General features: G+C 63.1%; 49 protein-coding genes and 1 riboswitch (1 of these 50 running past the window's edge). Of the genes, 23 read left to right on the top strand and 26 right to left on the bottom strand.

Going from position 1 to position 57,247, the window contains the following annotated elements; translation table 11 throughout:
- Positions 1-1,012 precede the first annotated feature (1,012 nt).
- The 4 genes from N0K08_RS21515 to N0K08_RS21500 all read left to right on the top strand — a co-directional run bounded on the left by N0K08_RS21515 (position 1,013) and on the right by N0K08_RS21500 (position 6,039).
- Entirely contained in the window at positions 1,013-1,255 is a 243-nt protein-coding gene (locus N0K08_RS21515; protein ID WP_315968023.1) for a helix-turn-helix domain-containing protein, read from the top strand.
- Between the two features lie 347 nt (positions 1,256-1,602).
- Positions 1,603-2,511 carry a PDDEXK family nuclease gene (locus tag N0K08_RS21510; RefSeq protein WP_261502467.1) on the top strand — a complete coding sequence of 303 codons (909 nt, stop codon included), beginning with the start codon at positions 1,603-1,605 and terminating at the stop codon, positions 2,509-2,511.
- Positions 2,502-4,766 (top strand): transposase, encoded by a 2,265-nt coding sequence (locus tag N0K08_RS21505; protein ID WP_261502466.1) that lies wholly within the window; start codon positions 2,502-2,504, stop codon positions 4,764-4,766. The genes N0K08_RS21510 and N0K08_RS21505 overlap by 10 nt, the downstream gene beginning before the upstream one ends.
- Positions 4,756-6,039 (top strand): AAA family ATPase, encoded by a 1,284-nt coding sequence (locus tag N0K08_RS21500; RefSeq protein WP_261502465.1) that lies wholly within the window; start codon positions 4,756-4,758, stop codon positions 6,037-6,039. Before N0K08_RS21505 ends, N0K08_RS21500 begins: the two co-directional genes overlap by 11 nt.
- Before the next feature lie 4 nt (positions 6,040-6,043).
- On the opposite strand, the gene N0K08_RS21495 is transcribed toward N0K08_RS21500, so the two are convergent.
- The 5 genes from N0K08_RS21495 to N0K08_RS21475 all read right to left on the bottom strand — a co-directional run bounded on the left by N0K08_RS21495 (position 6,044) and on the right by N0K08_RS21475 (position 12,424).
- Complete coding sequence (locus N0K08_RS21495) at positions 6,044-7,441, bottom strand: TniQ family protein (protein ID WP_261502464.1); 1,398 nt, start codon at positions 7,439-7,441, stop codon at positions 6,044-6,046.
- Positions 7,438-7,800, bottom strand: coding sequence for a helix-turn-helix domain-containing protein (locus N0K08_RS21490; protein ID WP_261502463.1), 363 nt, complete (start codon positions 7,798-7,800; stop codon positions 7,438-7,440). Before N0K08_RS21490 ends, N0K08_RS21495 begins: the two co-directional genes overlap by 4 nt.
- A gap of 63 nt (positions 7,801-7,863) precedes the next feature.
- Positions 7,864-9,603 (bottom strand): TnsD family transposase, encoded by a 1,740-nt coding sequence (locus tag N0K08_RS21485; RefSeq protein WP_261502462.1) that lies wholly within the window; start codon positions 9,601-9,603, stop codon positions 7,864-7,866.
- Positions 9,604-9,950: 347 nt separating this feature from the next.
- Positions 9,951-11,348: an MFS transporter gene (locus tag N0K08_RS21480; protein WP_261502461.1), complete on the bottom strand. Its 1,398-nt coding sequence runs from the start codon at positions 11,346-11,348 to the stop codon at positions 9,951-9,953.
- A 452-nt stretch (positions 11,349-11,800) separates the two neighbouring features.
- A complete protein-coding gene (locus N0K08_RS21475) occupies positions 11,801-12,424 on the bottom strand; it encodes a tyrosine-type recombinase/integrase (RefSeq protein WP_261502460.1) in 624 nt (207 codons plus the stop codon).
- Between the two features lie 384 nt (positions 12,425-12,808).
- Between N0K08_RS21475 and N0K08_RS21470 the strand changes: the two genes are divergently transcribed.
- From N0K08_RS21470 to N0K08_RS21455, 4 genes are all read left to right on the top strand, one after another.
- Entirely contained in the window at positions 12,809-13,222 is a 414-nt protein-coding gene (locus N0K08_RS21470) for a (R)-mandelonitrile lyase (protein ID WP_261502459.1), read from the top strand.
- A gap of 119 nt (positions 13,223-13,341) precedes the next feature.
- Positions 13,342-14,007, top strand: a complete 666-nt coding sequence (locus N0K08_RS21465; protein ID WP_261502458.1) for a carboxymuconolactone decarboxylase family protein — start codon at positions 13,342-13,344, stop codon at positions 14,005-14,007.
- A 94-nt stretch (positions 14,008-14,101) separates the two neighbouring features.
- Complete coding sequence (locus N0K08_RS21460) at positions 14,102-14,572, top strand: (R)-mandelonitrile lyase (protein WP_261502712.1); 471 nt, start codon at positions 14,102-14,104, stop codon at positions 14,570-14,572.
- Positions 14,562-15,257 carry an isochorismatase family protein gene (locus N0K08_RS21455; protein WP_261502457.1) on the top strand — a complete coding sequence of 232 codons (696 nt, stop codon included), beginning with the start codon at positions 14,562-14,564 and terminating at the stop codon, positions 15,255-15,257. Before N0K08_RS21460 ends, N0K08_RS21455 begins: the two co-directional genes overlap by 11 nt.
- Before the next feature lie 10 nt (positions 15,258-15,267).
- Here the strand turns inward: N0K08_RS21455 and N0K08_RS21450 are convergent, their stop codons facing one another.
- Complete coding sequence (locus N0K08_RS21450) at positions 15,268-16,164, bottom strand: LysR family transcriptional regulator (protein ID WP_261502456.1); 897 nt, start codon at positions 16,162-16,164, stop codon at positions 15,268-15,270.
- Between the two features lie 127 nt (positions 16,165-16,291).
- Here N0K08_RS21450 and N0K08_RS21445 point away from each other — a divergent pair, with 127 nt between their 5' ends.
- From N0K08_RS21445 to N0K08_RS21430, 4 genes are all read left to right on the top strand, one after another.
- Positions 16,292-17,272: an aldo/keto reductase gene (locus N0K08_RS21445; protein ID WP_261502711.1), complete on the top strand. Its 981-nt coding sequence runs from the start codon at positions 16,292-16,294 to the stop codon at positions 17,270-17,272.
- Between the two features lie 10 nt (positions 17,273-17,282).
- Positions 17,283-18,056: an SDR family oxidoreductase gene (locus tag N0K08_RS21440; protein WP_261502455.1), complete on the top strand. Its 774-nt coding sequence runs from the start codon at positions 17,283-17,285 to the stop codon at positions 18,054-18,056.
- 13 nt (positions 18,057-18,069) lie between these two features.
- Positions 18,070-18,381 (top strand): putative quinol monooxygenase, encoded by a 312-nt coding sequence (locus tag N0K08_RS21435; protein ID WP_261502453.1) that lies wholly within the window; start codon positions 18,070-18,072, stop codon positions 18,379-18,381.
- A gap of 63 nt (positions 18,382-18,444) precedes the next feature.
- The gene (locus N0K08_RS21430) at positions 18,445-19,233 is read left to right on the top strand and encodes an alpha/beta fold hydrolase (RefSeq protein WP_261502452.1); all 789 of its coding nucleotides are present in this window, start codon (positions 18,445-18,447) and stop codon (positions 19,231-19,233) included.
- Between the two features lie 660 nt (positions 19,234-19,893).
- On the opposite strand, the gene glmS is transcribed toward N0K08_RS21430, so the two are convergent.
- Complete coding sequence (gene glmS / locus N0K08_RS21425; protein ID WP_261502451.1) at positions 19,894-21,804, bottom strand: glutamine--fructose-6-phosphate transaminase (isomerizing); 1,911 nt, start codon at positions 21,802-21,804, stop codon at positions 19,894-19,896.
- 146 nt (positions 21,805-21,950) lie between these two features.
- Here glmS and N0K08_RS21420 point away from each other — a divergent pair, with 146 nt between their 5' ends.
- Complete coding sequence (locus tag N0K08_RS21420; protein ID WP_261502450.1) at positions 21,951-22,427, top strand: Lrp/AsnC family transcriptional regulator; 477 nt, start codon at positions 21,951-21,953, stop codon at positions 22,425-22,427.
- Between the two features lie 4 nt (positions 22,428-22,431).
- Here the strand turns inward: N0K08_RS21420 and N0K08_RS21415 are convergent, their stop codons facing one another.
- Both N0K08_RS21415 and glmU read right to left on the bottom strand, forming a co-directional pair.
- Positions 22,432-23,205 (bottom strand): sensor histidine kinase, encoded by a 774-nt coding sequence (locus N0K08_RS21415; protein ID WP_261502449.1) that lies wholly within the window; start codon positions 23,203-23,205, stop codon positions 22,432-22,434.
- Between the two features lie 47 nt (positions 23,206-23,252).
- Positions 23,253-24,689, bottom strand: coding sequence for a bifunctional UDP-N-acetylglucosamine diphosphorylase/glucosamine-1-phosphate N-acetyltransferase GlmU (gene glmU / locus N0K08_RS21410; protein ID WP_261502448.1), 1,437 nt, complete (start codon positions 24,687-24,689; stop codon positions 23,253-23,255).
- Between the two features lie 177 nt (positions 24,690-24,866).
- On the opposite strand from glmU, the gene N0K08_RS21405 reads away from it, so the two are divergent.
- Positions 24,867-25,838 (top strand): LysR substrate-binding domain-containing protein, encoded by a 972-nt coding sequence (locus N0K08_RS21405; protein WP_261502447.1) that lies wholly within the window; start codon positions 24,867-24,869, stop codon positions 25,836-25,838.
- A 171-nt stretch (positions 25,839-26,009) separates the two neighbouring features.
- Here the strand turns inward: N0K08_RS21405 and tyrS are convergent, their stop codons facing one another.
- Positions 26,010-27,242, bottom strand: a complete 1,233-nt coding sequence (tyrS, locus tag N0K08_RS21400; RefSeq protein WP_261502446.1) for a tyrosine--tRNA ligase — start codon at positions 27,240-27,242, stop codon at positions 26,010-26,012.
- A gap of 179 nt (positions 27,243-27,421) precedes the next feature.
- On the opposite strand from tyrS, the gene N0K08_RS21395 reads away from it, so the two are divergent.
- The gene (locus N0K08_RS21395) at positions 27,422-28,783 is read left to right on the top strand and encodes a M23 family metallopeptidase (RefSeq protein ID WP_261502445.1); all 1,362 of its coding nucleotides are present in this window, start codon (positions 27,422-27,424) and stop codon (positions 28,781-28,783) included.
- A gap of 74 nt (positions 28,784-28,857) precedes the next feature.
- Complete coding sequence (locus tag N0K08_RS21390) at positions 28,858-29,988, top strand: anhydro-N-acetylmuramic acid kinase (protein ID WP_261502444.1); 1,131 nt, start codon at positions 28,858-28,860, stop codon at positions 29,986-29,988.
- Here the strand turns inward: N0K08_RS21390 and mdtD are convergent.
- The 4 genes from mdtD to rplM form a co-directional block, all read right to left on the bottom strand.
- Positions 29,985-31,391: a multidrug transporter subunit MdtD gene (mdtD, locus tag N0K08_RS21385; RefSeq protein ID WP_261502443.1), complete on the bottom strand. Its 1,407-nt coding sequence runs from the start codon at positions 31,389-31,391 to the stop codon at positions 29,985-29,987. The genes N0K08_RS21390 and mdtD overlap by 4 nt on opposite strands.
- A gap of 238 nt (positions 31,392-31,629) precedes the next feature.
- Positions 31,630-31,995 carry an iron-sulfur cluster insertion protein ErpA gene (erpA, locus tag N0K08_RS21380; RefSeq protein WP_261502442.1) on the bottom strand — a complete coding sequence of 122 codons (366 nt, stop codon included), beginning with the start codon at positions 31,993-31,995 and terminating at the stop codon, positions 31,630-31,632.
- Positions 31,996-32,175: 180 nt separating this feature from the next.
- Entirely contained in the window at positions 32,176-32,568 is a 393-nt protein-coding gene (rpsI, locus tag N0K08_RS21375) for a 30S ribosomal protein S9 (RefSeq protein ID WP_261502441.1), read from the bottom strand.
- Positions 32,569-32,579: 11 nt separating this feature from the next.
- The gene (gene rplM / locus N0K08_RS21370) at positions 32,580-33,008 is read right to left on the bottom strand and encodes a 50S ribosomal protein L13 (RefSeq protein WP_159917394.1); all 429 of its coding nucleotides are present in this window, start codon (positions 33,006-33,008) and stop codon (positions 32,580-32,582) included.
- 266 nt (positions 33,009-33,274) lie between these two features.
- Here rplM and N0K08_RS21365 point away from each other — a divergent pair, with 266 nt between their 5' ends.
- On the top strand, positions 33,275-34,141 hold the full coding sequence (locus N0K08_RS21365) for a 23S rRNA (adenine(2030)-N(6))-methyltransferase RlmJ (protein WP_261502440.1): 867 nt from the start codon (positions 33,275-33,277) through the stop codon (positions 34,139-34,141).
- Between the two features lie 106 nt (positions 34,142-34,247).
- On the opposite strand, the gene N0K08_RS21360 is transcribed toward N0K08_RS21365, so the two are convergent.
- From N0K08_RS21360 to N0K08_RS21330, 7 genes are all read right to left on the bottom strand, one after another.
- Positions 34,248-35,006 (bottom strand): septal ring lytic transglycosylase RlpA family protein, encoded by a 759-nt coding sequence (locus N0K08_RS21360; RefSeq protein ID WP_261502439.1) that lies wholly within the window; start codon positions 35,004-35,006, stop codon positions 34,248-34,250.
- A gap of 52 nt (positions 35,007-35,058) precedes the next feature.
- On the bottom strand, positions 35,059-35,898 hold the full coding sequence (gene metF, locus N0K08_RS21355) for a methylenetetrahydrofolate reductase [NAD(P)H] (protein WP_261502438.1): 840 nt from the start codon (positions 35,896-35,898) through the stop codon (positions 35,059-35,061).
- Entirely contained in the window at positions 35,895-36,677 is a 783-nt protein-coding gene (locus tag N0K08_RS21350) for a TlyA family RNA methyltransferase (protein ID WP_261502437.1), read from the bottom strand. The genes metF and N0K08_RS21350 overlap by 4 nt, the downstream gene beginning before the upstream one ends.
- Positions 36,678-36,905: 228 nt before the next feature.
- On the bottom strand, positions 36,906-38,336 hold the full coding sequence (gene ahcY / locus N0K08_RS21345; protein ID WP_261502436.1) for an adenosylhomocysteinase: 1,431 nt from the start codon (positions 38,334-38,336) through the stop codon (positions 36,906-36,908).
- 66 nt (positions 38,337-38,402) lie between these two features.
- Positions 38,403-38,518: riboswitch (S-adenosyl-L-homocysteine riboswitch) on the bottom strand.
- A gap of 46 nt (positions 38,519-38,564) precedes the next feature.
- Positions 38,565-39,794, bottom strand: a complete 1,230-nt coding sequence (locus N0K08_RS21340; RefSeq protein ID WP_261502435.1) for an MFS transporter — start codon at positions 39,792-39,794, stop codon at positions 38,565-38,567.
- A 65-nt stretch (positions 39,795-39,859) separates the two neighbouring features.
- The gene (locus N0K08_RS21335; protein ID WP_261502433.1) at positions 39,860-41,203 is read right to left on the bottom strand and encodes a cytochrome P450; all 1,344 of its coding nucleotides are present in this window, start codon (positions 41,201-41,203) and stop codon (positions 39,860-39,862) included.
- Positions 41,200-42,747, bottom strand: a complete 1,548-nt coding sequence (locus N0K08_RS21330; RefSeq protein WP_261502432.1) for a hypothetical protein — start codon at positions 42,745-42,747, stop codon at positions 41,200-41,202. The genes N0K08_RS21335 and N0K08_RS21330 overlap by 4 nt, the downstream gene beginning before the upstream one ends.
- Positions 42,748-43,150: 403 nt before the next feature.
- Between N0K08_RS21330 and N0K08_RS21325 the strand changes: the two genes are divergently transcribed.
- From N0K08_RS21325 to N0K08_RS21305, 5 genes are all read left to right on the top strand, one after another.
- Positions 43,151-44,776 (top strand): peptide chain release factor 3, encoded by a 1,626-nt coding sequence (locus tag N0K08_RS21325; RefSeq protein WP_261502431.1) that lies wholly within the window; start codon positions 43,151-43,153, stop codon positions 44,774-44,776.
- A gap of 17 nt (positions 44,777-44,793) precedes the next feature.
- On the top strand, positions 44,794-45,603 hold the full coding sequence (locus tag N0K08_RS21320; protein ID WP_261502430.1) for an HAD-IIB family hydrolase: 810 nt from the start codon (positions 44,794-44,796) through the stop codon (positions 45,601-45,603).
- 190 nt (positions 45,604-45,793) lie between these two features.
- A complete protein-coding gene (locus N0K08_RS21315) occupies positions 45,794-46,780 on the top strand; it encodes a TRAP transporter substrate-binding protein (protein WP_261502429.1) in 987 nt (328 codons plus the stop codon).
- A 214-nt stretch (positions 46,781-46,994) separates the two neighbouring features.
- Entirely contained in the window at positions 46,995-47,510 is a 516-nt protein-coding gene (locus N0K08_RS21310) for a TRAP transporter small permease (RefSeq protein ID WP_261502427.1), read from the top strand.
- Between the two features lie 11 nt (positions 47,511-47,521).
- Positions 47,522-48,808, top strand: coding sequence for a TRAP transporter large permease (locus N0K08_RS21305; protein ID WP_261502426.1), 1,287 nt, complete (start codon positions 47,522-47,524; stop codon positions 48,806-48,808).
- 71 nt (positions 48,809-48,879) lie between these two features.
- On the opposite strand, the gene N0K08_RS21300 is transcribed toward N0K08_RS21305, so the two are convergent.
- A complete protein-coding gene (locus N0K08_RS21300; protein ID WP_261502425.1) occupies positions 48,880-50,160 on the bottom strand; it encodes a TolB-like translocation protein in 1,281 nt (426 codons plus the stop codon).
- 77 nt (positions 50,161-50,237) lie between these two features.
- On the bottom strand, positions 50,238-51,233 hold the full coding sequence (locus N0K08_RS21295; protein ID WP_408642993.1) for a Bug family tripartite tricarboxylate transporter substrate binding protein: 996 nt from the start codon (positions 51,231-51,233) through the stop codon (positions 50,238-50,240).
- Between the two features lie 138 nt (positions 51,234-51,371).
- Here N0K08_RS21295 and N0K08_RS21290 point away from each other — a divergent pair, with 138 nt between their 5' ends.
- The gene (locus N0K08_RS21290; protein WP_261502424.1) at positions 51,372-52,277 is read left to right on the top strand and encodes a LysR substrate-binding domain-containing protein; all 906 of its coding nucleotides are present in this window, start codon (positions 51,372-51,374) and stop codon (positions 52,275-52,277) included.
- A gap of 8 nt (positions 52,278-52,285) precedes the next feature.
- On the opposite strand, the gene N0K08_RS21285 is transcribed toward N0K08_RS21290, so the two are convergent.
- The 3 genes from N0K08_RS21285 to uvrA form a co-directional block, all read right to left on the bottom strand.
- Positions 52,286-54,001, bottom strand: a complete 1,716-nt coding sequence (locus tag N0K08_RS21285) for an alpha/beta hydrolase (RefSeq protein WP_261502423.1) — start codon at positions 53,999-54,001, stop codon at positions 52,286-52,288.
- Positions 54,002-54,394: 393 nt separating this feature from the next.
- Positions 54,395-54,730 carry a hypothetical protein gene (locus tag N0K08_RS21280; protein WP_261502422.1) on the bottom strand — a complete coding sequence of 112 codons (336 nt, stop codon included), beginning with the start codon at positions 54,728-54,730 and terminating at the stop codon, positions 54,395-54,397.
- Positions 54,730-57,247: the final stretch of an excinuclease ABC subunit UvrA gene (gene uvrA, locus N0K08_RS21275; RefSeq protein ID WP_261502421.1), read on the bottom strand. The gene runs 3,416 nt beyond the window's last position; only the last 2,518 of its 5,934 coding nucleotides appear in the window; the start codon falls outside the window, past its right edge; its stop codon occupies positions 54,730-54,732. The genes N0K08_RS21280 and uvrA overlap by 1 nt, the downstream gene beginning before the upstream one ends.

Here is a 57,247-nt window from a genome sequence, read left to right as displayed (position 1 = left end):
TTGGAGAAGCTTCGCCCACCTATTTTTACCGGCCCAGTCGTTAATTCGAGGAGCCAACTTGAAAGGCAAAGTGACGGGACTAATATCGAGCACAGGCCCATCGCAATTTCTGCTCCTGGCCCCATAGCGGCCAGTGATGTACGACGCACAAGCTGCTGTGCTCCCGCAGCCTTTTGTACCTTCTAGCGAGCAAGCACCTCTCCCGCCTGAGCACCTCGCCACGGCTAACGCGCGCAGTTGAGCCCTGAAGGACACATGCTTTTGCAGCAAAAGCAGCCCTGCCTTGCTCCCTATCCGGGCACCCCTCCCCTCTATTCAGCCGAGCCTTGGACTCCCGCTTCTTCTCGATGCCGGTGGCAACAGGCCCGACTCCTCGCCTGATGCTGCGCAGAACACCCCTTTCCTAAAGCTGGCCTCCACGTTTTTTGACGTCACTACGGAGCCTTAAGGAAAATTAATGTGCGTGGCGATCATCGAAACGGCAGACATGGATGCCAAAAATTATTCAAGGAAAACACCAACATCGTTACGCTCAGTGCACAACTAACCACCCCGATTTTATCGCTAGCTATAAATCTCACAAAGCCATTTCAGCAGGCTCCTGCGGGTACACCTAAAAAACCAAACCTATCCGCTGCCCTCAGTCGATAAATTAATTTAGCGGCGATGTTCCGGATGCCGTCTATTCGCCAAATACAGCTCTAACAAAAAGGGCAATTCTGCCGCCTGCAGAACTCACGCTTCAACACCGTCCTCATAATTTCCTACAAGCTGCCGAGGACCACCAATCACGTCGTGAACGACTGCCTCAAAAAAGAAATGAAACAAAATGAAACAAATACCAGCCGCGAAAAATTAATTAAAAAATTGACATTTATTTTCACAACATGAGAGTCACACTCCCACCCCATGAAATTAAATAGATATTTTTATCGCCCACCTCAATCAACAACAAACAATTAGAAACTCAGCGCCAAAAAAAACATTTACTGGCCATGTACGATGAGAGACGATGCACAATGGATCAAATCGCACCGTGCCAACAAACCACCTCACCCCACCAAAACCTGAAGCTCAACATGAAGTGCGAGCGCCTATGGCATGGAACGACTTCCATGCCGCTGGGATTTCAGTGTCCGCTTGGGCGCGCGTCCGAGGCTTCAACCCTCGACTCGTCTACGAAATTTTGAGGGGTGAACGCAAGTGCTTGCGCGGAGCAAGCGCCCTAATCGCAAAGGAGCTCGGCATGAAGTAGCGCTGCGCACCCTCTAAAGAAACACCACATTCCAGAGCCGTGTGCTCATGGAATAAAAAACGCGGCCACAGACTGCAATCCGAGGCCGCGTTACTCTGAAAGACTTGCTCAGAGCTGCTATCAACACGCTCAAATCTATCCGTCCGTGAACGGAGGGTCAAGTCTTCTTTTGTGGATCTTTGTGGACGTGCTTGACCGCTCGACACAGGCCACAGATGCCCCGATGAGCCCCCTGCTGCCGCATTGCAAAGCAGCTAGGGCGCGCTCAACCTGGCCGCACAAACCTTCATAGAACGCACGCCCTACGGGCGGACGGTGCATACGCACGTCCAAAAATGGAGATAGAAATGAGGACCCAAAAACGCTTTACCCCCTCCGTCCTTACACGCTTTCTGCGTGATGGCCGAGGCACCGGCACCTATGCCGACTACATACCGTGGCATCGCGTCTCACGCGCAGACCCTTCCAGTCACGGACGATCGCACCTGCTCATCTGGCGCGACCGGCAGCGTGAGCTTTTGTCGGATGGCGAATGGACCGGGCTCAACTTCGCAGCGTTGTTGCCCAACGTGCTCGATCTGACAGAACAATTTCCACTGCACAGGGAGGACGCTAGCAACGAACTATCTAGATGGGACATACGTACGGACGACAAGTCTTACCCCGGAACCATGTCCATTGCGCAAATGCAAGGCATTCGACACCCACGACTGAAAGAGTTCGATACGGAGGAGATTTGGACTTGCACCACGGACCTCCTCTTGGTGCTGGGTACAAACGCTGGTCAAAAGGAACTGCTTGCGGTTTCAATCAAGCAAGAGCCCGTCAAATCACTAAGTGACCGCGCAAAGCAGCTTTTGCTGCTTGAGAAAACTTACTGGCAACTGCGAGGCGTCACCTGGCTATTGATCACTCCGGAGGAATACCAGAAGAGTGTTGGCCTGACACTCCGTCGCACGGCCCCATGGGGCCTGGCAGATCCCGTTGACAGGAAATCCATTGCGATAGCGCAGCAAGTCGCGCGGGCCAGGCCGGTCCATCCTTACTCAGACCTCATCGCCGACCTGTCGGATTGCTTCGGAGGTAGCAGTTTCCAGCCGCACGCTCAACAGGCCTTTTGGCAAGCCGTATGGCAAGGACTGATACCTATTGATTTACGTCGCGGCTGGCGTCCGCATCTACCACTCCAATTCATTTCATCCAGCGCCTTCCTTGCCCAGAACCCCATTGCCGCCCGGAGGTCAGCATGCCTCTGAGCCATAACCAGCCCTTCAAACTGCTTGAGGAGGCCTACGGACTTGCAGCAGGTTTGTACCGTATGGTCTTCGCAGACCCACAAGCCGACATTGCCGTTTGCGTGCTGATTCGCCCTGCGGACCCCACCCGCAGGAAGCCCGGCGGACGCCTACCTATCGCTCAGCCGAAGAGACTTGGTCAGACACGCAAAGTAGCTCAAGTAGGTGCCTTAAGTTGGATAAGCCACACGCTTTTACAGGAGCTATTCGACGGCCACGAGCTCGTTCCACAAAGCCTGGAACTGCATTCCATCTATTACCGTCCACTCGACGATCCGAAAACCCAAGAAACCTTTGACCAGCGATGCTGCATCATGCAGGCATTCCTGGATTTTTCGCAGTTGCGGGAAGGCCTTCTTGCGCATAGAAACCTCAGTGGATTGGTGCAACAGGCCATGAAAGAGTACAGCGTAAGCCAAGCCTACGTACGCCGGCTTTGGTCTATGCTTTGCACCTACGGGTTTACATCGATCAGTCTGCGACCACGCTGGGACCGCTGTGGAGGCAAAGGCAAGAAGCGTGACCTATCACCTGTCTTGACACGACAAAAATCAGGTCGAAAGACAAGCGGGCAAAGGCTATCCAAAGCTCTGTACGGCACTTACGGGCAGTCCATACAACCGGGCATGAGCATCGCATGGCGCGCCATCATCATCCACGCGGACAACAAAATCCCCGCTCCTAAACCGTCAATGCGCGAGCGCCATCGACAGATCATCACCAGCCACTTTTCTAAAGCGAAAGCCTTTGAATCCGACGGCAAAATTGTCGATCGCCCATTGGTCCTGGGTAACTACCCCAACTACCAGCAAGTCAAACGTGTTCTCACAACAGACACCCATTGGCTGCAGAAAGTTCTAGAAAAAACCAGCCAGGGACACTTCGACCGCACATTGCGCGGAATGAAAAGTCGGGATTGGGAGGGCACGTCAGGTCCTGGCTATGTTTACGCGATCGACTCGACGATCGGAGACATCTATCTGCGCTCCTCTATCGATCCGTCTTGGATCGTTGGCCGCCCCATCGTTTACATCCTTGTCGACGTCTGGTCTACCGCGATTGTGGGCTTCTATGTCTGTTTGACAGGTCCCAGTTGGGAGACCGCGCAAGTCAGTCTATTTAATACCGTAACCCCCTCGCAGCTGCTTGGAGACCTTTGGGGATACGACATGCAGCCGTCGCTGTTTCCTGCCCCGACTCTGCCCTACACATTGCAATGCGACCGCGGCGAGTACCTCTCTAAACGGGCAAAAGCAACGGGCATGGATTTAAAACTGAACCTAGGCTATGCGCCGCCATTTCGACCCGATCTCAAAGGCATTGTCGAAGTGATGCATCGCATCCTGAAGAACACACAGTACAACTTTCTGCCAGGAGCAATGGATGCTCGTCGAGCTGAATACGATCTCCGTCGCTCCAATCCCGCAGAAGCGACGATGACGGTACGGCACTATATGCAGTACCTCCACGAGTGCTTCTTCCTCTATAACCTGACGGCAGATCGGTCGCACCGACTGGACGCTCACATGGTGCCCGCCGGCGTTTTCCCCAGTCCGGCCGGGCTATGGAGCTGGGGCCATGCCCTGGGCATAGGTTATCGACAGGTGCGTGCCGAGGCGGAACTTATCAACCTGCTTCTGCCCACGTCTGACAAGGGAAGAGTTTCACGCTCTGGCGTAAAGTTTTGCGGAAATGACTATCTTTCTCCCATCGTCGAAGCCGAGCAGTGGTCAACGATTGCACGCACATCTGGCAAAGGCTGGCACATCCCCGTCCAGTACTACCCAGGCTCCGTGTCCAAGATATGGACGCCCAACGTCTCCGGTGAAGGCCTGATCAATCTACAGATCTCAGACTTCGCTCGGGCATCGGAAGAGCTCACCCACGATGAGATGGTGGATGCATTCGCCTACCAAAGACTGCGTGCTGCTGAAGTGGAACACGAACGAGTGCTTAAAAGCGTTCAGGCCTTGCGGCGCATGCAAGCCATCAAAGCTTCATCCGTCGAGCAGACGCGCATGGCGTTGGATCGTGCCCGAGGTCGGCAGCCGACGATAACCGAAGCTCGAGCAATGGAAGTCGCCTTGCAAGGCGCCACACCCATTGCAGAGATACGCGGCACGCGCAGGCTACGTACGGAAGCAGAGACAACCCACATTGAGATGATAGAAACGCTATTTGGCGAAATGAATGAGGAGCAAGGCAATGCAAACTGAATCGCCACTCCACACATACGATCCCTACGCTGGAAATGCACTGATCAAAGGCCTCGGACCTATTCGAACACGCAGCGAACTAGGAAAACTGCTGATTGAGCTCCCCCCGAAGCCTCCGCCGGACATCGCGTCAGTTCCCCGCCATTTGCGCCCGCACATGCTGCTGAGACTCAGAGATCTGCATTTACCCAGTGCAGAGGAACTGCGCCTGCATGAGTCTATCGACTTGATGATCCGCCAGAACTACCGCTATATGGATCCGGCAGCATCCAAAACATGGAGCCTGATCAGCGGGGAGCCCGTCCAACAATGGAAACGCCCTGGATCCCCAGCCTTCGGCGCGGCTGTGGAAGGAATTTCTGGTGCGGGAAAAAGCGAAGCCATCCTGCGCTGCCTGAGCACCTATCCGCAGCAGGTCATCCAGCACAAGTCTTTTTTAAAAATGGCCAATGGCCTGCAGCAAGTGACTTGGTTATCCATAGACGTACCGCCCAGCGGCAGAGCCACGGATCTGGCTGCAGCGCTGATGACCGCCTGGAAAAAGGCGACAGGCAGCACACGCTTCGATAGAACACTTGCTGGCGTGTGGCGCAACGGACCTCAGATGCTGGAGGAATGGCGCCAAGTCGCATCCAGCCATTTCTTGGGATTACTGCATCTGGATGAAATCCAGAATTTTTTCAAGCTGCCCACCGTGGATCGTCGCCGCAAGCGTAAAAGTGGAGACGACCCAGAAGAACTGAGCATCGTCGAGGACCAATGCATCAGGTGGATTCTGACCCTGATGAACACCTGGCAGATACCGCTGCTTGTCTCTGGTACACCCGATGGCATTAGTGCCTTAACCAAGCGCCTCAGCAACGCCGAACGCATCGTCACCTCTGGATATCATGCCTTCACACACTTCACCGCAGCCTCGAACCCCGTGTTCAGAAGACTCTTCCTGGCACAGTTGAGTGACTACCAATTTGTTGCAAAACCTATCGCCATCACGGATGAACTCGCCCAACTTGTTTGGGAAAAAACAGGAGGGGTCCAGCGCTTGATCATTGCCTTGTGGATTGCAGCTCAACGCGTCGCATTTGAGAGAAAAACTGATGATTTACGACTAGACGACTTCCGCGACGCCGCAGACAGCTATCTCGCGCTCGTGCAGCCAGCAGTGCGAGCGTTGTGCAGCAACGATCCCACACGCCTACGCAGGTATGAAGATCTGTCTCCCCGGGACAATTCATTCTGGATGCGTTTCTGGGGCGACGTCTCACACTGCTGAGTCATCAGCTTTCAAACAGTTCATGCTCAAGGACCGCCGATTCTTGCGGCATGAACTGGTGATCGGCCTGCATGCACAGCAGACTATGGGCAAGATCTTTACGAGAGCATCGCTTCTCGGTAGCTGCCATTTTCACAAAGGCCTTGAACAAATTAGGTCCGCACTTCCGGAGCAAGGCGTCAAAACGGCGAGCCGTCATGCCGGACGTTGTAAGACTTTCCGCATACGCACGCTTATGCACATAAAAGGACTGCAGCCCAGCGATTGGTGTACCTGGCTGATCCAGGTCTCCGTCCAAGTTGGGGAAGCCCAAATCCAGCAATCGCTTTTGGATAATGTGTTTGGGAAGCGTGAATGCTTGTGCCGTACGGACGACCGAGCCTCGTGCACTGACATAGCTGTCGATCAGTTCGTTGTCAGCAGGCAATGCATACCGCGTGTATCTTTTCAGTACCGTCCGCTCCTTCAGCACCTTCGGCACATGCACGCCGCTGTGCGCAGCCTGCAGCAGGTTGACGGCCTCGTCCGCAGTGTCAAACAGCGCTGCCAAAACCAGCAAATACGCGGTCGTTGAAGAAGACGATTGGCGCATGTAAAGCGCGCCATCGATCTGCGGCAAGAACACACCAGGTGGCTTCTGGATGAGACCAGGAAACACCCCCTCAAGCCACCGTACAGGACATGCCTCCCGAATATGATCGCTGACTAGCGCAGCACGAACCGGCCCGACATTCGCCTGAAAACCACGAAACTTCGCACGATCCCTCAGAACAGGTGCAATCCTTGCCACGCTCAACGGAGCGGTACGCTCGTACATCGCCGCGACCAACTCCAGATAGCGCTGCACAAAGCCATTCGCCTGCGCATCTTGCACAACACCAATGGAAAGCAAGGATGCCTTGGACAAGTACTGCGCAGGAGAGCACAACATTGCATCCGGCTCGGTAGTACAACTCAAGGGGGAAAAGTGCTTCGAGCACCAGAACTGTCCCAGCGTCTGATGGTCGCGTCGCCAATAGCTGACGCCATGGAACGCGATGTCTGCGCGGACGCACTGCTCACAAAGGAATGCCGCAACGTACGTGCGAAGAACGGTGTTCTTAGCGGTGATGAGAGGTCTCGACTCCCCGCCATGGGGTGCATCCGGAAAGTACGACGTGATCCCGCGACGCAATGGAAGGGTCGTATGCCGCAGGGTGAACTGCTCACTCGACAAGCCAGAAATTCCACTCAGCAACGCATGCCAGGAGCGGCCATACGGTGAGGCAGGCAGTTGCTGAAGCTCTGTGATGGCATCAGAGAGGTTTTGCAAATTGCGATACCCATTTATGCGCATTACGCGCCCCAGGTAGCCGCGGTCGATCTCTTCGGGCAACGGGGCTGGTGCTACGAGCATGTTCATAGTTTCCTTCCGGGAATCACCGACGACCTCTGCCCTGGTCTGAGCACTGCCATGGATCGAATCACAGTGGCCAATGCCTTCGCATGCGACGCAGAACCATCCCATGTGACCTGCAGCGCATCAATCAAATCACGGTTGCCACGCACGGCATCGACGGTGACGCCCGATTCAAACCGTTCGACAAACAAACAGACTTCTTCGAACAGTCGAGAGACGCGCATGCATTCGCCGGTCAGGATGCGACTCACCTGTGGCTGACTCGCACCGACATGGGCAGCGATATCCGCCTGGGTGATGCCATGTTCTTGGGATATCCGCCATGCATTGGCTGCCCGTGCTTTGGCTTCTTGAGGAATCATGCCTAAAGCATATCTGAATACATAAATGAATAAATCAGCAACACCACAACACCAACGAAGACTTCAATCCCAAAGACTGTCAGTCGCAGGGGGAGATGCTCGCAACACGGCCTGAATGGCGTCCCGTGTCAGGGGCAATTGATGCAACGCTGAACGTTTAGCCTTAAGTTCAGGGATCTGCTGATACAGCTGCCAAAAGTAAAGACGGCGGAGCCCACCCTCCCCCATCAAGCGCAGGGCTGTTTCGCGCACAGCGGCGCTCAGAACCGCATCACGCGCATCCCAGTCCACCGACGATGCACGCACCAGCTGCACGGTGGCTTCAGGCTTGTGCGCGTCCAACCAAACCCGATCATGGCGATACAGCCACGCATACGCGCCAGGCTCAAGGGCTCGCAGCCACTTGACCCCTTGCCCTGCCGCATCCTTCAACACCGCACACCAGGCGGCTCTGGCCCGTTGGCGTGCCTGCTCGCTCCTGACCTGAAGCCAGGCATCGTGCAATGAGGGCTCCGCGAGCAGCAAGCGCGTAATGGAGCCAACCGCAAGGCCCGTTTGCAGCGCGACATCTCGCTTTTCTGCGCCGCGACGCAACGCGAGCACTGCCGTTGCGCGCACATCGTCAGATAGCTTTTTCGAACGCCTGGTAACGGGAATGCCCAGTTGCGCAGCCCACAGCACCGCTGTTTGCGTATCAATGCCTAAGGCCTTGGCTGCGGCTCGTGCAGAACGCTTCTCGTCAACCAGCAACCCCTGCAATTCTTTCTTTCGTGGATCGACAACTCGCTCTGCGAGTCGGGCACTAATCGACCCAGACTCGTCCCATACAGAGCACCCTTCCCGAACCGCTTGCTCAACGTCCAAGACGTCGGAAAACAACCAATCAATCATCACGATGTGCCGCAGCGGATGGGTCCCTGAGCGCGGAGGCCTGAGCAAGCGGCCCAACATGATGGTTGCTTCATCTATGCTTTGCGGCAACCCTGCGAGCTCAGCCACTTCGCGCAGCGGTCGGATATGCTCCAGAAACTCTTTTGCGATCACATTCATCCGCAAGCTCCCAGCCGCCGTCAACCAGCCTCGCTGCAGCATGGCGTTGCGATACGTCCGGTGTAACTGAGGTATTGGAAGCGGTTCCCGCGCACCTCGCTGTACCAATGTTTCTATCAGCGAAGCAAGACGAAACAGCCTGCCTGACAAGTCATCACCTTGTGACGCCGCTCGCTCATCACAGAGTTCATGACGACGTGGCAGGATCCACTGAAAACGCTGAACACCTGTCGTCTTGAGCGTTGAAGAAAGCAGAGGTTGAGCATGCTTGGTGCACATCCAAACCCCTGGATATTGATGCTGTAGATGCCAGTACGCCCACCCGGAACTGTTGGCATCCTCCTCCATGCAGGCTGGACAAGCCTTCAGAGGATGATGCGCGCGAAAGCGGCTGGTCAAAATGCCCAACCGAAGCTTGAGGTGTGCCACGCTATCACCTGCCATGCATTCGATGGCATGCGTGCACTCTTGTGAGGTGATGAAAGCGCGATAGAAGTTGAGCAGCGTCCGATGCAACCCGACCTCCTGAAGACCTCCTAGCCGCCCTCCCGTGCGCTCGACAAATGTCGCCAGGTGATTGGGGAAGTCATGCTGGGCGCCTGCTCGACTCCCCCCGAAGAATCGCTCACTGGTTCGGGAGGCAATGACCTCACCCGACAACAAGTGTTGTCGGCTCACCAGGCTGAAAAGCGTTTCGTCAGGCAGCCAGCTCAGGAGCTGAAAGTCTGAAAACAGGTCTGGGGTGATGGGCACGCCCCCACTCTACCGAAGCGCAACTGCAGATGGAAGACCTCAGAAGTGCCGCCTTCAGAGTCCGGGTTCGGCCAGAAAAAGCCGGTCCGTGCAATTGTTGGGTGGACAGCTTCAGGCTGGTTGCCGTCATCCAGTTCCACCCAGCCAACGACAGCTCGTGTCGGCAGCCGACATTGCTGGGCAGTTGGCCTGAATTTCCGCTCCACATCTCAAACCAACCATTGGGCTCGTTGCGATGCCTTGCATGATCTGGATGGCTGCTTCTGCAGGAGGCGAACAGGTGCTACCGACCCAAAGCAGTCTTTTGCAAAGCCAGCGTCGAGGTCTGCTTTACTGCGCAGCCTACTTCATGCCTGGCGGGTGCGCAGTGCACTGAAGATTCCGGCCAGTGCCGCAAAAGCGGCTGCCAGGTAGAGCGCCACCTGCGGGCCCTGGCCAGTCGCTGTGCCGAACAGGCTGAAGATGATGGCCAGTAGCACTGCACCCAGCGTCTGCCCCGTCAAGCGTGCTGTGCCCAGCATGCCGCTGGCGCCGCCGATCCGATGGGCAGGAGCCGAGCTGATGATGGCGTGGTTGTTGGGCGACTGAAACAGGCCAAAGCCCGCGCCGCACAGAGCCATGCGCCAGATGATGTCGGCATCGGTAGGGTGGGGGGGCAAAACGGCTAGCAGGACCAGGCCCATGGCCATGAGGCCCAGGCCCACGCAGCCAAGCACGCCACCCGGAAGACGGCCGATGAGGCGGCCTGCCAGTGGAGTTACGACCACGAGAGATATCGGCCAGGCGGTGAGCAAAAGACCAGCCTCGATATGGCTGCGTCCCAAGGGGCCCAGCAGCAAGAAGGGCAGGCCGACACTGGCCAGGGTGTGCGCGCAAAAGGTCGCCACCGAGGTGCTCACGGAGAGCGCGAAAACCGGGATGCGCAGCAGGTCGACCGGGAACAGTGGCGCCGGCAAGGTCAACTGGCGCCGCACGTAAAACACGCCCACCGCCAGACCTGCCAGCAACTCAGTCAGAGCCAGCCACAGCGGCGTGCCGTGGGCCTCGACCGTGGCACTGGCTTCGACCCTGACGCCCAGTCCGTCAATGCCGAGAAACACCAGGCCGAACATCAACCCGTTCAGCACTACGTCCAGCACGGAAAAGCCCGTGCTGGCTGCCTTGACCGTGTTGTGCGGCAAGGTGCGACGGCCCAGCAGCAAGCAGAACAAGCCGAGGGGAATGTTGATGGCAAACAGCCATGGCCATGATGCGACGGACAAAATGCCGGCCGCGATGGTCGGACCCGACACCGAGGCCGCAGCAACGGCCAGCGAGTTGATGGCAATGCCCCGACCCAACAGGTGACTCGGGAAGATAAGTCGTAACAGCGCCATATTCACGCAGGTGATGCCAGCCGCGCCCACCCCCTGTAGCACGCGTGCCAGCACCAGAGTGGTCAATGAAGTCGCCATCGCGCAAACGGCGGAGGCCCCCACGAACACGACCATGCCGACCAAGAAAACGCGGCGATAGCCCACTCGGTCACCAAGTGTGGCCAGGGGCAGCAGCAGCGCCAGTGTGGCTAGCTGGTAGGCATTGATGATCCAGATAGCCTGAGAGGCGCTGGCATTGAGCTCGCGTGTAATGTCGGGCAGGGCCAAGTTGACAATGGTGCCATCAACTACAGCAATGAATGCCCCAACAATGGTCACAACCAGTGCAAGCGTGCGTTCTCGCGCCGGTAAACCTTCTTTTACTAGCATGCAGTCCTTTGATAACTGGCCTGGGAAAGCTCCCTTTGCCGCGTCCCGCGGCGCCCGATTTTTTGGATGCTTTTCGTGAATCGATATCGCGGTACGCCGGTTCGGTTCTTTTCTTAACAAGGCTCACCGCAGCAGGAAAGGCTGTATCCACATGCCTTATTCATCCGTTGAGGAAATTCTCAGGCGTACGGCAATTGCAGAGTTGTCAGATTGCGACAGCTTTTTAACCATGGACGCATGCAAATGAAAACCCTATGAGGGTTTTGGTGGCATTCAAATCACCCATTGACTGCCAAAGCGTAACGATGGCCCTCAGGGCTGAAGCGGAAACACAAGCACATGCGTTGACAGCCCGCTCCTGGCCGGGAGTGCCAGTTCGGCCCAGCGCTGTATTGCAGTCGTTGAAGGCGGCCACCCGGCCGTAGTTACCGGGGTGGCCGCCAGAGGCAGCTTCAGATCTCCGTCTGCTCAGATATCTCAAGGGCGTCGTCGACCTCGATGCCCAGGTACCTCACTGTCGACTCCAGCTTCGAGTGGCCGAGTAGCAACTGCACAGCGCGCAGGTTCTTGGTGCGGCGGTAGATCAGTGTCGCTTTCGTCCTGCGCATCGAGTGCGTACCGTACTCCATGCGGTCCAAGCCTAGCTCGTCGACCCAGTGCCCGAGGATCCGGGCGTACTGCCGAGTCCCTAGATGCGGTGAGTCGTGTAGCCGGCTTGGAAACAGGAAGTCCTCTGGCTTCAGTTGAGCCTGTTTGATCCAGGCCTGCACGGCGTCACGGGCAGCCTGCGTGATTTCGAACTGCACTGGACGCTGAGTCTTGTGCTGCATGACGACAGCGCGCGTCGCCATCTGGCCCCCGTGGCATACGTCTCGAACCTTGAGGGAGACGAGGTCGCATCCCCGCAGCTTGCTATCGATGCCCAAATTGAAGAGAGCAAGTTCGCGCAGCCGGCCCTCCATCTGGAGCCTCACGCGAAGTGCCCAGATTTCCTTGAGCTTGAACGGCGCCTTCTGCCCAACGATCTTGCCCTTGTTCCACGGCTCGCGATGAGCAGTATTAGCTGTAGAAGCCATGATAGTCTCCCATCGAGTTGAGGGCCACATAGGATGCACTCTCGAGCAGGCACACACCCAGTTCTCCTAAGCGGCTAGCGATGGGCGGCTGAACTGCTGACTGTCGGCTTCCTGGTGCAGCTACGAATTCACCCTAACGGCCAGAAACAGTCGGTCAGCCTTTTTCCGTAGTTGGCAGCTTCAGGCTGATCTGAGACATTCCCAACTTGTTCATGAACGACCGCTTACTAGCGGCGTTCTCAACGTGACAGACTGCCGCAGCACAACATGAACCGGATTCATAAGGGTTAGCAGCGAACAGGCCTTCTGCTTGGACTAGGCACCACTTACAGTTTTCCGATGTCCGAGGGTGATCACCCTCCAGCAAAAACTTAGGACCTGTCCATGAAGATCATCCGCAATGGCTCCAAGCCATCCGCCAAGGCACCCGCCGCGTATTTCACCGGCACGGTTCGCATTGACAGCCCGTTTCAAGCGGACGGCGAAGGCCGCTCTGGTGGTGCCATTGTGACCTTCGAGCCAGGCGCCCGCACCAACTGGCACTTCCATCCGGCCGGGCAAACCCTCATCGTTCTTTCCGGCGTGGGCTGGACGCAGTGCGAAGGCGGACTCCGCACCGAGATTCGCGCCGGCGACGTGGTCTGGTGCCCCTGCCGGAAGCGCCATTGGCACGGAGCCTCCATCGCGACCGCGATGTCTCATTTGGCGATCACTGAGATGGTTGACGGCAAGAACGTCGAATGGATGGAGCCCGTCACCGACGAGCAGTACCAAGACGGTCCGCTCGAGACCACCTGAATCCCAGCAGCCCATCCACCGGATTGCCTATGCACAAGCTCGTCGCGGCAGCCCTATATGCCTGCTGCTGCGGCTTCGCCTTCTCGGCATCAGCCGCCACTCCAACTAACTCTTCGACCATGACGAATTCGCAAACCTCCTCTGAAACTCTCTCCGCTCGCCAGCAAGCCATCGCCCCCATCGCAGCGCTTGCCGCTGCTGGCGACATCTCCCGCCTGAATACGGCCATCAACCAGGGCTTGGATGCCGGCCTGACGGTAAACGACGCCAAGGAAGTCCTGGTCCAGCTCTATGCCTACGCCGGCTTTCCGCGCAGCCTGAATGCCCTGGGTCAGCTGATGAAGGAGGTGGAGGCCCGCAAGCAGCGCGGCGTTCAGGACGTCGTCGGCCAGGAGCCTGCTCGCGCCATCCCCACGGGCGATGCGCTGCTGACGGCAGGCACGGCCAACCAGACCAAACTCATTGGCGCGCCGGCCAAGGGTCCGCTGTTCAAGTTCGCTCCGGCTGCCGATCAGTACCTCAAGGCCCATCTGTTCGGGGACATCTTCGAGCGCGACAACCTCGACTGGCAGAGCCGAGAGCTGGCCACGATCAGCATGCTCGCAGCCCTCCAAGGCGTGGATTCGCAGCTGCAGTCCCACGTGAGCATCAGCATGAATATCGGGATCACCGCACCCCAGTTGAACGAGCTCGCTCAGGTGCTGGCCGACCAAGTCGATGCTGGCGCTGGCACCAGGGTCGGTGAGGCCATCAAGCGCCACCTGTCCACCAAGACGCCCAAGTAAGTCACCCCGCACACCTGACCAAGGAACTTCGATGAAATCCCTCGCAGCAATGCTGACGGTATTCGCCTTGCTCGGCAGCGTGCACGCCGCCGAGATGGTGGTTACCCGCAATGGCTCGCAGCCATCGACTAAGGGCGCTACCGCAACATTCACTGGGTCGGTACGCAGCGAACCACTGTTCGACGCCGTGTCACCGTCACGGACATCGGGCGGCCTGGTCACCTTCGATCCAGGGGCTCGTTCGGCGTGGCACACCCATCCCCTGGGTCAGACCTTGATCGTGACGGCAGGAAAAGGCTGGGTGCAACAGGAAGGTAGCGCCCGCGTGGCAATCAATCCGGGCGATGTCATCTGGACACCGCCTGGCGTGAAGCACTGGCATGGCGCCACTGTCACCACGGGCATGAGCCACATCGCCATTCAAGCGGCTCTGGACGGCAAGCGGGTCGAGTGGTTGGAAAAGGTCACTGACGAGCAGTACGGCAAACAGCAGCCGCTGACGACAGAACCTACATCTGCAAATCCCAGACCTCATTTGAAAGAGTTGGATGACCATGCCCCCTGACGAAGAACGCAGGACGCTCCTGCGCGCAGCACCATCACTTGCCGCCGCAACTCTTTTGGCGTCGTTCACGTCCCACGCGGTCGCAGACGAATCCGGGCGAGAGAGAAAAAATGTCCACCGAGGCAACGCGACGAATGTCCAAGACCTTCAGGTTCTATTCGCGGACCTGCAGCCGCAGTTGATTCAAGGCAGTCGCACGGTCGCTCCCGAAATGCTTTCTGCTGCTGCAGGCGCGTTGGCAAAGTCAGCGCGCATCCTCGGCATCCCGATGACGTTTGCAGTGGTTCCGGTGGCCAGCCAACCTGGGCAGTTGATCCCCGAACTCGTCGAATATGCAACGCCGGAGACCACCTTCAGCCGGGTGCTTGCGAGTCCGTTCATGGAGCCCCGCATTGTGGCCAGGCTCGCGGCCAATCGTCGCAAGACGCTGGTCATCGCGGGCTTCACCGCCGAAGTGGCAGTCCTGCAAGCGGCCATCGACGGCATCGCGGCGGGCTACACGGTGCAGGTCCCCCTGGATGCCATCGGTAGCCGCTCCGAGCGCACCGAGGCCCCCGCGATCCGACAGATCGAGTTGGCTGGCGGGGTGACAAGCTCTGTCCTCAGCTTGGTGGCAAGGTGGGCGCCCGATTTTTCCCGGCCACCGGGGTCGGAAACAATCAAGGCCGTTCTTGCGCTGAGCTAGTCCCCGGCCCTCAAGTCCTTAGCTTGAGGGCCTCCACCACCAGCGCGAACGCCGGCAGGGACTGGCGGCGGCTGGGGTAGTAAAGGTGGTATCCCGGAAAAGTCGGACTCCAGTCTTCCAGCACACGAACCAGGCGCCCGGCCTCCACATGCGGCTGGATGACGTCTTCCGGCGCATAAGTCAACGCATAGCCCTCCAGCGCGGCATTGAGAAGCTGAGTCGAGGTGTTGAAGATGATCTGCCCGGATACCTGAACGTGCTGCGCTCTCCCATCCTGCTCGAACTCCCAGGCGTACAAGCCCCCGTGAGTTGCCATGCGCAGGTTGCCGCAGTTGTGCGACGTGAGGTCCTGTGGCGTCTGCGGCTTAGCCCGGTTCGCGAAGTAGGCCGGCGACGCTGCGACGGCCATCCGGAAGTCCGGGGAGATGCGGACCGCAATCATGTCCTTGGCAATCTGGTCACCGATGCGCACGCCAGCGTCGAAGCGCTCGGCCACGATGTCGATCAGGCCGTAGCCGATGTTGATTTCCAAGCGAATGTCCGGGTACTCGGGCAGCAGCTTCGACAGCTTGGGCCAGAGGATGGTGGACGCCGCATGGTCGTGCGTGGTGATGCGAATCGTGCCCGAAGGTTTGTCGCGCAACGCGCTGACGGCCGCGAGTTCCGCCTCTATGCCTTCGTAGTGCGGGACCAGGCTCATGAGCAGTCGCTCGCCTGCTTCGGTCGGCGATGCGCCCCGGGTGGTGCGCGCCAGCAGCCGAACGCCCAGGCGCTCCTCCAGCGCCCGCATGCTGTGACTTAGCGCCGACTGCGTCACGCCCAGTTGGGCCGCCGCCCGCGTGAAGCTGCGCTCTCGCGCCACCACGATGAATGAGGAAAGGCTGTTGAGGTCTATTTTATTTGCCATGAATATTGCTCATATTGCTTAGATGAGTATGCAGGGTTCTCGCATGACCAGCAAGTTCTTAAAGTACACACATGCCTTGCGGAAGTGCCATTCCGGCAGGCACTCATCAACTCTGAAGGAACTGAAAATGCAAAAGCGCACACTGGGCAATAACGGTCTCGAAGTCTCTGCCATCGGCCTTGGTTGCATGGGCCTGACCTTTGGCTATGGCCCCGCAACCGAGAAGTCGGCCGGCATCGAACTGATCCGCGCGGCGTTCGAACGCGGCGTCACTTTCTTCGACAGCGCCGAAGCCTATGGCGCGGTGAATGAAGAAATGCTCGGCGAAGCCGTCTCCCCCTTCCGCGACCAGATCGTCTTGGCCACCAAGTTCGGTTTCAAGGACGGCATCCCGACTGCGGGCCTCGACAGCACGCCTGCCCGCATCCGCCTTGTGGCCGAGCAATCACTCAAGCGCCTGAAGACCGACTGCATCGACCTGTTCTACCAACACCGTGTCGACCCGAACGTTCCCATGGAAGACGTGGCCGGCACCGTGCGCGACCTCATCCAGGAAGGCAAGGTCAAGCACTTCGGCCTGAGCGAAGCCGGCGTGAAGGCCATCCGCGCCGCCCATGCGGTGCAGCCCGTGGCTGCTCTGCAAAGCGAATACTCGATGTTTACCCGCGAGCCAGAACTCGAAATCATCCCGACCCTGGAAGAACTGGGCATCGGTTTCGTGACTTTCAGTCCGTTGGGCAAAGGTTTTCTGGCCGGCAAAATCGATGCCTCCACGACCTTCGCCGAGGGCGACGTACGCAAGAATCTGCCGCGTTTTGCCGACGAAGCACGGGAAGCCAACCACAACCTGGTCACGCTGATCGGCGAAGTCGCCCAACGCAAGAACGCCACACCAGCGCAGGTGGCCCTGGCCTGGCTGCTGGCACAGAAGCCCTGGATCACTCCGATCCCAGGCACCACCAAGCTGCACCGCCTGGAAGAAAACATCGGTGGCGCGGGCGTCGAACTGACGGCTGCCGACCTGAAGGAGCTGGCCGAGGTGATGACCAAGGTGCCGGTCACGGGCGAGCGCTACACCGCCGCCATGATGAAAACCGTCAACCGTTGAGGCGACTGCGATGACTACACAAACGCTTCAGGGGCGCATTGCGCTCGTCACTGGCGGCACGACTGGCATAGGCTTTGGCTCGGCCAAGCGCCTGATCGAGCATGGCGCCACCGTCTACATCACGGGCCGCCGGCAAGAGGTTCTCGACGCGGCGGTCGCCAAGCTTGGCAAGGGCGCCCACGGCATCCAGGCCGATGCCAGCGTCAAGGCCGACATGCAGCGGGTGGCAGGCGCCATCAAGGCTGCGCACGGCAAGCTCGACATCCTGTTCGCCAACGCCGGCGGCGGCCATGCCACCCCACTTGAAGAACTGACCGAAGCACAGATCGACAGCGAACTGTCCATCAACATCAAAGGCGTCGTGCTGACGATGCAGACCATGCTGGACGTGCTGCGCAACGGTGCCTCGGTGGTGCTCAACGCGTCCATCACGGCGGACATGGGACTGTCGGGTTTCGCGGTCTATGCCGCGACCAAGGCGGCGGTGCGCTCACTCGCCCGCAGCTGGACAACGGACCTCAAGCACCGCGACATCCGCGTGAACACCATCAGTCCTGGCGTAGTGCCTACCGAGGGCTACGGCAAGGAGCAGAAGATGACCGACCAGCAGGTGGCGGACTACGTCGACCGCGTCTCAACCGAAATACCCGCTGGTCGCGTCGGCTCCGCCCAAGACATTGGCGATGCCCTGGTGTTCCTGGCGTCCGACGCCAGTGCGTATATCCGCGGCGTCGACCTGGTGGTGGACGGTGGCATGACCCGCGTCTACGCCGGCAAGAACTGAAGGAAGAAGCACCATGACTGCCAACCGACTGGACGAAATCCACATCGTGTGCGAGCTGCGCTGCGAGACGGCCGACCGCGAGCGCGTACGCGAACTCGCGCTGCAGTTCGTCGAGCCCGCCAGGGCCGAAGAAGGCTGCCTGTACTACAACCTTCATCAGAAGCAGGGCGAGCCCAACACCTTCCTCATCATCGACGGCTGGGCCAACCAGGCGGCGGTCGACTCCCACTCCCAGAACGCCCACGTGGCCAGTGTGATGAAAGAACTGGGGCCGCTGCTGACCTTCGGGCCGGTGCTCACCTTCACTACGCGGGTGAGCGACTGAAAAGCCCGACCGCCTCCACGTCGACTGATGGCAACTTCTGACATTCGCCAACAACCATATCTCATGCAAAGACGAACTCTCCTCCATTTGGCCGCAGGCACTTCGGCGGCGGCAGGCCTGCTCGGCTCTACAGTTGTTCGCGCCGCGGACCGGAAGACCTTCGTGCTGCTTCACGGGGCATTCCACGGCGGATGGTGCTGGGCACCCGTAGCCGAGCGCCTGCGCGCCCAGGGCCATCGTGTTTTCACGCCGACGTTCACAGGCGTCGGCGAACGCGCCCACCTGCTAAGCCCGACCGTCGACCTGAACACGTTCATCCAGGACGTCACGGCCATGGTGGAGGCTGAAGAGCTGCGGGGCATCACGCTGGTCGCTCACAGCTTCGGTGGATACGTGGCCAGTGGTGTCATCGACCGCATACCCGAACGCATCGCTTCGGCCATCTATCTCGACGCGCCCATGGGCTCCAACGGCGTTTCGGTGCTGGGAGAGGCCCCGGCTGATGTGCGGCAGGCACGCTTGGCTGCGGCGGACGTGATCAATGGCACACGCGTCATTACGCCACCGTCGTCTACAGCCTTTGGGTTGTCCGACGTAGCGCAGGTCGCATGGGTCAATCGACGAATGACACCGATGCCATTGAGAGCCTACGAGATGCCGCTGGCTCTGAGCGGACCACCTGGGGGCAAGCTGCCGAAGTGTTTCATCCGGTGTGTCGATCCCGCCCTGCCCAACATCGAGCCTTCGGCCAGGTATGCACGCGAACACGGTTGGAATTACTCAGAGCTACAAACAGGACATGACGCGATGGTGTCGATGCCAGACAAGCTTGCTGAAATGCTCGTAGCCTGAATTCGAGAGCTCCCCGGCTGGTGCATCACTCAATAAGTGAAGGGTGAGCCCTACCTTCCCCGGAAGGCCCTCAACGTCAATGCAGACATCGGCTCTCCTATAGCCAATATCCGCTTCTGCTGTAGAGCAGTCGTCGCTCGACAGGAATCAAAAGACAGCAATGGGTCGGTACCGCCAGTTGGCCGACCGTTAGAGCTGCCATTGAACCCGGGGGCACCTGAGTCCTTGGTCGGCGGAGGCAAGACCAATTCTGAAAGGCCAGTCACGAAGGCGCAGCAGGCATTCGGCTGCGAATCCGTCCAATGACCGGTGCCCGCAACAGCGGTCGATGCGCTGCTAACTTTGGATGACAGCACCCAGCCTGAAGCAGCTATCGCGTCGAAATTCTCCGACGACTGCACAGCCGCAAGCAGCCGCGTTCACGCAAGAAAAAGAGCGCTCAATGTGAGCGCTCTTTTCATAGCAAGGACTGCACCAGTGGTGTAACAAGCAGCCATATTTCCCCACCCAAGATCACGATGATCAGCTCGAGTTTACGACTTTACAGTTACAAATCACCGCCCCGCAAACCCGCATGAATGCTAGCCCCGGGTTTACGACTTTATTTGCCGGTTTACGACTTTAATTACCCAGAACACTGGTGCGTGCCAACCCGGCGCGTTATTCCACCGTCACCGATTTCGCCAGATTGCGCGGCTTGTCGACGTCCGTGCCGCGCGCGCAGGCCGTGTGATAGGCGAGCAGCTGCAGCGGAACCACATGCAGGATGGGGCTCAGGGCGCCATAGTTTTCCGGCATGCGGATCACATGCATGCCGTCGGCGCTCTCGATACGGGTGTCGGCGTCGGCCAGCACATACAGCACGCCACCGCGCGCGCGCACTTCCTGCATATTGCTCTTGAGCTTTTCCAGCAGCTCGTCGTTGGGCGCCACGGTCACCACCGGCATGGAACTGGTCACCAGCGCCAGAGGGCCGTGCTTGAGTTCGCCGGCCGGATAGGCTTCGGCGTGGATGTAGCTGATTTCCTTGAGCTTGAGCGCGCCTTCCATGGCAATCGGGTAGTGGATGCCACGCCCCAGGAACAGCGCGTTTTCGCGTTGCGCAAAGTCTTCGGCCCAGCTGATCAGCTGCGGCTCCAGGGCCAGCACGCCTTGCAAGGCCACGGGCAGATGGCGCATGGCGGCCAGATAACGCGCTTCCTGCGCTTCGCTCAGGCGTCCCCGGGTTTGTGCCAGCACCAAAGTCAGCAGGAACAGGCCGGCCAGCTGGGTGGTGAAGGCCTTGGTCGACGCCACGCCGATTTCCACGCCCGCACGGGTGATATAGGACAGTTCGCACTCGCGCACCATGGCGCTGGTGGCCACGTTGCAAATGGTCAGCGTGTGCTTCATGCCCAGGCTTTGGGCATGGCGCAGCGCGGCCAGGGTGTCGGCCGTTTCGCCCGACTGGCTGATGGTGACGACCAGGGTGCGGGGATTGGGCACGCTGGTGCGGTAGCGGTATTCGCTGGCCACTTCGACCTGGCAGGGAATGCCGGCAATGCCTTCGAGCCAGTACTTGGCGGCACAGCCGCTGTAGTAGCTGGTGCCGCAGGCCAGGATCAGCACATTGTCGATTTCCTTGAACACGCGCCAGGCAGCGGCACCCGTCTGACCGTGCAAGGCCTGGCCGTCGAACAGTTCGGGGGCAATGGCGTGCACGCCTTCGAACGTGTCGCCGATCGCGCGCGGTTGCTCGAAGATCTCTTTTTGCATGTAGTGGCGGTAAGGGCCGAGCTCGGCCGCGCCGCTATGGGCCTGCACCGTGCGCACGGGGCGCTGCTCGGGCGTCAGCGCCTGGCCCGACTTGTCCAGCAGCCAGTAACGGCCGCGTTGCAGGTCGACCATGTCGCCTTCTTCGAGGTAGATGATCTGGTCGGTCACACCGGCCAAGGCCATGGCATCGCTGGCCACGAAGAATTCGCTGTCGCCTTCGCCAATGCCCAGGATCAGAGGCGAGCCAGCGCGCGCGCTGACCACGCGCCCAGGCTCGTCCTTGTGCATCACGGCCAATGCGTAGGCGCCATGCAGCTGGGCCACGGCGGCCTGGAAGGCCTCGAACAGGTCACCGTTGTAGAGACTGTCCACCAGGTGGGCGATGACTTCGGTGTCGGTCTGGCTCGTGAACACATAGCCTTTGGCCTGCAGGTCGCGGCGCAGCGCTTCGTAGTTTTCGATGATGCCGTTGTGCACCAGCGCCACGCGCGCGGGCTGGTCTGGCTGGGCTTCGCCCGGTCCATAGCTGAAATGCGGGTGGGCGTTGCGCACTGCCGGCTCACCATGGGTGGCCCAACGGGTGTGGGCAATGCCCGTGAAGCCTTGCAAGGACTCGGTCTGCACCTGCTCGAGCAATTCCACCACACGGGCCGTGCTGCGGGCCCGCTGCAGCCCGACGCTGCGCTCGCCGGACGCATCCAGTGCGTGCACGGCCACACCGCAAGAGTCATAGCCGCGGTACTCGAGGCGCTGCAGGCCCTGCACCAGAACGGGAACGATGTTGCGGTTGGAAACTGCGCCGACGATGCCACACATAGAAGATCCTTCACAAAAGAGAACGCGATGCTATGCGGACTAGATAGAAATTTCTGATCGTTTTTTATTGAAAAATGATTGTTTATTTCTTAAAATCATCAGAGTGAAATTTACTTTCATAAACAATCAACAAAAGAAATAAATCGATGGACGATATTGACCTGCAACTGCTGGACCTGCTGCAGCGCGATGCCAGCCTGAGCAACCAGACGCTGGCCGAGCGGGTGAACGTGTCCCCGCCCACCTGCCTGCGCCGCGTGCGGCGTCTGCACGAGGAAGGCATCATCGAGCGCCAGGTTGCGCTGCTGCAGCCCGAGCGGCTTGCGGCGCTGGTGGGCCATGGCCTCACGGCCTGGGTCGAAGTCACGCTCGACCGCCAGGACGCGCAGGCGCTGGACCGCTTCGAGGCCCGCGCCGTGGCCGAAGATGCGGTCCAGCAATGCTGGCGTGTCTCGCCCGGCCCCGACTTCATGCTGTCCACCTACACCCGGGACATGCCCGACTACCTGGCACTGACCCAGCGCCTGTTCACCCAGGACAGCAATGTGCGCAATGTGCGCGCGTTCTTCGCGACCAAGCGCGCCAAGTTCGAGACCAAGATCCCGCTGGCGCCCGGCCGCTGAGTTTTCAGCCCGCCGGCGCCGCGGGCCAGTCCACCGTCACGGTGCAACCCTGGCCGGGCGTGCCGGTGAGGGCCAGGCCGGCAGCATGGCGCCGGGCCACGGCCTGGGCCAGGGCCAGCCCCACGCCCACACCGTCGAACTCGCCTTCGCGGTGCAGGCGCTGGAACAGGCCGAAAGCCTGAGCGGCGCGCGCGCCATCGAAGCCCACGCCGTTGTCCTGCACCTGCCAGCGCAAGCCGCCATCCGGCAAGGCTTGTGCCTGCAGCTCGATCCGCGCCGGGCTGCTGCCGCGCGAGAACTTGAGCGCATTGTCCAGCAGCGCCCGCAGCATCTGGCGCAGCAGATCGGGGTCGGCCTGCAGCAGCACAGGTGCGACCGGCAGGCGCCATTGCACCGCCTGGCCCTGGTCCGCGGGTTCGGCGGCCAGCAGCGCATCGCGCACTTCGGCCGCCATCTGCGCCAGGTCCACGCTGTGCAGCGGCTGTCGCTGGCGCAGCACGCGCGCCATCAGCAGCGTGCCGTCGAGCATGCTGCCCAGACGCCGTGCCGCCTGCTCCATCACACCCAGAAACTGTTCGGCCTCCTGCGCGTCCACACCTTGCAAGCCCGCGCCATGCAGGGTTTCACGCAGCAGCGGCGCATACGACGTGATGTGGCGCAGCGGCGCGCGCAAATCGTGTGAAACCGCGCGCACCCAATCTTCGTGACCGGCGTGCAGCGCGGCAAGCTCCTGCTCGCGCCGGGCCAGCAAGGCCAGAGCCTGCGACAAATCGTTCACAGCGGCAGGCTCCCCTGGATCGGGGGCGAAGGAGGAGGGGTCGGGTGTCATGGCTTGGGGTTTTTGGTCGGGCGTTTCCAATGGGTGATGGTGATCTGGCGACCACGTGCCACGCCCAGTGTGCCTGCCGGTACATCCTTGGCAATGGTGGAACCCCCAGCCACGGTGGCGCCCGCGCCCACCGTCACCGGCGCCACCAGCACGCAATTGCTGCCGATGTGCGCATCGGCTTCAATCACCGTGCGGTGCTTGTTGGCGCCGTCGTAGTTGGCGGTGATGCTGCCGGCACCGTAGTTGACGCGCTCGCCCACCGTGGCATCGCCCAGATAGGCCAGGTGGTTGGCCTTGGCGCCATCGGCCAGCGTGCTGTTCTTGACTTCGACGAAGTTGCCGATATGCACTTCGCGGCCCAGCTGGGCACCGGGGCGCAGGCGCGCGAACGGGCCGACCAGTGCGCCCTCGCCCACGGCCACGCCCAATTTTTCACCGTCGATGTGGGTGTAGGGATGGATGACCGCATCCGCGCCGATGGTGGCGTTGGCGATGCAGCAATGCGCGCCGATAGCCGCGCCCGCGCCAATCGTCACCGCGCCGCTGAAGATGCAGCCGACGTCGATTTCCACATCCTGGCCGCAGACCAGGGAGGCGCGCGCACCGCTGCGCGTATCGTCGCGCAGATCGAAACGCGCGGGATCGGCCAGGCGCACGCCCTGCTCCATCAGCGCATGGGCCTGGCGCAACTGGTGGGCGCGCTCGAGTTCGGCCAGCTGCACCGGGCTGTTGACGCCCGCCACCTGCAGCGCGTCGTCAATGCAATGCGCCACCACGGGCACGCCGTCGGCCACGGCCATGGCGACGATGTCGGTCAGGTAGTACTCGCCCTGGGCGTTGTCGTTCGTCAGGCGCGCCAGCCAGCCATTGAGGAGCCGCGCGGGCACGGCCATGATGCCGCTGTAGATTTCGGCGATGCGCCGCTGCGCTTCACTCGCATCCTTGTGCTCGACGATGGCCGTCACCGCGCCGGCGGGTGTGCGCACGATGCGGCCGTAGCCGGTCGGGTCGGACAGAGTGACCGTGAGCAGCGCCAGGCGGTCGCTGCCCGCAGCATCGACCAGGGCCTGCAAGGTGGCGGCCTGGGTCAGGGGCACGTCGCCCGACAGGATCACGGCCACGCCGTCCTGGGGCAGCAAGGGCACGGCCTGCTGCACGGCGTGGCCCGTGCCCAGTTGCGGCTCCTGGCGCGCGAATTTCAGCGCGAAGCCGGCGGGATGGGCCGCGGCCTGCGCGGAAATGGCGGCCTCGACCTGCTGCGCTCCATGGCCGGTCACCACCACCGCACTGCGCGCACCCAGGTGCGCGGCCTGATCCAGCACATGCTGCAGCAGTGGCCGGCCCGCGAGGCGTTGCAAAACCTTGGGAAAGCGGCTTTTCATGCGCGTGCCCTTGCCCGCGGCCATGATGATGAGGTCCAGTGATGCTGTCATTTGATTGCCTGTCGTGATCGAACGTCTGCGCCTCGGGGCACAGACACGGTGGCGAATTATCGCGCCCGTGCTTCGTCCTCGCGCACCGGCGGCAATCCTGGCAACGGCAAACAAATATCTTTTACATTTCAGAGAGAACCGGCGCCTTGCCGCCGTACCCCTGCCCTGGAGCCGTCCATGCCCTCTTCGCCGCCCACGCCCCCCTCGCCACCGCTGCGCACCCGCGCCGTGGCGGCAGGCCATCTGCGGGCATTCGTGGCCGCGGCCGAACACCTGAATTTCCGCGCCGCCGCCGACACGCTGGCGCTCACGCCCTCGGCCGTGAGCCGGCAGATCCAGGCGCTGGAAGACGAAGTCGGCGTGCCGCTGTTCCTGCGCCATACCCGGGCCGTGGAATTGACCAGCGCCGGCGTGCACCTGCTGCGCGCCGTGGCGCCGGGCCTGGAGCGCATCGATGCCGCCGTACGCCAGCTGCGCCAGACGGCGGGGCGCAAAAGCGTGGCCATCACCACCTGGGCCAGTTTTGCGGCCATGTGGCTGATTCCGCGGCTCGAAGCCTTCCAGCGTGAGTTCCCCGATATCGACATCCGCATCGACACCTCGGACACGGTGATGGACATGGAGACCACGGATGTCGACCTGGCCTTGCGCTACAGCCGTGCCCCCGAGTCCGCATCCGCGGAGCGTCTGTTCGGCGAACAGCTGGCCGTGGTCGCCAGCCCCTGGCTGCTGCGCAGCCAGCCGGCCATCCGCACGCCTGCCGATGCCGCGCGCTTCACGCTGATAGAAACGGGCGACGCCCAACGCCTGCCGCAACTCGCCTGGCTGGGCTGGCAGCGCTGGTTCCATGCGCACGGCTGCGCGCAGCTGCAGCCGCCGCGCTGGTTGTATTTCAATTACGCCCACCAGATCGTCCAGGCCGCGCTCGCGGGCCAGGGCCTGGCGATCGCGCGCCTGCCGCTGGTGGCCGACGCGCTGGCCAGCGGCGATCTGGTCGAAGTGCTGCCCGCGCACCGGCTCGACTCACCCCTGGCCTACTGGCTGCTGCCCGGCCCGCGCAGCGCGCCCCGCCCGGAGGTGCAGGCGTTCTGCGATTGGCTGCGTGACCAGGCCGCGCTGACGCGCAGCGCAATGAGCGCCACCCCCTGAGCCGCTTCGCCCTAGGCGGGCCCCGTCTTCCCCCTCTCATCCTTCGGTGGAGGGGGGCGCCCGGCTAGGGACGGCACCCTCGCTGCGGGGCGGCCCTTGCTCGGTGCCCCTGGGCTGGGACACGCCAGTTTCATGGGCTGTTGGCAACGCCTGCGCAGGAAAGTATGGGCATCAGGCCAGGGTTACCCTAGCAAACTTGCGCTTGCCGACCTGCACCACGAAAGTGCCGGCTTCGAGCTTGAGGCCGCGGTCGCTGATCACCGCACCATCGACGCGCACGCCGCCGCCGTCGATCAGGCGGCTGGCTTCGCTGGTCGATGGGGCCAGGTTGGCCTGCTTGAGCAGCGCGCCTATGCCCAGCGGTGCGCCCGACAGCGTGACTTCCGGGATCTCATCGGGCACACCGCCCTTGCTGCGGTTGATGAAGTCCTGCTCGGCGGCATCGGCGGCGGCGGCCGAATGGAAGCGCGCCGTGATTTCCTTGGCCAGCATGACCTTGGCGTCCTTGGGATTGCGCCCGCCCGCGATTTCGGCCTTGAGCACGGCGATCTCGGCCAGGCTCTTGAACGACAGCAGCGTGTACCAGTCCCACATCAAGGTGTCCGAAATCGACAGCACCTTGGCGAACATGGTGTTGGCTTCTTCCGTGATGCCGATGTAGTTGTTCTTGGACTTGGACATCTTGTCCACGCCGTCCAGGCCCACGAGCAGCGGCATGGTGAGCACGCACTGCGGCTCCTGGCCGTATTCCTGCTGCAGATGGCGGCCCATCAACAGGTTGAATTTCTGGTCCGTGCCGCCCAGTTCCAGGTCGGCATTGAGTGCGACCGAGTCATAGCCCTGCAGCATGGGGTAGAGGAATTCGTGCAGCGAAATCGACTGGCCGCCGTGAAAGCGCTTGTGGAAATCATCGCGTTCCATCATCCGCGCCACGGTGTACTTGGCCGACAGTTCGATCATGCCGCGCGCGCCCAGCTTGTCGCACCACTCGCTGTTATAGCGGACTTCGGTGCGCTCCGGGTCCAGCACCATCGCCGCCTGGCGGTAGTAGGTTTCGGCGTTGATCTTGATCTGCTCGGCCGTCAGCGGCGGACGCGTGGAGTTGCGGCCCGAGGGGTCGCCGATCAGCGTGGTGAAGTCGCCGATCAGAAAAATCACCTGGTGGCCCAGATCTTGCAACTGGCGCATCTTATTGAGCACCACCGTATGACCGATATGAATATCCGGCGCCGTCGGGTCCAGACCCAGCTTCACGCGCAAAGGCACGCCAGTGGCAGCCGAGCGTGCCAACTTGCGCGTCCATTCGTCCTTGGGCAGCAGTTCCTCGACGCCGCGCAAGGAAATCTCAAGCGCTTGTCCTACACCTTCGGTGACGGGGTATGTTGTAACAGCAGGTTGATTCATAAGGGTTTTTTTCGATGCGGAGTAAGTCGCCACCGGTATACTTCGTGGCTTATTGCTGTGGCGAATTCTAGTAGGGTCCCCATATCGGCACTGCCGAATGGCTTACACCCCCTGGATGCGTGTCCTGCCACACCTGTATTTTTGACCGACTGGACGCGCAGCGACCCGGGAACCCCATTTTGAAATCTGGCCTGATCACCGCCGGCAACGCCTTGCTTGCCCGGCTGAGCACTACATTGCAGAACCATCCCAAGCGCGTCTCGGCTGCCGTTGCGGCCTTGTTGCTGACCGCCGGTGGCGGTGCATTCGCCGTCGCGTCCCTGGGTCCCGATCCCTCCGACCTGCCGGTGCGCACCCTGACCCAACAGGTCGCTTCGCTGGCTGACGACACGCCGCTGGTCGAGTTGACCGAGCTGCAGAATTTTTCGCTGTACCGCTCGGACCTGACGCGCAGCAGCGACTCCGCCCAGGCCTTGCTGCAACGCCTGGGCATCGCCGATCCGCAAGCTTCCGACTACCTGCGCAGCGATGCACAGGCGCGCGAAAACCTGCTGGGACGCGCCGGTCGCCTGGTATCGGCCGAAACCACCAACGACCACCAACTGACGCGCCTGACCGCCCGCTGGGCGCCCGATGACGACAGCGACACTTTCCAGCGCCTGGTCGTCGAACGCCAGGGCAAGGGCTTCGTCACCCGCCTCGAAACCGGCAAGCTCGTCTCCAACAGCCGCCTCGCCGGCGGCGTGATCCAGAGCTCGCTGTTCGCCGCCACCGATGCCGCCAGCATTCCCGACTCCGTGGCCTCGCAACTGGCCGAAGTCTTCAACGGCAAGATCGACTTTCGCCGCGCCCTGCGCAAGAACGACCGCTTCACCATGGTCTACGAAACGCTGGAAGCCGACGGCGAGCCTCTGCGCAGCGGCCGACTGCTGAGCGCGGAATTCCACAACAACGGCTCCGTCCACCAGGCCATGTGGTTCCAGGCCCCGGGCGCCGCCAAGGGCGCCTACTACGCACTCGACGGTGCCAGCCTGGAGCGCTCCTACCTGTCGGCACCGCTGGCCTTCTCGCGCGTCAGCAGCGGCTTTGCCATGCGCTTTCACCCCGTGCACAAGACCTGGCGCGCCCACAACGGCACGGACTTCGCCGCGCCCACGGGCACCAAGGTGCGCACCGTGGCCGATGGCGTGGTCGAGTTCGCCGGCGTGCAAAACGGCTACGGCAATGTGATCTTCGTGAAGCACCCGGACAACAACGTCACGGTCTACGCCCATTTGAGCCGCATCGACGTGCGCAAGGGCGCTTCCGTGGCCCAGGGAACGACCATTGGCGCCGTCGGCTCCACCGGCTGGGCCACCGGCCCGCACCTGCACTTTGAAGTCCGCGTCAACGGCCAGGCCCAGGACCCACTGACCGTCATCGGCCAGGCACAGACCGCCCAGCCCATCTCGGCCGCGGTACGCAAGTCCTTCGACCGCCAGGCCGCGCAAATGCGACTGGCACTCGACTCCGCCCAGCAAACACTTGCAAGCGCTGAATAAGCCTCGCGATTGCCCCCACAAAAGCCGCTGCAAAGCGGCTTTTTTGCATCTGCCATCCAGCTACCATTGCCCACATGACCTCTGCTGCCCCCGCTCCTGATCTGTACATCGGCCTGATGTCGGGCACTTCGCTCGATGGCGTCGATGGCGTGCTGGTCGATTTCCAGCAGGACCGCTGCCAGGTGCTGCATTACGCCAGCCGCGGCTTCGACGCCGGACTGCGTACCGAACTGCTGGCACTCAACACCGCTGGCGACAACGAGCTGCACCGCGCGGCCCTCGCGGCCAACGCCCTGGTCGCGCATTACGCCGACGTGGTGCAACAGCTGCTGAGCCAGGCCGGCCTGCCGCCGCAGGCGGTGCGCGCCGTGGGCGCCCACGGCCAGACCGTGCGCCACCGGCCGCAGATGTTCGACGGCACGGGCTATACGCTGCAGCTCAACAACCCGGCCTTGCTGGCCGAACGCTGCGCAATCAGCGTCGTGGCCGATTTCCGCAGCCGCGACGTCGCCGCCGGCGGCCAGGGCGCACCGCTGGTACCGGCCTTCCACCACAGCGTGTTCGGCCAGGCCGGGCAGACCGTGCTGGCGCTCAACATCGGCGGCATTTCGAATCTGAGCGTGCTGCCGGCCGACGGCGCCGTGACCGGCTTCGATTGCGGCCCAGGCAATGCCTTGATGGACGCCTGGTGCCAGCGCCATACCGGCCAGGCCTATGACGACAACGGCGCCTGGGCGGCCAGCGGCACGGTCTTGCCGGCGCTGCTGGAGCAACTGCTGGCCGAGCCCTTCCTGCAGCAGCCCCCGCCCAAGAGCACGGGCCGCGACCTGTTCAGCCTGGACTGGCTGGGCAGCCGGTTGGACGGCCTGCCGCCCGCCACCCGCCCCGAGGACGTGCAGGCCACGCTGACCGAATTCACGGCCCGCGCCTGCGCCGATGGCGCGCTGCGCTGGGGTCGGGATGCCACTCAGCTGCTGGTCTGCGGCGGCGGCGCACTCAACGGCCAGTTGATGGCGCGGCTCGCCGCCTTGCTGCCCGGCCTGCAAGTGCAGTCCACCACGGCCAGCGGCCTGCCCCCGCTACAGGTCGAAGCCACGGCCTTTGCCTGGCTGGCACGCCAGACCCTGCGGGGACTGCCGGGCAACCTGGCGCGCGTGACCGGTGCGCACGGTCCGCGCGTGCTGGGCGCAGTCTATCCCGCCTAAGCTTCGGTGACCGGCTGCTCCGCCTGAGGCCGCAGGTTTTCCACGCGGTCCAGCCGGGCAAAAATCGCCGCCGACGCCAAGGTCAGCAGCCCCATGCAGGCAAACGTGGCCTGGAATGCGCGCAGGCTCTCGTGCGGATTGGCCTGGCCCCAGAGGTCATGGAAACCGGCCAGCACGGCCGCGGAAACAGCGACTCCCATGCCCATGGCCAGCATCTGCACCATGGACAGCAGGCTGTTGCCGCTGCTCGCATGGACTGCATTCAAGTCCTTGAGCGTGACCGTGTTCATGGCCGTGAACTGCATGGAATTGGTCGCGCCAAACACCAGCAACTGCACGATCAGCAGCCACAGCGGCAGGGCGGGGCCGATCAGCGCAAAGCTGGCAATCATCGCCGCCAGCACACAGGTGTTGGCAACCAGCGTGCGCCGGTAGCCCCAGTGCTGGATCAGTGCCGTCGCGATGCGCTTGACCAGCATGCTGGCCAGCACCGTGGGCAGCATCATCATCCCCGCCTGCATGGGCGAGTACTGCAAGCAGACTTGCAGCACCAGCGGAATCAGGAACGGCATGCAGGCGCTGCCCAGGCGGGAAAACAGATTGCCCAGCAGGCCTATGCGCAGGCTGCGCAGCGCAAACAACTCGGGAGCGAACAAGGGGTCGGGACGGCGCAGCGCATGCCACCAATAGGCGGCCAGGCTGCCCAGACCGGCGATCAGCAGCGCCACCGCACCAGCCAGCCCCAGCCACGACAGCCCATCGAGCGTCAGCGACACGGCCACCATGCCGAACGCCAGCAGCGCGTAACCCGCCACGTCAAAGCGCTTGACGTCGATGCGCGGCCCCTCGGACATGAAGCGCAGCGTGGCCAGCAGGCCCACCACGCCGACCGGTACGTTGACCAGAAAAATCCAGTGCCAGGTGACGTACTCGACCATCCAGCCGCCCAGGGTCGGGCCGACCAGGGGACCGATCAGGCCGGGAATGGCGACAAAGCTCATGGCCTTGAGAAATTGCTCGCGCGGAAAGGCACGCAGCACGGCCAGGCGCCCCACGGGCAGCAGCAAGGCACCGCCGCAGCCTTGAAAAATGCGCGCCACCACCAGCTGGTTCAGGCTGACCGCCAAGGCGCACAGCACCGAGCTGAGCACGAACAGCGCAATCGCCGTCAGATAGACCCGGCGCGTGCCGAAACGGTCGGCAATCCAGCCCGAGGCCGGAATGACCATGGCCATGGTCAAGGAATAGGCGACGATCACGGACTGCATGCGCAGCGGACTCTCGCCCAAGGCGGCCGCCATGGTGGGCAGCGCCGTGTTGACGATGGTGGCATCCAGCGTCTGCATGAAGAAGCCGATGGCGACCAACCACAGCAACACCGAATTCGAACGAGCGAGCGTCATGGAACAATCTCAGGAGTGCGGCAGCAGCGGCCACAAAAAAGCCGCCTGTGACAGGCGGCTGAGCAAAAAGCAATCGGACTCGATTTCAGTAGCGTTCACACCAGCCCTCGTTCCATGCAACTGGCGTGCCCCAGCAAAGAGGCACCGAGGAAGGGCCGCCCCGCACCGAGGGTGCCGTCCCCCTCCACCGAAGGATGAGAGGGGGAAGCGGCGACAGCCGCTCAGGGGGTGCTTCGTCTCAAGCCGAGAAGCTGGAGCCGCAACCACAGGTCGTGGTGGCGTTCGGGTTCTTGATCACGAACTGGGCGCCCTGCAAGTCTTCCTTGTAGTCGATCTCGGCGCCGACCAGGTACTGGTAGCTCATGGCGTCGATCAGCAGCGACACGCCATTCTTGCTCATGATGGTGTCGTCTTCGTTGGTGATTTCATCGAACGTGAAACCGTACTGGAAGCCCGAGCAACCGCCGCCCTGGACGAACACGCGCAGCTTCAACTCAGGGTTGCCTTCTTCGGCGATCAGGTCCGCCACCTTTGCCGCCGCGCTGTCGGTGAAAAGGATGGGAGAAGGCATTTCGCTCTGGATGTTTTCTGCAACGGCGCTCATGGGGATACTCCGATATTCAAGGTTTGGGATGAATGGTACTGCAAACCGGTCGGGAATTCTGGACAGCCCTGTCTTTGCCGCCAAAGCAAGTGGGGGCTTTGAAATGAAAAAAGCCACCCGAAGGTGGCTTTTCTTGCGGTCGCCGGATGCAAGCATCCGGCAAACAGCAGGACTTTGGGCTTAACGCTTGGAGAACTGCTTTGCACGACGAGCGCCGCGCAGACCGACCTTCTTACGCTCGACTTCACGGGCGTCACGCGTCACGAAGCCGGCTTGGCTCAGGACGGGCTTCAGGCCTGCGTCATAGTCGATCAGGGCGCGAGTCACGCCGTGACGGGTCGCACCGGCTTGGCCGGATTCACCACCACCGTGCACGTTGACTTGCACGTCGAAAGTTTCGAGGTTTTCCGTGAGTGCCAGCGGTTGCTTAGCAATCATGATGGAAGTCTCACGGCCGAAGTACTCTTGAATGTCTTTGCCATTCACAGTAATCTTGCCGGAGCCCTTCTTCAGAAACACACGGGCGACGCTGGATTTGCGACGGCCGGTGCCATTGTTCCAATCACCAATCATCTCAAGGCTCCTTAGATTTCCAGCGCTTTTGGCTGCTGCGCGGTGTGGGGATGCTCAGCACCACCGTACACCTTGAGTTTCTTGATCATGGCGTAGCCCAGAGGACCCTTGGGCAGCATGCCCTTGACGGCCTTTTCCAGAGCACGACCTGGGTGCTTCGACTGCATATCACGGAAGTTCGTGGCAGTGATGCCGCCCGGGTAGCCGGAATGACGGTAGTACACCTTGTCCAAAGACTTGGTGCCAGTCACTTTGAGCTGGGCTGCGTTGATGATGACGATGAAATCGCCGGTATCAACGTGAGGTGTGTAAATGGCTTTGTGTTTGCCGCGCAGACGGAGGGCAACTTCGCTGGCTACCCGTCCGAGCACCTTGTCGGTGGCGTCAATCACAAACCACTCGTGTTGCACCTCAGCGGGTTTTGCGCTGAATGTAGACATGAGTTTTCTCTTTTCGATAAGAGGGTTTGGCGGTCCTTTTCCACGGTCGGCGCTTCTCTGAAGGAAGCCTCTTAGGTGGCGATGCATGCGGCACTACATGCCGCAATACACTTCGCCGCGGGACCTTAAAATCGCTGCGAAGCCCTCCATTATACGAAATGGCGCGGCCCCTGTCCTGCATGGCTGTTGCAGCCATGCAAAAATACCTGTCTTACTCCAAAGACCCGCCATCTTGCCTCCCGGCTGCGGCTGGTTACCATTGCCCCATGTTCAGTTATCGCCACGCCTTCCATGCGGGTAACCACGCCGACGTGCTCAAGCACTCGGTGTTGATTGCCACTTTGCAATACCTCACGCAGAAAGACGCGGCTTTGACCGTTCTGGATACGCACGCCGGCGCGGGCCTGTACCGCCTCGACGGCGACTACGCCAGCAAGAGCGGCGAAGCCAGCGAAGGGGTGCTCAAGCTCGCCGAGACCCCGACCGCGGAGCTCGCGCCCATACTGCAGGAGTACCTGGCCCTGGTGCGCTCCTTCAATCAGGGCGGTGCCATCCGCAACTACCCGGGCTCGCCGTTCATCAGCCAGGCCCTGCTGCGTTCGCACGACAAGCTCAAGCTGTTCGAACTGCACCCCACCGACATGCGCTCGCTGGCCGGCAATGTCGCCCAGCTCGACGCCGGCCGCCAGCTGGCCGTGCTGCACGAGGACGGCTTCGAAGGCGTCAAGAAATTCCTGCCGCCGGTCGCGCGCCGCGCGCTGCTGCTGTGCGACCCCAGCTACGAAATCAAGACCGACTACGGCCGCGTGCTCGACATGGTGGCCGACAGCCTCAAGCGCTTCCCCACCGGCACTTACGCGGTCTGGTACCCCATCATTCCCCGCCCCGAAGCCCACGATCTGCCGCGCCGTCTCAAGACCCTGGCCGTCAAGGCCGGCAAGAGCTGGCTGCACGTGACGCTCACCGTGAAGAGCAACAAGACGTCCGAGCGCGGCGGCCTGCCCGCCAGCGGCATGTTCATCGTCAGCCCGCCGTTCCAGCTCAAGGAGCTGCTCAAGCCGGCCATGCCCCAACTGGTCAAGCTGCTGGGCCAGGACGGCAATGCCACGTTCACGCTGGAGTCGGGCGGCTGAAGGTTCAGCGCCCCCGCAAAAAGCCAGGCCTGCGCCTGGCTTTTTTCATCGCCGAACCACACGCAGTGGGGAGCGTGGGGGCCATTTTTCATGGCCGACAGGTTCTTCAGCGCTTGCGCGGTTTCGTCGGCGCCTTGATCGATTGGATGGGTTTGCGCGCCGGCGCCGGCTTGCGTATGGTTTTCTTGCCTTGGGCTGAACGCTTGCTGCCGGCGCCAGCGCTGGCACTGCCAAGGTCGTCGAACGCCTCCGGGCACTCCCGCTCGTCGTCGTCGAGCTGCCACAGCTCCACCGGCTTGATGCCCAGGCCAATCATGCCCAGCGCTTCGGCCGCGCCCTGGCTCAGGTCGATCACCCGTCCGCCCGAGAACGGGCCCCGGTCATTGATGCGCACCACCACGCCCTTGCCGGTGATGCTGCTGCGCACGCAGACGCGCGTGCCGAATGCCAGTGTGCGGTGCGCGGCCGTCAGCTCCTTGCTGTCGAAACGCTCGCCGCTGGCTGTGCGCCGGCCATGGAACTGCGGCCCATACCAGGACGCCAGGCCCTGCTGGTCGCTTTCGCGCGGTGGCGACAGCTCATAGGTCGAAGAGGTGGACGGCTCGGCCGGTGCCTGTGGCTCGGATTCGGCCGCTGGCGCCGCGGCCGGCTTGGGCGCACGCGTCGGCTTGCGCGGCTTGGCCGGAGCGGTTTCCACCGGACAGGGCTGGGGCATGGCATCGACCTCCCCGCCACTCACGAAGCATTGCGGCGCGCCATCGACCGGCTGCGTGACGGGCAAGGGCGCGCAGGCCGCGAGCAGCGACAAGGCACCCAGGCTGAGCCATTGGTTCAGCCGCCGGCGGCTGGAGTTGCGTTCATCCATACAGTCTTCCCGTGGAGGCCGCCGCAGCGCCGCAACGCCATGACCGCAATGGTTACAAGCCCAGGCTATCGCAGATAGCCAACACCGCAGCGCTCTGATTCATGGTGTAGAAGTGCAGGCTGGGCACGCCCTGGCTGCGCAGACGTTCGCACAAATCGTTCACCACTTCCAGGCCAAAAGCCTTGATGGAAGCAGTGTCATCGCCATAGCTTTGCAGGCGCAAACGGATCCAGCGCGGGATTTCAGCGCCGCAGGCATCCGAGAAGCGCAGCAACTGGGTCGAGCTGGTGATGGGCATGATGCCCGGTACCACCGGAATGTCCAAGCCCAGCGCACGGGCGCTGTCGATAAAGCGGAAATAGGCATCCGCGTTGTAGAAGTACTGGGTGATGGCCGAGTCGGCGCCGGCCTGGACCTTGGCGGCGAACGCCTGCATGTCGGCCTGGGGCGAGCGCGCCTGGGGGTGCATTTCGGGGTAGGCCGCGACTTCGATGTGGAAAGCGGTGTCAAACTCCTTGCGGATGAAAGCCACCAGGTCGCTGGCGTACTGGAACTCGCCGCCCAGGCCATAGCCGCTGGGCAGGTCGCCACGCAAGGCCACGAGACGCTGGATGCCCATGGCCTGCAGCTCGCGCAGCTCGGCACGCACCGAGGCCTGGGTCGCGCCCACGCACGAAAAGTGCGAAGCCGCGCTCATGCCTTCGGCCTGGATTTCCTGCACCAGGCGGAACGTGCCCGACTGGGTCGAGCCGCCCGCGCCATAGGTCACCGAGCAGAACTCGGGCCGGCGGGGCGCCAGTTGCTGGCGCACGCCGCGCAGTTTTTCCGCGCCTTCAGGGGTCTTGGGCGGGAAGAACTCAAAGCTGATCGGAAAGGTCGTCGCCTGGCTCATGCGCTCCTCCGCGCGTGGACAAAGAATTCACGGTTGCCGTCGCCGCCGGCGATCGGGCTGTTGATCCAGCCGCGCACTTCCAGGCCCAGTTCGGCCATGCATTCACGGATGCGCTTTTCCACCACGGCGTACGACGCCGCGTCGCGCACCATGCCGCCCTTGCCGATGTGCTCGGGCTGGAGTTCGAACTGGGGCTTGACCAGCATCACCAAGTCGCCTTCGGGCGCCAGGAACGGCACCACGGCCGGCAGCACCAGCGTTTGCGAGATGAAGGACAGGTCGCCAACGATCAGGTCGAATTGCTGGGAATCGTCAGGGGCGTCGTCGAACGCTCCGGCTTCGACCAGCGTGTCCACATCCAGCGTGCGCGCGTTGACGCGCTCCAGGCAGATGATTTTCTCATGGCCGCGCAGCGTCAGGTTCAGCTGGTCATGGCCCACGTCCACACCCACGACGCGCTCGGCGCCCTGCTGCAGCAGACAGTCGGTGAAACCGCCCGTGGACTGGCCCACGTCCAGGCACCACTTGCCCTGGGCCGAGACCTTGAACGAAGCCAGCGCGCCTTCGAGCTTGAGGCCGCCGCGCGACACATAGCGCGCCGCGGAGACGTCGAGCAGCTGCAGCTCGGCATCTTCGCTGAGGTCTTCGCTGTTCTTCTTGATGGCCTGCCACAGGCCGGTGGCCGCGGTACGCCACTCGACGCCGGAGGCGATCAGGCGCTGGGCTTGCGCGCGCGAAGCGGCCAGTCCCTTGTCTACAAGCAGTTGATCGGCACGCATGGAAAAATCCGTCTCAAAAAAGAAATCGCCGCCGACAGTCACAGACCACCGGCACAGTGCCCCCGAGGGGGCGAAAAAACATTCATGGCGCTCGCACCACGCACAGCTTACAAAACTGGCATGACCCAACAAAGGGGCAGCGAGGAAGGGCCGCCCCGCACCGAGGCTGCCGTCCCCCTCCACCGCAGGTTGAGAGGGGGAAGCGGTGTAAACCGCTCAGGGGGTACCTCAATACCGGTATGTGTCGGGCTTGTAAGGGCCTTGCGTCGAGACGCCGATGTAGGCAGCCTGGCCTTCGGTGAGTTCGGTCAGCATCGCGCCGACCTTCTTCAGGTGCAGGCGGGCGACCTTTTCATCCAACAGCTTGGGCAGCACGTAGACCTTGCCGACTGCATAGGCGTCGGGCTTGGTGAACAGCTCGATCTGGGCGATGGTCTGGTTGGCGAAGGAGGCGCTCATCACAAAGCTGGGGTGGCCGGTGGCGCAGCCCAGGTTCACCAGGCGGCCCTTGGCCAGCAGAATGATCTTCTTGCCGTCGGGGAACTTGATGTGGTCGACCTGGGGCTTGATTTCTTCCCACTCATACTTTTCGATCGAGGCGACATCGATTTCATTGTCGAAGTGACCGATGTTGCAGACGATGGCCTGGTCCTTCATCGCCAGCATGTGCTCGTGGCGGATGATGTCGCGGTTGCCGGTGGTGGTGACGAAGATGTCGGCCTTGTCGGCTGCCCACTCCATGGTCACGACCTTGTAGCCTTCCATCGCGGCCTGCAGGGCGTTGATGGGATCGATTTCGGTCACCCAGACCTGGGCGCTCAGAGCGCGCAGGGCCTGGGCGCAGCCCTTGCCCACGTCACCGTAACCGGCGACCACGGCGACCTTGCCGGCGATCATCACGTCGGTGGCACGCTTGATGCCGTCGACCAGCGATTCGCGGCAGCCGTACAGGTTGTCGAACTTGCTCTTGGTCACCGAATCGTTGACGTTGATGGCGCGGAACAGCAGCGTGCCCTTGGCCGACATTTCATTGAGGCGGTGCACGCCGGTGGTGGTTTCCTCGGTCACGCCGATGATTTGCGCCGACTTGCGGGTGTACCAGGTGCCGTCCTGGGCCAGCTTGGCCTTGATCGCGGCGAACATGATGACTTCTTCCTCGCTGCCGGGGTCGGCCAGCACGGACAAGTCCTTCTCGGCCTTCTGGCCCAGATGCATCAGCATGGTGGCATCGCCGCCATCGTCGAGGATCATGTTCGGGCCTTCGCCTTCGCTGCCCTTGGGGCCGAAGTCGAAGATGCGGTGGGTGTAGTCCCAGTAGTCGGCCAGCGACTCGCCCTTGATGGCGAACACCGGCGTGCCGCCGTCGGCGATGGCCGCGGCTGCATGGTCCTGCGTCGAGAAGATGTTGCACGATGCCCAGCGCACTTGCGCGCCCAGGGCCTGCAGCGTCTCGATCAGCACGGCCGTCTGGATGGTCATGTGCAGCGAACCTGTGATGCGCGCGCCCTTGAGCGGCTGGGCGGCGGCGAATTCTTCGCGGATCGCCATCAGACCGGGCATTTCGGTCTCGGCGATGCGGATTTCCTTGTGGCCCCAGCTGGCCAGGGAAATGTCGGCAATGGCCGACTCAACAGGGGTCATGGGAACAGCTGCGTTCATGGTTTTCTCCGTCTCGGATATCTGAAAAAACCACGCTCTGGGGGAAGGCACTCACCGCACAGACGACGTGGGCGAGCGTCGTTGCGAACGCCGGGGCCGCAGGGCCACAGGCGGGTTCCGAGCCTCACGCACCGCCAGACACCGAACCGGTGCGGGGTTGCGCTGCAACGCTCCTCGGAAAACGCGTATTGTACAAAAAAAGGCCATGCCATTGACCAGCGCGGGACGTTAGCGGGTAAGCAACGGATGTAACTTCTTCACCCGCAGCGCCAACACCCACACTCCGGCGAGCAGCGCCAGCATGCAGGCCACCAGCCCCGACCAGCCGGTCCGCTGCAGGAACCAGCCGCTGCCCGCGCCCAGCAGGCTGGAACCCAGGTAGTAGCCCAGCAGGTACAGCGACGACGCATGGCCCTTGGCCTGCTTCGCCAGGCGACCCACCCAGCTGCTGGCCACGGAATGGGCCATGAAAAAGCCTATGGTCAGCAGCACGATGCCGGTGATGATCCCGGCCAGCGCCGACAACAATGTCAGCACCAGGCCCAGCGCCATCAGCCCCACGCCGCCGAGCAGCACCGGCCCGCGCCCCAGGCGATCGGCCAGCGCGCCGCCCAGCGGCGACGCCACCACGCCGAACAGGTAGGCATAGAACACATGGCTGATCTGCAGCGGACTCAGCGCATAGGGCGAGCCGCCGAGCAGAAAGCCGACGTAGTTGTAGATGCTGACGAACACGCCCATCAGCCCGAAGCCGATCAGGAACAGGCACAGCAGGCCCGGCTGCGCCAGATGGCGGGCCCAGGCCTGCAGGTGGTAGGCGGCGCCCAAGCCGGCCTTGCGGGAGAAATTGCGCGACGCCGGCAGCAAGGCGTAAAAGCCCAGGGCCGCCAGCACATTGACCAGGCTCAGCGCGGCCAGCGCCACGTGCCAGTCCCAGTATTCGGTCATGACGCTCACCGCCACGCGCCCCAGCATGCCGCCCAGCGCCGAGCCGCCGACATACAGGCCCATGGCAAAGCCCAGACCCTGGGGCTCGATTTCTTCCGAAAGATAGGCCATGGCCACGGCCGGCACGCCGCCGAGCAAGAAGCCTTCGAGCGCCCGCGCCACCAGCAGCGCCTCCCAGCTGGGCGCGAACGCCGCGAACAGATTGCACAGACCGGCCAGCAGCATGGACACGAACATCAGGCCGCGCCGCCCCAAGCCTTCGGACAAGGCCCCGGCCAGCACGATGGACACCGCCAGGCAGCCCGTGCTCAGCGACAGCGACAAGGCGCTGGCCGCGGGCGTCACGCCGAAGTGGGCGACGAAGGCCGGCAGCAGCGCCTGCACGCAGTACAGCAGGGAAAAAGTCGCAAAGCCCGCGAGAAACAGCGCCAGGCTGATGCGGCGGTAGGCTGGCGAGCCGCGCACGGCCCCAGGAACTGGCGGCGCGGCGCTGGGGGAAAGGGTAGACATGGCCTGAGCAACGAAGAGGACGGACCCACCGATTGTGCAGCGCAACACCTCGGCCGGGTTCGCGTTTACCCCCATGCCGGCCGCCGCCGCTCCTCCACGACCATGGCAATGCCTCCGCGCGGCCCCAGACTCAGCGCGCGGCGGGCGTGCGCGACGGGCCCCGTGTCGAGCAAGCGCAGGCGATGGCTGTGCAGAATGGTGGCGACCACGACCTTCAACTCGTACATGGCAAAGGCCGCACCCAGGCAGCGGCGCGCCCCGCCGCCGAAAGGGATGTACTCGAACGGCGAATACTTGCGCTCCAGGAAGCGCTCGGGCCAAAAGCGCTGGGGCTCGGGGTAGAGCTCGGGTCGGGAATGCAGCAGCGCACTCGAAGCGCGCAGCACTTCGCCCGCTGGAATCGTATAGCCCAGCAGCTCGAACGGTGCGCGCACGACACGCGCCGGATCGACGACCGGCGGATAAAGGCGCAGACACTCCTTGCACACCAGGTCGAGATAAGGCAGGGCCGCCAGCGCTTCGGGCGCGGGCTCGGGCCCCAAGGCCTCGATCTCCTGCGCGACGCGCGCGAACACCGCCGGTTCGCGTCCCAGCCAATAGAAGATCCAGGTGAGCACAGTGGCCGTCGCCTCATGGCCGGCGAAGAGCAGTCCGCGCATTTGATCGAGGATTTCCGCATCCTCCATGCCCGAGCCGTCGTCGTAGCGCGCAGCCAGCATCCGGCCGAGCAGATCCGTGCCCGGCGCCCCCGACGCGCGGCGCTCGCGCATCTGCTCGCGCAGCAGGGCGCGCAAGGCGTCCACCGCGCGCTGGTTTCTGGCCCAAGGGCCATGGCCGCCCAGAACGCGACGCGCGGACGGAAACAGGAAAAGGATGACATGCAGCGACTCGATGAGTTCCAGCACCGCCGCACGGGTGCGCCTGACCCGCGCCTCGTCCTGCATGCCAAACACCACCCGGATCATGATGTCGAGGGTGATGCGCTGGGTCACGGCCAGCATGCGAAACGGCCGTCCGACCTCGACCTGCGCCATCTTTTCGTCGGCCACCGCGGCCATGGTCTCGCCATAGTTGCGCATGGCCGGCCCGCTGAACGCCGGCGCCAGGATGTTGCGGTCCTGCCGGTGGCGGTCGCCGGAAATCACCACGACCGAGGTCTCACCGAACACCGGCTCGATGAAGCCGCCGCCCCAGACATCGAAGCAGTCGGGGTGGGCCGTATAAATGGCACGCAGCGCCTGCGGGTTGCCGGTAAAGGTGACGGGGCGCGAAAAGTACGACACCCGGAACGGGTCGCCGTATCTTGCCGCCAGGCGTGCCAGCACCGGCGCCGGTGGCGTGAGCCCGGCCTGGAAGAAATTCAGCGGTCTAAGCCACCGCGGCCCCGGTGGCAGCGGGCGGGGACTCATGCCGGGCTCGTGGCTGCGGCGGGCTGCGCATCGCCGTCGATGCCGAAGCGGTCCTGCTCGGCGACGGCCAGCGACAGGCTCAGCTGCGCATCGACGGCGTCAAAGACGGTGTGGACCATGGCGATGGCGATCCGCGCCTGCTCGGCGCTCAGCGGCTCGCTCTTGAAGGGATAGCTTCGCGCGGGGTCGTCCTCGCCTTCGGCATGGGCGAGGTAATGCCGGTCGGCGAGGTAGTCGAGCCGCAGGGCCGTGTCGCGCTCGACGGTCCGCGCCAGCTCGCGGGTATTCGCAAAAAAGGCCTCGCCGCTGGCTTCCAGCGCCTCGAGCAGCCAGAAACGCAGCGCCGACGATTCGTGCGCGATCGCGAGCTTGGTGAACTTGGCGATGTTGCCGCGGTGGATGTCGGTGCCGGGATCGAGGAAGAGGAACTCGAGGGTGTCGCTGGCGCTCCAGCGCAAGGCATCGTCCATGCCCAGCGCGTCCCAGTCGTGCAGGAACAGTTCGCTGTGCGTCTCCAGCGCCTGCACCCAGCGGTTGAAAGCCAGCTCGTTGGGACTCTGCGGCGATCTGAAGCGCAGCGCATAGCGGTTCAAGTCGCGGTAGCCCATGATGTCCATCACCCACATCGGAATGAAACGCTGCAGCCGGCTCAACGCAGAAATGGGGCCGCGCGCCTGCAGCCAGGTGTAGAAAGGATGGCGCGCCGTGCGGGCCTTGCGGCCCTCCAGTACGCGCTGCACCTCCACATGGCGGCCCGTGATCGCCTGAGCGTGGGACGGCTGCGCTGCCGCTGGTGGGGGGCGCATCGGCGGCAAGGGGGAGCGCACGCGCCGCGGCACGATTCCGCGTTCCACGTAGTTGCGGGCATAGTCGTAAAAGCAGTCATGCATGCCGAAGAAGATGTCGAACATCGCGTTGGCCAACACCAAGGCTTTCTCGCGCCGCGGCGGGTCGAGTTCCTGGCGGTCGAAAACGCCTTCGGATGCAATCACATGCCCCTGCTCGCGATCGAGGTGGTAGTCGCCGAAATAGCGGTAGTCGACCTGCGTCTGTCGCCGCAGCTCGACCGCAATCGGGCTCACCGCGCTGAAGAAGGCGTTGCCGCAGGCTTCACCGGCCTCCGAATGGGCGAAGCGCAGCAAGGGATCGCCGCGGTCGACCACCGTCATCCGGGCGAAGTCGAACGCATAGGCGCGAAACGGCTCGGACTCGGGTGCCAGAAACAACCACCACAGGGCGTCGGACGCCCGCCAGCCCAGCTTTTCGTCGAGATGCAGCTTGCGCCAATCCTCCACAAACAGGCGCGAGTGCGTCTCGTCCTCGTCGGTGTTGCCGTTGATGACTTCCTGGAATGCATTGGAAACGCCTTCGAAGCGGATGAACCACAGGTTCATGTCCCGGAAGTTCATGACGAAATTCGCCATGATCGGCGCGATGTCGAGCTTGCGCCCCAGGGGAACCTGGGCGTCCCGCATCCACGCGAAGAAGGGATGGGCCGCCAGACGTTCCTTGCGGGCTGCAGCCAGCGCTAATATGCTTTTCATCGGACACGCTCCTCGTCGGTGGTGACGCATCGCGCCACAGAATCGGCGGTGGCAAGCAGCCATGCAGGGAACGCGTCCATGGCTTGCAAATGCCATCGTGAGACCCCATGTTTACAGAAGCCCTATCCGGGTCATGCCAGCCAATCCCGACGTAGTCATGTCATCAAATCCAGATGTCGCTGCGTCATCAGCGGCATGATCCAGGTCGCCGGACTTGCGCCGTGCCAAGGGGAAATCCGCTCCGTTTATTCCCGCCGCGGCCCACTGATGCGCCGCGCTCGGTAAAATCTCCGACTTCTTCGGGCCCCGTCGGCCGGCGCTGCCTCAGCGCCCAGCCCGCCAGCGCCTGTTCGCTTTCCTGCCGCCGGCTTCACCGCCAGCGGCCACGCACCCGTACAACACTGTGTCCTACGCATCTGAGACCCGGCGCCGCCGCACGTTCGCCATCATTTCCCACCCGGACGCGGGCAAGACCACGCTGACCGAAAAGTTGCTGCTTTTCTCGGGCGCGATCCAGATCGCGGGCGCCGTGAAGGGCCGCAAGGCCAGCCGCCATGCAACCTCCGACTGGATGGAAATCGAAAAGCAGCGCGGCATTTCGGTGGCCTCGTCGGTGATGCAGATGTCTTACCGCGACCACGTGGTCAACCTGCTCGACACGCCCGGCCACAAGGACTTCTCGGAAGACACCTACCGCGTGCTCACGGCCGTGGACTCGGCACTGATGGTGATCGATGCGGCCAACGGCGTCGAAGCCCAGACCCGCCGGCTGATCGAAGTCTGCCGCCAGCGCGACACGCCCATCATCACCTTCGTCAACAAGATGGACCGTGAAGTGCGCGATCCACTGGACATCATGGACGAGGTCGAGCGTGAACTGGGCATGCCTTGCTGCCCCATGACCTGGCCCGTGGGCCAGGGCAAGAGCTTCGGCGGCATCATCAACCTGCGCACCCAGACCATGACGGTGTTCGAGTCGGGCAGCGAGCGCCGCCCGCAGGACTTCGAAGCCATTCCGCTGACCGATGTGGACAATCTGCGCGGCCGTTTTGGCGACACTTTCGACACCGCCATGGAAAGCATGGAACTGGCCGTGGGTGCCTCGCCTGCCTGGGACCATGAAGCTTTCCTGGCCGGCAAGCTGACCCCCGTGTTCTTCGGCTCGGGCGTGAACAACTTCGGCGTGATGGAAGTGCTCGACGCGCTGGTCGACATGTCGCCCTCGCCAGGCCCGCGCGTCAGCACGCTGGTCGTGAACAAGCAGCCCGTGGTCAAGACCATACAACCCGAAGACACGGGTTTCTCGGGCGTGGTGTTCAAGGTCCAGGCCAATATGGACGCCAACCACCGCGACCGCATCGCCTTCGTGCGCGTGGCCTCGGGCCGCTACACCCCGGGCATGAAGCTGCGCGTGCAGCGCACCGCCAAGGACATGCGCCCGACTTCGGTGGTGACTTTCATGAGCCAGCGCCGCGAAGCCGTCGAGGAAGCCTACGCGGGCGACATCATCGGTTTCACCATCCACGGCGGCGTGCAGCTGGGCGACACCATCACCGATGGCGCGGCCCTGCAGTTCACCGGCCTGCCGTTCTTCGCGCCTGAAATGTTCATGACCGTGGTGCTCAAGAACCCGCTGCGCACCAAGCAGCTGCAGCAGGGCCTGGCCCAGCTCGGCGAGGAAGGCGCGATCCAGGTGTTCAAGCCCGATGCCGGCGGCAACATGCTGCTGGGCGCTATCGGCCAGCTGCAGTTCGAAGTCGTGCAGCACCGCCTCAAGGCCGAGTACGACGCCGACATCCGCCTCGAAGGCTGCCAGTACACCGGCGCACGCTGGATCACGGCCGACAGCCCGGCCGAACTGCGCGAGTTCGAGAACGCCTATGTGCTGCGCATGGCACACGACGCGGCCAACACCCTGGCCTACCTCTGCACTTCGCCCTACGACGTGCGCCTGGCCCAGGAACGCTTCCCCAAGATCCACTTCCACCCGCTGCGCGAGCACGCGGGTCTGTCGCTGCACAACAGCTGATCGAGATTGCCTGCCTGATGTCCAAGGAAAATTTGCTGCCCCTCGCGCAGTGGCCCCGCCCTGCCCCGGGCCAGTTGATCGGTGTGCTCACCGACATTGACGACACCCTGACCACCGACGGCGAAGTGCCCGCGCATGTGGTGGCCTCCATCGCCGCGCTGCGCGACGCCGGTCTCAAGATCGTGCCCATCACGGGCCGGCCCGTGGGCTGGAGCGTGCCTTTCGCCAGCGCCTGGCCGGTGGATTCCATCGTCGCCGAAAACGGCGCCGTGGCCCTGCGCCGCAACGCGGCCGGCGGCCTCGACAAGCTCTACCAGCAGGACGCAGCCACGCGCAGCGCCAACTTCGCGCGCATGCAGGAAGTGCTGGCGCAGATCGAGGCCAGCGTGCCCGGCGCGCGCCGTGCCACCGACTCCGCGGGTCGCGAATGCGACATCGCTGTAGACCACAGCGAATTCACCCAGCTGCCGCAGGCACAGATCGATGCATGCGTGGCCATCATGCGCGCGGCCGGCATGAACGCCACCGTCAGCTCCATCCATATCAACGGCTGGTTTGGCGCCCACAACAAGTGGGATGGCGCGCAATGGATAGTGCGCACCCTGTTCGACCGCGACCTGGCCGCGGAGCTCGACCGCTGGGTCTATATCGGCGACTCCACCAATGACCAGCTGATGTTCGAGCGCTTCGACAACAGCTTCGGCGTGGCCAATATCGCGCGCTTCGTGCCCCAGCTCGCGCACCTGCCGCGCTACGTCACGCCCAGCGAACGCGGCGAAGGTTTTGTCGAGCTCGTACAGGCCATCCTGGAGCGGCCCGCGGCCTGAAATCACTGCGCCGCCCACAGCGGCGCACGCATCTCACGATGGCCTCCGTCTCCAATCGAGAACGGAGGCCATCGTCCTTGTGGCGATGTCCGACAACACCTCTGTCAGGGACGGTTTCAGGGGGGAAACAGCACCTAAAATGCAGCAGCGTTCCTGTTCCTATGGCCCCCACACACAAGAGACAACTGTTATGCACATGATCCGCCGTTCCTTCGTTGCCACCTGCGTCGCCGCTGCTGCCGTGACCGCTGCCGGCCCTGCCCTGGCACAGTCCAAAGAAGTCAAGATTGGCTACGCACTGGCGATCAATTCGCACTACGGCGCTGCAGCCCAGGCCTGGGCGGATTCGACGGAAAAAGCCACCAACAATGCCTTCAAGTTCAAGCAGTTCCCTTCGTCGGCCCTGGGCGGCGAACGCGAGCTGATCGAAGGCCTGCAGTTGGGCACCGTGGAGGCCGTGATCGTGTCCACCGGCGCACTGAGCAACTTCGTGCCTGACGTCGGCGTGGTCGACATTCCTTTCCTGTTCCGTGACACCACCCACGCACGCGCCGTGCTCGACGGTGCTTTCGGCCAGGAACTGCTGGGCAAGTTCCAGAAGCGCGGCCTGATCGCGCTGTCCTGGGGCGAGCAAGGCTTTCGCCACCTGAGCAACAACAAGCACGCCGTGCAGAACGTGGCCGACCTCAAGGGCCTGAAGATCCGCGTGACGGAAAACCCGGTGCATATCACCGCCTTCCGCACGCTGGGTGCCTCGCCCACGCCCATGTCCTGGCCTGAAGTGATCGGTGCGCTGCAACAGGGCACGATCGACGGCCAGGAAAACCCGATTTCCGTGCTGTCCTCGGCCAAGCTGTGGCAAGTGCAAAAGCACTTGACGCTCACGGCCCACGTCTACGCGCCCGTGGCACTGATCGTCTCGCCCGGCTTCTGGGCCAGCCTGAACGATTCGCAGAAGGCCGCCTTCACGCAAGGCGCCAAGATCGGCGCCCTGGCCTCGCGCGCCTTTGTCGACTCGGTCGAGAAAAAGGGCGTGGAAGAAGCCAAGTCGCACGGCATGCAAGTCGTGGAAAAGGTCGACCAGGCCGCGTTCCGCACCGCCCTGGAGCCTGCCTACAAGCAGTACGCGACCAAGTTCGGCCAGAAGACGCTGGACGGCATCGCGAACGCTAAGTAAGCACCCCCTGAGCCGCTTCGCGTCTTCCCCCTCTCAACCTTCGGTGGAGGGGGACGGCAGCCTCGGTACGGGGCGGCCCTTCCTCGCTGCCCTGCGTTGGGGCACGCCAGTTTCCAGGGCTCCAGGTCGTGCGAGCGCCACGGAAAACTGACTCTTTTTCAGAAAGCGGCTGCGCCGGCACTTTTGGGTGCATTGAGCGGCAGCCGACCCGCATATGCTTGACCGAATCGAACGCACACTCGTAGCCACCAATCGCTGGCTGCTCATCGTGCTGCTGCTGGCCATGGCCTGCATCGTCTTTGCCAACGTGGTGCTGCGCTACACCACGGGCGACTCCATCGTCTGGGCCGAAGAAGTGGCCCGCCACATGATGATCTGGGTCACCTTCCTGGGCGCGGGCCTGGTGCTGCGCTTTGGCGGCCATGTGGCCATCGACAACCTGCACCGCGCCGTCAGCACCCGCACGGCCCGCATCCTGCGCACCATCGTCGTGCTGGGCATTGCCGGCTTCTGCGTGTTCATGACCTACTTCTCGGTGCTCTACGCCTGGGCCACGCGCTTTCAGACCACGGCCGCCACCGACATTCCCATCGCCTACATCTACCTGGCCATGCCCGTGGGCTTTCTGCTGATGCTGGTGCATCTGCTGTTTGTCGCGCGCAACTACATCGCCGGCGGCGACTATGCCGACTCCGACGAGATGAATGCGGACGCTGCGGCGTCCATCTGAAGGTTTACACCATGGGTATCACCCTTTTTATCGCCATCATCGTCCTGCTCGTGCTGGGCTTTCCCGTGGCTTTCGCGCTGGCCATTTCGGCCGCATTGGCCGTGCTCGTCGGCGGACGCTACCCGCAGCTGGTGGTGTTCAAGGAAATGTTCACCGGCATCGACAGCTTTCCGCTGATGGCCGTGCCCTTCTTCATCCTGTCGGCCGAGCTGATGTCGGGCGGCGCCCTGACCCATGTGCTGCTGCGCTTTGCGGCGCAGTTCGTCGGCCACCTGCGCGGCGGCCTGGGCTACGCCAACGTGCTGTCGCTGACGCTGTTCTCGGGCATTTCCGGTTCGGCCCTGGCCGACGCCGCGGGCCCGGGCTCGATGATGGTCAAGATGATGGACAAGGCCGGCTATGCCCGCCCCTACGCCGCGGCACTGACGGCCAGCACGGCCATCGTCGGCCCCATCATTCCGCCGTCGGTCAGCATGATCATCTACGCCATGCAGGACGAGAACGTCTCGGTCGGCGGCCTGTTCATGGCCGGCTTCATTCCCGGCATATTGATCGCCCTGGCCATGGCCGGCGTCAACTGGTGGGTCTGCAAGAAGCGCGACTACCATTCGAGCGAACCGCGCCCCAGCGCCCGCGAAATGTGGATCACCAGCTTCAAGGCCATTCCGGCGCTGATGCTGATCGTGCTGATCGTCGTCGGCATCCGTTTCGGCATCTTCACGCCCACCGAAGCCTCGGTCGTGGCGGTGTTCTACGCGCTGGTCTGCGGCAAGTGGATTTACCGCACGCTGGAATGGAAAGCCATTCCCGGCATCACGGCGCGCTCGGCCATGCTGACGGCCTCGGTGCTGCTGGTGATGGCCACTTCGGCGGCCTTCGCCTGGGTGCTGACGGTGGAAGGCATTCCGCAATACCTGTCGGAGCTGATCGTCGGCTGGCAGCTCTCGCCGACCATGTTCCTGGTCGCCGTGAACATTCTGCTGCTGGTCTTCGGCATCTTCATGGAGCCGCTGCCTGGCGTGATGATTCTGGTGCCCATCCTGGCCCCCATCGCCTTCAGCCTGGGCATCGATCCGACCCACTTCGCCATGGTGGTGATCGTCAACCTGACGCTGGGCATGATCACGCCTCCGGTCGGCGGCCTGCTGTTCGTGACCGCTGTCGCGACGCGCGTGTCCATCACCGATCTGACGCGCGAAATGCCGCTGTTCCTGCTGGCCCACCTCGTGGTGCTGATACTGCTGACCTTCATCCCCGAACTGTCGACCTGGCTGCCGCATACGCTGGGCTTCCAGTAAACCGGGATCCCACGTTCCCATGCAAAAAAGGCTGCCCACGGGCAGCCTTTTTTGCATGGGGCAGCAGGTGCTCAGCCGACGATGGCCGACACGTCCAGCACGTACATCTGGCGCTGATGCTCGTGCACCGAGTCTATGCAGACCTGGCGGCCGTCGCGGCTCCAGCGCGGGTGCAGGTCGCAGCGGTTTTCCTTGCTCAGCTCGGGCGTGGCGTAGAAGCTGCCCAGGTTGCGGCGCTCGCCGGTCTGCATGTCGAACAGGAACAGAAAGCGTTCGTGCGTCTTGTCGTCGGGATAGGTGTCGCTGAGCATCCAGCGCGTGCTCACGGGCGAGAAGGTCATGTGGCCGTTCTCGACCAGCACGCCGCGCCCGACCACCTGCACTTCGCCGCCTTCGACGTCATGGTAGAGGTGGTAGTGGATCTCGCCCGCATGCGGGCCCCAGACGATGATGTGGCTGTCGTCCTGCCACAGCGGGTGCGAGATCTGGTACTCGGACTTCTCGTAGTCGAAGGTGCCCACGGCGCTGGGGTCGAAATCGGCGGCCAGCTGCGGCAGCGGGTGGTCCGAGCATTCGAGCAGGCGCATGTCGGAACCATCGGGGTTCATGGTGATCAGGCGGTGCAGGAAGCAGGTCTCATCCTTCACGCGCTCGGTCCAGCGGTGCAGGAACAGGATGCGCGACGAGGCCGGGTTGACTTCGATGTGGCTGACCCAGTGGATGGCCTGGTCCATCGACGCCCGGGGATGGAAAGCTTTCAGACCGGCGTAGCTGACCAGCAAGGCGGCTTCGCCCGTGGCCAGGTCCATGCGCCAGATACCGTCATCCTCTGGGGCCAGCGGCAGCGCGAACGGGCCGCCGACTTCGCTGTAGCCAATCGTCTCATGCGTCACGTACAGGCGCCGGTAGTTGACCGACAGCGCCCAGGCGCTGCTGGGCGCGACCACGTAGACCGGCATGGGCAGCACGCGCCGCGCCTGCGTATCCACATCGACCACCACCGCGCCAAAGCCGGGGTAGCGGGCCGACATGTCGCCCGTGCGGTCGTTGTAGATGAGCTGGCGGCCGGCAGCGCCGTCCAGCCACTGCAGCTGGCTGCCCATCTGCCAGTTCCAGGCACCTGTCTCGCCCACGGCGTGGAAACGGTCGCCATCCTGCGTGTCGAAATAGCCGATGGTGGCCTTGGCGTCGGGCGTCAGGTACTGGTCCATCGCCGGCGTGCGCTGGCCGGCGATCAGGCGGTTGGTCTTGTCCCAGTTGGACTTGTTGTAGTAGCCGAAGAAATGGTGCTGGCTGCCATCGCCCACGCGGCGGCAGGGCACATAGGGGGCGGCGTTGGAAGATTCGGTCATACGGAAAGTGAAATGCTCAAATGAATCTGCCCGGTGGTCCGGGCAGAGGGATATCGGGGCTGCGCTCGAGACAGGCCTCAGTCGGCCGAGACCTTGCCTTCGAGGATCACGCGGTCCCAACGGACTTTTTCCTGGGCCACGAAACGCTGGGCTTCAGGCAGGCTGTTGGCCACGGCCGTCATGCCCTGGTCTTCCAGGCCCTTGCGGAACTCGGGCGTGTTGATCACCTTGCGCACATCGGCGCTGATCTTGTCGACCACGGCCTGCGGCACCTTGGAGGACACGGCCACGGTGGTCCACGACGTGGCTTCGAAGCCCTGGATGCCGGCTTCGGTGGCCGTGGGCACGTCGGGCAGCGCGGCCAAGCGCTGCTTGCCGGTCACGGCCAGCGCTTTCATCTTGCCGGCGCGGATGTGGCCCAGCACCGTGGGCGGGTTCTCGAACATCAGCTGGATCTGGTTGCCCAGCAGGTCGTTGAGCGCGGCCGAACTACCGCGGTAGGGCACATGGACGATGGGCGCACCCGACTGCAGCTTGTACAGCTCGCCCATCATGTGCACCGACGAGCCCACGCCGGCCGAGCCGAAGTTGACGGTGCCCGGCGCCTTCTTGGCCAGCGCCGTGAGCTGCTGCAGATCCTTGACCGGCAGTCCGGGCGAAGCCACCACCACGTGGGGCATTTCCGCCAGCACCGTCACCACGCGCAGGTCGGTGGCAGGGTTGTACGACAGCTTCTTGTAGATGCCATAGGCCGCATGCAGGCCGATGGAGCCGACCATCAGCGTATAGCCATCGGCGGGCTGGTCGACCACGTAGCGGCCGCCCAGGTGGCCGCCAGCGCCCGGCTTGTTCTCGACCACCACGGTCTGATCCCAGAGGCGGCTGAGCTTGTCGGCCAGCATGCGGGCCTGGACGTCCGAGCTGCCTCCGGCCGTGAACGGAACAATGATGCGCACCTGGCGAGAGGGGTTGGGGAAGGCCGCGTTGTCTGCCCAGGCGCCGGTAGTGCAGGCCATGAGGGTGGCTGCCAAGGCCGTCAGCCCAAAACTCCGGCGCGCAAATTGTTGGTTCATGTGGATGCCTTCTGGAAAAGAGTGTCGCGGCACGACCGCGGCGTTGTCTGTGTATGAATCCAGTGTAGGGAGCGCAGACCACGCTGCAAAATGCATTTTTCCGCATCACCTATACAGGATTGGTATACCCTCGCCACCATGCCCCGCCCTCTGAGTTTTCGCGAAATTGAAGCCTTCCGTGCCGTGATGCAGGCCGGAACGACCACGGCCGCGGCCCAACTGCTGCACACCACCCAGCCGTCGGTCAGCCGCCTGCTGACCCAGATGCAGGCCGGCGCCGGTCTCAAGCTGTTCGACATGCACAAGGGCCGGCTGCGCCCCACGCCCGAAGCGCTGGAACTGTACGCCACCGTGCAACAGCATTTCGTCGGCCTGGAGCGCATAGAGCGCGACCTGCAAGGGTTGCGCCAGTCGGGCGCGGGCACGCTGCGCATAGGCTGCACGCCGGCGCTGGGCCTGTCCGTGCTGCCGTCCGTGGTGCATGCCTTCGTGCAGCAGCACCCGAGCACGCCGATCAGCCTGCAGACCCTGGGCACGGCCCATCTGCGCGAAGGCCTGCAGCTGGGCCAGTTCGATCTCGTGGTCAGCACCCTGGCCATAGACTCGCCCGACCTCAGCGCCACCGTGCTGCACCGCAGCCATGCGGTCTGCGTGATGCACCCCGACCACCCGCTGGCCCAGCGCCAGACGCTGCATGTCAGCGACCTGCAAGACCAGTTGCTGCTCACGCTCAACGCCGACGACAACATCTTTCTGCAGCTGCAGCAGACCATGCAGAAACATGGCGTGCAGGCACGCTCGACCATAGAGACCACCTACTCGTCGACCATTTGCAGCCTCGCGGCCGAAGGCACGGGCATAGGCGTGGTCAACCCCTATGTGGCGAACAAGTTCGCGTCGGAGCTGGCCATACGGCCGCTGCTGCCGCAGTGCGCGGTCGAGATCGCGCTGGCCCTGCCCCTGCACCGCGCGCCTTCGGGCCGGGCCGATGTCTTCGTGCAGCTGCTGCGCCAGCAGCTGCAGACCGGCCAGCGTCCTGGCTAAGCCCCTGTTCAGTCACTTGGCGAAGGCGAAGTTCCGTTGAATGCGCCGCCCAGCGGCTTGCCGGCACAGCTGCTCAGACGCTGCGGCAGCGTGCCGTCGAGAAAATAGTCGGCGACCTGGCGATCGACGCATTGCGTGCCGTACGGAAACACGCCGTGCTCGTACTCATCCTCGACCACGATCATGCGCGCCTGGGGCAAGGCCGCCAGCGTTGCCATCGCGCCCTCGACGGGGGTTTGTCCGTCGTAACGGCTTTGCAGCATCAGCAAGGGTGCATTCTCGGTCGTTGTCGCAGCGGGAAACGGCCGTGTCGGCAGGGTCCAATGGGCGCAGAAATTGCCTGCCGCGAATCCGCCAGCGGTCGGATAACGCAGCACAGCCTCGTGGCTCTTATCCAGCCAGTACTGCGCATCGCCCACTTTGGCGGACTCGTTGCAGCGCACGCTCATCAGCACGTTGAAGGTCGGTAGGATTCTTATCCTGCCGTCCGCATCCTGCACAGCCATGGTGTCTGGCCCGTCGTCGTCGTCGTCGTCGTCTCCAGTCAGCTTGTCGACCAAGGCAAGCGCGAATTTTTTCACGTCTGCATTGATCCTCGGCACCGGCGAAAAAGCATCGTGGCTTTCGATCAGGATTCTCATCGCTTCCTCGTCCGCATCTGGATGTGCCTGCATCAACGCATGCAGCCCGACCGCCGCGCTCATCCAAAGGATGCTGTCCTGAATCTTGGAAGACTTCGCGAACTCAATGTTGTCGAACAACACCTCCTGCAGCTCCGGCGACAGTGCCAGCAGCGCATTGCGCAGCGTCGCGGCATCGCCGAGCCCGAGCTTGTCGTCGTGGCGAGCGGCATACGGCAGCATGACCTGGTCCAGGATCCGCTGCGGGCCCAAACCCTTGTCGGACACCCATGCGAGGGAGTCGGCAATATTGTCCACACCGTCGAGCAGCATGCGCCCGACGCGATCGGGAAACAGGCGCGCATACCAGGCGCCTAGCCAGGAGCCGTAGGAGTAGCCGATGTAATTGAGCTTGGACTCGCCGAGCACGGCGCGCAGCAGATCCATGTCGCGCGCCGTGGCATCGGTATGGATGTGCTGCGTCAGCGGATTGCTCAGGCAGGCCTCGGCCTGCAAGCGCGCGTTGTGCTGGACGGCTTGCAGATTCTCGGCGCTGCGGTTGAAGGTGTAGCTCCCGAACTCTGCGAACGTACCCGCCGCATCGCAGTTCAGTGGGTTGCTCGCGCCAGTCCCTCTGGGTGAAAAGCCGATCAGATCGTAACGGCCCGCCATCGCCTGCAGCCGCGCGTCATCCGACGCCATGAGTTGGAAACCCGTGTAGACGGCGGTCATCAGGCCGTTCACTCCCGGACCGCCGGGATTGAACACGATCGCTCCCAGACGCTGCGTCGGTTGCGCCACCGCCACGCGCAACACCTCTATCTTCAACTCGGCGCCAGCGGAGTTGTCGTAGTCCATCGGCACACGCATCCGTGTGCATTGCGCATGCTTGCCGTACAGCGCCAGCGCCTGATTGACGTCCTCGCCCAGCATCTCAGGATCACACGCCTGCCAATCAAGCTTCTGCTCGGCAAAGGTTGCCAGCGGGGCATCCTGAGTCTGCGTCGCGACGCCATTGCCATCACCGCCGCAGGCGGCCATCAGGCCGGCGATCAGCGCTGCAGCAGCACATCGGCCCCATCGTTGAAACAAAAACGCTCTCATGGTGATTCCTTGGGCAGCAATTGCTGCGTCTACCTCTATGAACTGTGAAAAATCGATGCAGCGTGTTCAAGCTCACGCAGGCAGACGCAAGCGACCGGGACCGCTGTCTCGCTGGAACATCAGAAGCGGTGTCTGAGCGACCCGCTGGCAAACCCGGACCGTTGAACGGGTCGCCACTGCCGACAAAAATGCTGTCGCGCGCATGTCCTCCGCCGCAACACATGCCTGGGGCGGCGGCATAGGTCGGGCGCCAACATCCATGCATGCTTGCAAAGCCATCTGGATGCCAGTGAGTCACCTTACGGAAACAAAGGTTCCAGCCGAACTGGCGCGGAGGGGGTCGCTGATACCAAGACCCCGTCTCAAGCCGCTGTTGCGCACGCTCCTGCAGAACTACGGCTGACTCTTTTCCACCTGCAGGTCCGCGTCACAGCCCACACCCGCCGCAATCCAGCGCCGCGCCAGAAGCAGCCGCAAGCGGCCGCGCCAGCGCTGCCAACGGCCAGGCGCAGCGGCAAGCGCCTTGGCGTCTTCGAGCACGCCGCAGCGGTAATGCCCGCCCTCATCGTCCCAGCGCAGCGCGCTGCAAGCGCCCGTGCGGCGGCGCGAGACCAGCATGCCCATGGGGCAAGGCTCGGCCAGGCAGCACAGGCCGCAGCCATTGCAGGGCGCGCCCAGCAATGGCTTGGCCGGCGCCTGCTCATGCCACAGCACGGCGTATTCGCGCATCAGGTTCGCGCCAGCACCGAGGCCAAAGCCTGGCCCGTGTGCGTGCCCGCCGCCACCAGCGCTTCCGGCGTGCCCGCGGCAACAATGCGCCCGCCGCCGTTGCCGCCTTCGGGCCCCAGGTCTATGACCCAGTCGGCTTCGGCGATCACATCCAGGTCATGCTCGATCACCACGACCGAATGCCCGCCATCGACCAGGCGGTGCAGCACCTGGATCAGCTTTTCCACGTCGGCCATGTGCAGGCCCACCGTGGGCTCGTCGAGCACGTACAGCGTATGCGGCGCCTTGTTGCCGCGGCGCGCGATGTCGTCGCGCACCTTGGTCAGCTCGGTCACCAGCTTGATGCGCTGGGCTTCGCCGCCGCTGAGCGTGGGCGAAGGCTGGCCCAGGGTCAGATAACCCAGACCCACGTCCTCGAGCAGCTGCAGCGGGTGGGCAATCGCCGGCATGCTGGCGAAGAAACCGACGGCTTCGTCGACTTCCATCTGCAGCACGTCGCCAATGCTCTTGCCGCGCCAGGTGACGGCCAGCGTTTCGGGATTGAAGCGCGCGCCGTGGCAGGTGTCGCAAGGTACTTTGACGTCGGGCAGGAAGCTCATCTCTATGGTGCGCAGGCCCTGGCCTTCGCAGGCCGGGCAGCGGCCTTCGCCGGTGTTGAACGAGAAGCGCCCCGGGCCGTAGCCCCGCGCGCGCGCTTCGAGCGTGTCGGCAAACAGTTTGCGAATGGTGTCCCAGAAACCGATATAGGTCGCGGGGCAGGAGCGCGGCGTCTTGCCTATGGGCGTCTGATCGACTTCCAGCACCCGGTCTATGCCTTCAAAGCCGCGCAGGCCCGCGCAGCCGACCAGTGCCGGGGCCTGGCCCGCGTCCATGGCTTCGCGCCCCGCATGGGTGCTGCGCTGGCTGACCCAGGCCGCGACATTGGTCCACAGCACATCGCGCGCCAGCGTGGATTTGCCCGAGCCGCTGACTCCGGTCACGGCGACCAGGCGCTTGAGCGGCAGGTGGGCATCGACGCGCTGCAGGTTGTGCAGGTCGGCGCCCAGTACGCTGAGCCAGTGCTGCGGCCCGCTGCCCCGCGGCGCGGGCTGGGCCAGCGCCGCGTTGGCGGTCGCGCTGTCGGCCTGCAAGGCGGCCGTCGCATCGGCGGCGATCTGCTTTTTCGTGCGCTTCTTGGGCGCTTCGACGGCTTCGGGCTCGGCGGCTTGTGCCACCGGCGGCCAGACCACGGGACGGCGCGGCTGGAAGGGGTGGCGCATGGCGTGCAGCAGGTAGCGACCGGTGACCGATTCGCCGGCCTGCATCACGTCCTCGGGACTGCCCTGGGCCACCAGGCGGCCGCCGCGCTTGCCGGCGCTGGGGCCGATATCGATCACATGGTCGGCGCGGCGAATCGTGTCTTCATCGTGCTCGACCACCACCAGGGTATTGCCCTTGTCGCCCAGCTTGTGCAGGGCGTTGAGCAGGATGTGGTTGTCGCGCGCATGCAGGCCTATGGTCGGCTCGTCGAGCACATAGCACACGCCTTGCAGATTGCTGCCCAGTTGCGCCGCCAAGCGGATGCGCTGGGCCTCGCCGCCGCTGAGCGTGGGCGCGCCGCGGTCCAGCGTCAGATAGCCCAGGCCGACTTCTTCGAGGAACTCCAGACGGCCCTGGATTTCGGGCAGCAGGTCGCGCGCGATGTCGGTTTCGCGTCCGCTCAACACCAGCGCCTGCGCCCAGGCGCGCACGTCGCTGACCGCCAGGTGGGCGATGTCGGTAATGCCCACGCCATGAAAGCGCACGGCCCGGGCCGTGGCATTGAGCCGGCTGCCGGCGCAGGTCGGGCAGGCCACTTCGGCCAGATCCTCGACTTCCTGGCCTTCGAATTTCACTTCGCGGCCACGGTTGTCTTCGGCCATCAAGGTGTCGTCATAGACCTTGCGCTGGTCCTTGCTGAGTTGCACGCCCGTGCCCACGCAGTCGGGGCACCAGCCGTGCTTGCTGTTGTACGAGAACAGACGCGGATCGAGTTCGGCGTAGCTGGTCGCGCAGACCGGGCAGGCGCGCTGGGTGGAAAACACCTGCAGCTGCCCCAGGCCGGCCGTGCTTTGGCCGCCCGCCATGGCCGCGGCCAGATCGCCAATGCCGCTGAGCACGTGCAGCACGCCCTTGCCCAGCTCCAGCGTCTGGGTCAGGTGGGCGCGCAGCTCGGCTTCGTTGCGCGGCGTGACTTCAATGCTGGCCACGGGCAGGTCGATGCTGTGTTCCTTGAAGCGGTCCAGGCGCGGGAAGCCCGTGGTCGGCAGGAACTCGCCGTCCACGCGCAAATGGGTGTAGCCGCGCGGCCGGGCCCAGTCGGCGAGTTCGGTATAGACGCCCTTGCGGTTGACCACCAGCGGCGCCAGCAGGCCGATGTGCTGGCCGCGGAACTGCGTCATCAACTGGGCGGCAATGCTTTCCGGCGTCTGCGGCTGCACGGCCGCGCCGTCGTGGATGCAGTGCTGGGTGCCCAGCTTCACGTACAGCAGGCGCAGG

Origin of the sequence: Acidovorax bellezanensis (assembly GCF_025421555.1) — a bacterium.
In the GTDB taxonomy this organism is placed as follows: Bacteria; Pseudomonadota; Gammaproteobacteria; order Burkholderiales; family Burkholderiaceae_C; genus Comamonas; species Comamonas bellezanensis.
The sequence above is the reverse complement of the archived record's forward strand: the minus strand, read 5'-3'. Positions and strand labels throughout refer to the sequence as shown.

What these genes read in the sequence shown, in the direction of transcription:
- N0K08_RS21515 (WP_315968023.1), top strand. Translation starts at nt 1,013, where the DNA reads ATGCACAATGGATCAAATCGCACCGTGCCAACAAACCACCTCACCCCA.
- N0K08_RS21510 (WP_261502467.1), top strand. Translation starts at nt 1,603, where the DNA reads ATGAGGACCCAAAAACGCTTTACCCCCTCCGTCCTTACACGCTTTCTG.
- N0K08_RS21505 (WP_261502466.1), top strand. Translation starts at nt 2,502, where the DNA reads ATGCCTCTGAGCCATAACCAGCCCTTCAAACTGCTTGAGGAGGCCTAC.
- N0K08_RS21500 (WP_261502465.1), top strand. Translation starts at nt 4,756, where the DNA reads ATGCAAACTGAATCGCCACTCCACACATACGATCCCTACGCTGGAAAT.
- N0K08_RS21495 (WP_261502464.1), bottom strand. Translation starts at nt 7,441, where the DNA reads ATGAACATGCTCGTAGCACCAGCCCCGTTGCCCGAAGAGATCGACCGC.
- N0K08_RS21490 (WP_261502463.1), bottom strand. Translation starts at nt 7,800, where the DNA reads ATGATTCCTCAAGAAGCCAAAGCACGGGCAGCCAATGCATGGCGGATA.
- N0K08_RS21480 (WP_261502461.1), bottom strand. Translation starts at nt 11,348, where the DNA reads ATGCTAGTAAAAGAAGGTTTACCGGCGCGAGAACGCACGCTTGCACTG.
- N0K08_RS21475 (WP_261502460.1), bottom strand. Translation starts at nt 12,424, where the DNA reads ATGGCTTCTACAGCTAATACTGCTCATCGCGAGCCGTGGAACAAGGGC.
- N0K08_RS21470 (WP_261502459.1), top strand. Translation starts at nt 12,809, where the DNA reads ATGAAGATCATCCGCAATGGCTCCAAGCCATCCGCCAAGGCACCCGCC.
- N0K08_RS21465 (WP_261502458.1), top strand. Translation starts at nt 13,342, where the DNA reads ATGACGAATTCGCAAACCTCCTCTGAAACTCTCTCCGCTCGCCAGCAA.
- N0K08_RS21460 (WP_261502712.1), top strand. Translation starts at nt 14,102, where the DNA reads ATGGTGGTTACCCGCAATGGCTCGCAGCCATCGACTAAGGGCGCTACC.
- N0K08_RS21455 (WP_261502457.1), top strand. Translation starts at nt 14,562, where the DNA reads ATGCCCCCTGACGAAGAACGCAGGACGCTCCTGCGCGCAGCACCATCA.
- N0K08_RS21450 (WP_261502456.1), bottom strand. Translation starts at nt 16,164, where the DNA reads ATGGCAAATAAAATAGACCTCAACAGCCTTTCCTCATTCATCGTGGTG.
- N0K08_RS21445 (WP_261502711.1), top strand. Translation starts at nt 16,292, where the DNA reads ATGCAAAAGCGCACACTGGGCAATAACGGTCTCGAAGTCTCTGCCATC.
- N0K08_RS21440 (WP_261502455.1), top strand. Translation starts at nt 17,283, where the DNA reads ATGACTACACAAACGCTTCAGGGGCGCATTGCGCTCGTCACTGGCGGC.
- N0K08_RS21435 (WP_261502453.1), top strand. Translation starts at nt 18,070, where the DNA reads ATGACTGCCAACCGACTGGACGAAATCCACATCGTGTGCGAGCTGCGC.
- N0K08_RS21430 (WP_261502452.1), top strand. Translation starts at nt 18,445, where the DNA reads ATGCAAAGACGAACTCTCCTCCATTTGGCCGCAGGCACTTCGGCGGCG.
- glmS (WP_261502451.1), bottom strand. Translation starts at nt 21,804, where the DNA reads ATGTGTGGCATCGTCGGCGCAGTTTCCAACCGCAACATCGTTCCCGTT.
- N0K08_RS21420 (WP_261502450.1), top strand. Translation starts at nt 21,951, where the DNA reads ATGGACGATATTGACCTGCAACTGCTGGACCTGCTGCAGCGCGATGCC.
- glmU (WP_261502448.1), bottom strand. Translation starts at nt 24,689, where the DNA reads ATGACAGCATCACTGGACCTCATCATCATGGCCGCGGGCAAGGGCACG.
- N0K08_RS21405 (WP_261502447.1), top strand. Translation starts at nt 24,867, where the DNA reads ATGCCCTCTTCGCCGCCCACGCCCCCCTCGCCACCGCTGCGCACCCGC.
- tyrS (WP_261502446.1), bottom strand. Translation starts at nt 27,242, where the DNA reads ATGAATCAACCTGCTGTTACAACATACCCCGTCACCGAAGGTGTAGGA.
- N0K08_RS21390 (WP_261502444.1), top strand. Translation starts at nt 28,858, where the DNA reads ATGACCTCTGCTGCCCCCGCTCCTGATCTGTACATCGGCCTGATGTCG.
- mdtD (WP_261502443.1), bottom strand. Translation starts at nt 31,391, where the DNA reads ATGACGCTCGCTCGTTCGAATTCGGTGTTGCTGTGGTTGGTCGCCATC.
- erpA (WP_261502442.1), bottom strand. Translation starts at nt 31,995, where the DNA reads ATGAGCGCCGTTGCAGAAAACATCCAGAGCGAAATGCCTTCTCCCATC.
- rpsI (WP_261502441.1), bottom strand. Translation starts at nt 32,568, where the DNA reads ATGATTGGTGATTGGAACAATGGCACCGGCCGTCGCAAATCCAGCGTC.
- rplM (WP_159917394.1), bottom strand. Translation starts at nt 33,008, where the DNA reads ATGTCTACATTCAGCGCAAAACCCGCTGAGGTGCAACACGAGTGGTTT.
- N0K08_RS21365 (WP_261502440.1), top strand. Translation starts at nt 33,275, where the DNA reads ATGTTCAGTTATCGCCACGCCTTCCATGCGGGTAACCACGCCGACGTG.
- N0K08_RS21360 (WP_261502439.1), bottom strand. Translation starts at nt 35,006, where the DNA reads ATGGATGAACGCAACTCCAGCCGCCGGCGGCTGAACCAATGGCTCAGC.
- metF (WP_261502438.1), bottom strand. Translation starts at nt 35,898, where the DNA reads ATGAGCCAGGCGACGACCTTTCCGATCAGCTTTGAGTTCTTCCCGCCC.
- N0K08_RS21350 (WP_261502437.1), bottom strand. Translation starts at nt 36,677, where the DNA reads ATGCGTGCCGATCAACTGCTTGTAGACAAGGGACTGGCCGCTTCGCGC.
- ahcY (WP_261502436.1), bottom strand. Translation starts at nt 38,336, where the DNA reads ATGAACGCAGCTGTTCCCATGACCCCTGTTGAGTCGGCCATTGCCGAC.
- N0K08_RS21340 (WP_261502435.1), bottom strand. Translation starts at nt 39,794, where the DNA reads ATGTCTACCCTTTCCCCCAGCGCCGCGCCGCCAGTTCCTGGGGCCGTG.
- N0K08_RS21335 (WP_261502433.1), bottom strand. Translation starts at nt 41,203, where the DNA reads ATGAGTCCCCGCCCGCTGCCACCGGGGCCGCGGTGGCTTAGACCGCTG.
- N0K08_RS21330 (WP_261502432.1), bottom strand. Translation starts at nt 42,747, where the DNA reads ATGAAAAGCATATTAGCGCTGGCTGCAGCCCGCAAGGAACGTCTGGCG.
- N0K08_RS21320 (WP_261502430.1), top strand. Translation starts at nt 44,794, where the DNA reads ATGTCCAAGGAAAATTTGCTGCCCCTCGCGCAGTGGCCCCGCCCTGCC.
- N0K08_RS21315 (WP_261502429.1), top strand. Translation starts at nt 45,794, where the DNA reads ATGCACATGATCCGCCGTTCCTTCGTTGCCACCTGCGTCGCCGCTGCT.
- N0K08_RS21310 (WP_261502427.1), top strand. Translation starts at nt 46,995, where the DNA reads ATGCTTGACCGAATCGAACGCACACTCGTAGCCACCAATCGCTGGCTG.
- N0K08_RS21305 (WP_261502426.1), top strand. Translation starts at nt 47,522, where the DNA reads ATGGGTATCACCCTTTTTATCGCCATCATCGTCCTGCTCGTGCTGGGC.
- N0K08_RS21300 (WP_261502425.1), bottom strand. Translation starts at nt 50,160, where the DNA reads ATGACCGAATCTTCCAACGCCGCCCCCTATGTGCCCTGCCGCCGCGTG.
- N0K08_RS21295 (WP_408642993.1), bottom strand. Translation starts at nt 51,233, where the DNA reads ATGAACCAACAATTTGCGCGCCGGAGTTTTGGGCTGACGGCCTTGGCA.
- N0K08_RS21290 (WP_261502424.1), top strand. Translation starts at nt 51,372, where the DNA reads ATGCCCCGCCCTCTGAGTTTTCGCGAAATTGAAGCCTTCCGTGCCGTG.
- N0K08_RS21285 (WP_261502423.1), bottom strand. Translation starts at nt 54,001, where the DNA reads ATGAGAGCGTTTTTGTTTCAACGATGGGGCCGATGTGCTGCTGCAGCG.
- N0K08_RS21280 (WP_261502422.1), bottom strand. Translation starts at nt 54,730, where the DNA reads ATGCGCGAATACGCCGTGCTGTGGCATGAGCAGGCGCCGGCCAAGCCA.